Consider the following 57,257-nt stretch of genomic DNA (forward strand, 5'->3'; position numbering starts at 1 on the left):
TCCTGGGCGTCAGGCCTTCGCCGGGTCCAGGCAGGAGCGCCGTCTCACATCAGTCCTCACGGGACAAGCACCGCAAGCGCTCCCTGCCGGGATCCACCGTGCGAAGGGAAGGTAGCGCCATCAGCGCTGGCCCCGCCGGTCCGGTGGACGGCGCCGAGGGAGACGACACCGAGGGCGACGATGACTGGGAACCTCTCCAGTACCACCTGAACGTCGACGGAACCCGGCGTGTCGTCTCCGGTGCCCGGCTGGAGGAGTCGCTGCTGACGGTGCTGCGGGAACGGCTCGGCGTCACCTCGGTGAAGGACGCCTGCGAGCAGGGCCGCTGCGGTGCCTGCTCCGTCCTGCTCGACGACCGGCTGGTGACGGCCTGCACGGTCCTCGCCGCCGACGCCGTGGACGCCCGCGTGCTGACGGTCGCCGGGCTCGGCGCGAGCGGGCCGGCGGCCCGGATCCAGGCCGCGTTCCTCGCCCATGGCGCGGTCCAGTGCGGGTTCTGCACACCGGGTCTGGTCGTGGCCGTCACCGACCTGCTCGGACGCCGCCCCGCCGCCGGAGAGCAGGAGATCCGGGAGGCGCTGGCGGGGAACATCTGCCGGTGTACCGGTTACGGCCGGATCCTCGCGGCGGTGCGGGACGTCCAGGCGGGCCGGCGGGCCCCCGGTGGCAGCGGGGCTCCTGGCGGCAGCGAGGCGAACGAGGCGAGCGAGGCGAACGAGGCGAACAGGGCGAACGGGGCGGCTGGGGCATGACGGGGCGTGCGGGAGTGGTCGGCGGGAACCGCGGAGTCGGGTCCTCGGAGCTCCGCCCGGACGGGGCGGCCAAGGCCGCCGGGGCCTTCGCCTACGCCGGCGATCTGCGTGTTCCCGGCATGCTGCACGCCCGGACGCTGCGCTCGCCGTACCCGCGGGCGCGGATCGGGCGGGTCGACACCGCCGCGGCCCGCCGGCTCGCCGGTGTCCTCGCCGTCGTCACCGCGGCGGACGTCCCCGGGGTCGCCACCTACGGGCTGATCAGCGCGGACCAGCCGGTGTTCGCCGCCACCGAGGCGCGCTACGCCGGTGAGCCCGTCGCGGCGGTCGCCGCGGTCGACGCGGCGACCGCACGGCGCGCCCTGGCGGCCATCCGGGTCGCGTACGAGCCGCTCCCGCCGCTCGTCGATCCCGGCCTCGCCGCCGAGCCGGGCGCCGAGCTGGTCCATCCGGACGGCAACATCTACCGGGAGATCACGCTGACCCACGGGAACCCGTCAGCCGAGGGGCCGGTCGCCGTCGAGGACAGCTATCTCGTCGGCATGCAGGACCAGGCCTTCCTGGCGCCGGAGGCGGCGCTCGTCGTCCCGGCCGCCGACGGCGGGCTCGACCTGCGGCTGGCCACCCAGTGGCTGCACTCCGACCGCGAGCAGATCGCCGCCTGCCTGGGGCTGCCCGAAGCACTGGTCAGGCTCGAGCTGGCCGGTGTCGGTGGGGCGTTCGGCGGTCGTGAGGACGTCACCCTGCAGATCCACGGCGCGTTGCTCGCTCTCGCGACCGGCCGGCCGGTACGGATCGCCTACGACCGGGTCGAGTCGTTCCTGGGGCATCCGCACCGCCACCCGGCGCGGATGTGGTTCCGGCACACCGCCACCGCGGCGGGCGACCTGGTCAGCGTGCACGCACGGATCCTCATGGACGGCGGGGCCTACACGTCATCGTCGCCCGCGGTGCTGGCGAACGCCGTCACCCATGCGGCCGGGCCGTACCGGGTGCCGAACGCGCAGCTCGACGGCACCGTCGTCCGGACGAACAACCCGCCGTGCGGAGCGATGCGGGGGTTCGGTGTGCCGCAGGTCGCGTTCGGCCACGAGGCGCAGATGGACCGGCTGGCCGACCTGCTGGGCCTGCACCCGGTCGCGCTGCGCACCCGCAACGCCCTGCAGCCGGGGGATGTGCTGCCGACCGGCCAGATCCTCGGCGCGCCGCTGCCCGTCCGGGAGGTGATCGAGGCGGTGGCGGCGCGTCCGCTGCCCCCGCCGCTCACCGCCGCCGCTGCCCAGACCGCCCTGCCCGGCGGCCAGGCGACCGCCGCGACCCACAGCCGCGTCCGCCGCGGCGTCGGCTTCGCGCTCGGCTACAAGAACCTGCTCTTCTCCGAGGGCTTCGACGACGCGTCCACGGCGCGGGCCCGGCTCGCCCTCGACAGCGACGGCCTTCCGTTCGTGACTGTTCACAGTGCGTGCTCCGAGGTGGGGCAGGGATTCGTCACCGTCGCCGGGCAGATCGCGCGTACCGAGCTCGGCGTGGAGCGGATCGAGCTGTTGCCGGCGGACACCGGTATCGGCAGCGCCGGCTCGACCAGCGCCTCCCGGCAGACGTGGATGAGCGGCGGCGCGGTGCGCGGGGCCTGCGTGGCCGTGGTCGACCGGCTGCTCGCCCGGGTGGCCCGCTCGCTGGGCCTGCCGCCGGAGGTGGTCGAGTCGCCCCGGCGGTCGCTGGTGATCGACGGCGGCGAGATCATCGGCACCGAGACGGGCACCCGGCTCCCGCTGGCCGAGGCTCTCGCCGCCGGCGGGCCGGTGGAAGCCGAGTACACCTTTCACCACCGGCGCACCACCGCACTGGACGAGCGTGGCCAGGGTGATCCGCATGTGGCCTTCGCGGCCGCGGCGCATCGCGCGGTGGTCGACGTCGATCTCGATCTCGGCCTGGTCCGGGTCGTCGCGATGGCGCTGGCGCAGGACTGCGGCACGGTGATCAATCCGCTGTCCCTGCGCGGCCAGGTGGAGGGGGGCACCGCCCAGGGCCTGGGTCTGGCGGTGATGGAGGAACTGGTCACCGTGGGGGGCGTGGTGACCAACCCGAGCCTGCACGACTACCTGCTTCCGACCGCCGCCGACGTGCCCGCCCTCGACTTCGTCGCGCTGACCTACCCGCAGCCGGACGCCCCCTACGGAGTGAAGGGCGTCGGAGAGGCCCCGACCTGCACGGCGACCGCCGCGGTCGTCGCCGCGATCCGCGACGCCGTCGGCCGCGACCTGCGCCGCGTACCGGTCCGCCCGGTGGACCTGGTCGACCTGTGAGCGGGATGTCTCCGGAGCTGCCTGAACTGCCCGAGTCGCTTCAGGTGATCCGTTCGAGCCGGGTCGTGCTGCCGGACGGGGAGCGCCCGGCCGCGGTCCACGTCGCTGCCGGGAGGGTCACCGCCGTCACCGGGCCTGCCGACATCCCGCCGGGCCGCCTGGTCACCGATCTCGGCAGCCTGGTGCTGATGCCCGGCGTCGTGGACACCCATGTCCACGTCAACGAGCCGGGGCGCACCGACTGGGAGGGCTTCGCCACCGCGACCCGGGCCGCCGCCGCCGGCGGCGTCACCACGATCATCGACATGCCCCTGAACGCGATCCCGCCGACCACCTCGGTGCGGGCACTGACCGCCAAGCGGGCGGCGGCGGCCGGCCAGGTGGCGGTCGACGTCGGCTTCTGGGGCGGCATCATCGGCGCCGACGCCCGTCGCCTCGACGACCTGGCCGCTCTGCACGACAGCGGGGTGTTCGGCTTCAAGGCCTTCCTCGCCCCGTCCGGTGTCGAGGAGTTCCCCCACGTCAGCCTGGACGTCCTGGCCGCCGCGTCCCGGCACACCGCCCGGATGGGCGCCCTCACCGTGGTTCACGCGGAGTCGCCGTCCGTCCTCGCCGGCGCACCCCCCGCCGCGGGCCGTGCGTTCGCCAGCTGGCTGCGGTCCCGGCCACCGGCGGCGGAGCGGGCCGCGGTTGCCGCGCTGGGCGCCCTCGCCGCCTCGACCGGCGCCCGGCTGCACGTCCTGCACCTGGCGGCCGCCGAGGCGCTCGGGGACATCCTGTCGGCCCGCGAGGCGGGGCTGCCGCTGACCGCGGAGACCTGCCCGCACTACCTGACCTTCGTCGCGGAGGAGGTGCCCGACGGCGCCACCGCCTTCAAGTGCGCGCCGCCGATCCGCGAGCGCCCGAACCTGGACCGGCTGTGGGACGGCCTGGCCGAGGGCCTGCTCGCCGGCGTCGTCACCGACCACTCGCCGTCCACGCCCGCGCTGAAGTCGCTGGACACGGGTGACTTCGGGACGGCCTGGGGCGGCATCGCGTCCGTCCAGCTCGGGCTGTCGGCGGTGTGGACCCAGGCGCGGCGGCGCGGCCACGGCGTCGCGGACGTCGTGCGGTGGATGTGCGCGGGCCCGGCGGACCTCGCCGGTCTGGGCGCGCCCGGCCTCGGCGCGGAGGGCGCGGGGCCGGCACCCCGCGGATCCAAGGGACGGATCGCCGTCGGCGCGGACGCGGACCTGGTCATCTTCGACCCGGACGGAAGCTTCCTCGTCGAACCGTCCCTGTTGCGCCACCGTCATCCGCTGACCCCATACGCTGGGCGAACGCTGGATGGCCTGGTGCTCGCGACCTACCTGCGAGGGCACCGGGCGGACGGCGACCGGCCGGTCCGCGGCCGGCTGCTCGAACGACCGTAGGGCCCACCCGCCGCCGCAGCCGAAGGAGCCCCACAGTGACCGACGCGCCCGATCTGACGAATCTCGTCGACCTCGCCGCCGCCCGGTTCGGCGGGTCTGTCGTGGCGGTGAACGACGAGTTCTTCGCCCTTGCCGAGAGGATGCTGCTTCCCGAGGCGCCGGTGACCCGCCCCGGCGTGTTCACCGAGCGGGGCCAGTGGACCGATGGCTGGGAGACCCGGCGCCGCCGGGACGTCCCCCCCGGATCGGACTGGGCAATCATCCGTCTCGGGTCGCCCGGCATCGTGCACGCGGTCACCGTCGACACCACCCACTTCACCGGCAACGCGCCGGAGGCGGTCGAGCTGCACGGCGCCACGCTGGCCGGCTACCCGTCCGCGGAGGAGGTCGCCGAGGACTCGGTCACCTGGGTGCCGCTGGTGGGCCGCACGCCCGTCGCCGCTGACGCGGCCAACGTGCTGGTCGTTCCGGAGGAGGCCAGGTTCCGCATCAGCCACCTGCGGCTGACGATCCATCCCGACGGCGGGGTGGCCCGGTTGCGGGTGCACGGGGTGGTCGTCCCCGACCCGCGTCTCCTCGACCGGGTGACCTCGGATCTCGCCGCCGCCTACCTGGGCGGTGTGGTGGTCGCGGCCAGCGACATGCACTACGGCGACCGGCACAACCTGAACGCCTCCGGCGACGCCCGCGTCATGGGCGAGGGGTGGGAGACCCGGCGCCGGCGCGGCGAGGGGCATGACTGGGCCGTGATCCGCCTGGCGACGGAGGGCACCGTCGTGCGGGCGGAGGTCGACACCCGGCACTTCCGTGGCAACGCCCCGCGCGCCGTCGCCCTGTGGGCCGCCAACGCCCCCGAGACCGGCGACGACGCGCTGGCCGCGGACGGGTTCGCGGCGATCACGGGCTGGCGGCCCCTGCTGCCCCGCACCAGGGTGCAGCCGAACACGCGGCACCTGTTCGACCTGGAGGTCCCGGTCGAGGCCACCCACGTCCGCGTCGACGCCGTCCCGGACGGCGGTCTGGCCCGGCTGCGGCTGCTCGGTGCCCCGACCGCGGCGGGCCGGGAGGCGCTGGCCATGCGCTGGTTCGACTCGCTGGCCCCTGCCGCGGCCCGCGAGGAGCTGCTGGCCTGCTGCGGCTCCGAGGACTGGGCCGATGCCGTCGCCGCCCGCCGGCCCTTCGGCCAGCTCGCCGCGTTGCTGCCCGCCGCCGAGCAGGAGTGGTGGAACCTGCCGGAGTCGGCCTGGCTCGAGGCGTTCACCGCCCACCCCCGGATCGGGGAGCGGCCAGGACCCGCGCCGACTCCGCCCACCTCCTCGCGGGCCACCGTGGTCACGATCGACGCCCCGCGCCGGGAGCAGGCCGCGCTCGAGCAGGCGAGCGAGGAGATTCGCGCCGCGTTCACCGAGGGGAACGCCGCCTACGAAGATCGTTTTGGTTTCATCTTCCTGGTTCGTGCCGCCGGGCGTGGCGCGGAGGAGATGTTGGCCCTGTTGCGGGAGAGGATGGCCAACGACCCGGCCGCGGAGCTTCGCGTGGCCGCCGGTCAGCAGGCCGAGATCACGGCGCTGCGGCTCAGTCACCTGATCACCGGCGGCTGACGGCCCGGCGCCCTGCTCCCGGCTCGGGAACGAGGGCGCCGCGGGCGGGCGTGCCGGGCGGCGGCCGGAGATGGTGGTGCGCGTGAGCCTGTCAACCCATGTCCTGGACACCGGTTCGGGCCGGCCGGCGGTTGACGTCCCGGTCCGGCTCGAACGGGCCGTGCTGACCCTTGACGGCGGGGTGAAGGGGTGGCGCCCGGTCGCCGAGACGGTCACCGACAGGGACGGCCGGGTAACGGACCTGCCCGCCGACAGCACCGGCACCTGGCGGCTGATCTTCGACACCGCGCAGCACTCGGCGTTCCACCCGGAGGTCGCGATCGTCTTCGTCATCAGGGACGCGGCCGAGCACCACCACGTTCCGCTGCTGCTGGCGCCCTATGGCTACACCACCTACCGCGGCAGCTGAAGCAGAGGTCGGCCCCGTGGCGGCCGGTCAGGGGCCCGGGTGGGCGGTGGTGCCGGCGGTTCCGGTGGTGCCGGTGGTTCCGGTCGTGTCGGTGGTGTCGGTCGTGTCGGTGGGGTTGGTGCGGCCGCCAAGCCGGGCCACGGTCGCCAGGTCCAACCCGGCGGCGCGCAGGCCGGCCTCGTCGAGCAGCCGGGCGTCCAGGGCCCGCAGAACATGCCCCGCCAGTGCCCGTGCTGTCGCGGGCTCGTCCGCCACCGACCCGCGAGACCGGGCCGTCGCGTAGTCCGCGAGCCGGCGCAGGGCGTCCGGCAGGCCCGTGAGCAGGCAGCCCGCGACAGCGGCGTGCCGGCTGACCAGCTGCGCCGGATGCAGGTCCCAGCCCTGGTACAGCCCCCGCGACCAGGCCCGGCGGATCAGCCCGGCATGCCGGCGCCAGCCGGCGTGGACGTCCGCGGCCGACCCGACGGGCAGCAGGTTGCACGAGCCGTCGGCCACCCGCAGGCCGGTCCCCGCCGCGGTGAGCTGCATCAGCGCGGTGGCCAGCTCGACCGCCGGATGGTCGCTGGCCTGGTTGGCCGCACTGACGCCGAGCGCGGCCGAGTAGTCGTAGGTGCCGACGTGCAGCGCGGCCAGCCGCCCGGGTGCGGTGGCTGCCAGCGCCGGCAGGGCCAGGACCGCGGCCGGGGTCTCGATCTGCACCTCCAGCGGAATCGGCGCGATCCCGAGCCGCTGCTCGAGCGCCGCGAGGACGTCGCCGAACACCGCGACCTGCTCCGGCGCGCTCACCTTGGGCAGGGTCACCACCAGGCCTGGGGGCGGGCCGTCGGTGCCGGCGAGAGCGGTGAGGAACAGGTCGAGGGTGCGCAGACCGCGCCGGCGCACGGCCGCGTCGAGCGATTTCGGGCGCAGGCCGTAGGAGACCGGCAGCGTCCCCGCCGACGCCGCGTCACGCAGTGCCCGGGCGGCCGCGACGGCGTGCGTGTCCTCGACGGCGTCCGGCCGGATGCCGTAACCGTCCTCGAAGTCGACCCGCAGATCCTGGACCGGCTCGATCGCCAGGGTGCGTACGACGTGCGCGTGGATGTCCTCGGCGATCGGCGCCGCTGTGCCGCCGAGCGTGACCTCCGCGAGCAGGCCCGGCTCGGGCGCGTGCCGCACCAGCACCTCGCGGGCCGCTCGCCCCCACGTGGGAACGACGTCCGGCGTGAGCTGGTCGGCGGGCAGGTAACAGGTGTGGACGGGCTGGCGGGTCCCCGGCTCGCCCGGGAAACGCGCGGCCAGGACGGCATCGACGCGGGCGAGGCTCCCGGTGAGTGCGGCAAGCACCTCGTCGGGCAGGGTCACGTCCGTCCCGCCGCCGGGGGTCACAGCGGCCGGCATCGGACCGAGGACGGGCATCTGACGGAGGAGAGGAGTACGCCGCCGCCGGCGCTTTCTGCGCCGATCGGGGGATTCGGCGGGCGGCGCCGACGGCGGCTGCCTGGGGCGCGATACGTGCGCGGCCCGACGCAGGTCGGCTGCTGAGCTACACGTTTCCGTCTGCAGAATACTGCGTCGGAGCGCTCCTGCCCAACCGGGGCCAATGCGGTCGAGCCAGTCGAGCCAGTCGAGGTCACGGGGTGGTGCCGGCCTTCTCGAACGCGCCCTGGATCCCGCGGGAGATCTCCCGATGGCGACGGAGCATCTCCGCGAGATCGGGGTGCACCGGCGTTCCGTTCTCCACCACGAGGCGCCCGGCCACGACCGTGTGCCTGGCCGCTGTGGGCCCGCACCGCAGCCAGGCGTCGACCGGGTCGGACAGCGCCCCGGCGAACGCCACCCCGTCCATCGGCCAGACCACGAGGTCGCCGGCGGAGCCGACGGAGAGCTCGCCGATCTCCCCCGTCCGGCCGAGGCAGGCGGCCCCGCCGCGGGTGGCCATCTCCAGCGCGTCGCGGGCGGACATCGCGGCGGCTCCGTGCCGGAGCCGGCCGAGCAGCATCGCGGTGCGTGCCTCCAGCCAGAGCGAGGCCGCGTCGGCCGAGGCGGAGCCGTCACAGCCCAGGCCGACCGGCACCCCGGCCGCGCGGAACTCGGCGATCGGCGCGAGCCCGCCGCCGAGGATCATGTTGCTGCTCGGGCAGTGGGCCACCCCGGTTCCCCAGCTGCCGAGGCGCACGATCTCGTCGGCGTCGGGGCAGATGCAGTGCGCGACCCAGGCCCGGTCGCTGCCCCAGCCGACCTCGGCGAACTGGTCGATCGGCCGCCGCCCGAACACCGCCAGGCAGTAGTCGTCCTCCTCGGGATCCTCGGCCAGATGGGTGTGCAGGCGGACGTCGAGCGTCTCCGCCAGTTCCGCGGTGGCCTTCATCAGCTCGGGGCTCACCGAGAACGGGGAGCACGGCGCGAGTGCCACCCGGATCATCGCCCCGTGGGAGGGGTCGTGATGCCTGGCCACGAGCCGGGCGGAGTCGGCCAGAATCTCGTCCGGGTCCTGCACGACGGAGTCCGGGGGAAGACCGCCGTCCTTCGCCGAAAGCGACATCGAACCGCGGGTCGGGTGGAACCGCATCCCGAGCAGGCGCGCCGCCGCGATCTCGGCCGAAACGAGATCGCCGCCGCCGCGCGGGTGGACGTAGAGATGGTCCGTGGACGTCGTACAGCCACCCAGCGCCAGCTCCGTCAGGCCCACGTAGGCGGAGGTGTGCACCGCCTCCTCGTCCAGCCGGGACCAGAGCGGGTAGAGCGTTGTCAACCAGGTGAAAAGCGTCCCGCCCAGCGCCGGTGCGAAGGAACGGGTGAGGTTCTGGTAGATGTGGTGATGCGTGTTCACCAGCCCCGGTGTGACCAGGGCGCCGTCGGCTCGCAGCGTGCGGGTCGCGGCGGGCGGCGGCTCGGCGGGGCCACCGATCGCACTGACGAGACCGTCGGTGATCGCCACCCAGCCACCGGGAATCTCGCGGCGGGCGGCGTCGACGGTCGCGACCAGTTCCGCGCCCGTCACCAGGAGATCGGCGACGGGGCTGTCAACGGGGGAGCCCACAGCCGGGCCGGGTGCGGTCATGGGCCCGATTCTGCTGGTGCGGAGTTTCGCAGGGGTGACAGCGGTACCGGGGTGAGAGCAGGAGCGGGAGCAGGGGTGGCAGTGGAGCAGGGGTGGCAGTGGAACAGGGCAGCAGGTTCATCGTCATCGACGATCCGGCGGACCCGCGGGTCGCGGACTATGTCGCGCTGACCGACGTGGCGTTGCGCCGGCGCCGGGAGCCGGCCGAGGGCCTGTTCATCGCCGAGGGCGAGCGGGTGATCGAGCGCGCGCTGCGCGCCGGCTACCAGCCGCGGTCGGTGCTGGTGTCCCCGGCACGCCTCGCCGGAGTTCCGGAGCGGATCTGGGCGGAACCGGCCGCCGGCCACCCGCCGCCCGTGTTCGTGGCCGGGCCGCCCGTGCTCGAGGCGATCACCGGTTTCGAGGTCCATCGCGGGGCGCTGGCGTCGATGTGCCGGCGCCCCGCGCTCGACCCCGCCCAGGTTCTCGCCGCCGCCCGTCGGGTGCTCGTCTGCGAGGACCTGGTCAGCCACACCAACCTCGGCGCGATCTTCAGATCGGCGGCGGGCCTGGGCATGGACGCCGTCCTGCTGAGCCCGCGGTGCGCCGACCCGCTGTACCGCCGGTCGGTGCGGGTCTCCATGGGGGAGGTCTTCGCCGTGCCCTACGCCCGGCTCGACCCGTGGCCCGGCGCACTGGATCTGGTGCGCGCCGCGGGCTTCGAGGTGGTGGCGCTGACCCCCGCCCCCGATGCCGAGGAACTGACACCGGCCTGGGGAGCGGCGGCGGACCGGGTGGCGCTGCTGCTGGGGACGGAAGGCGCCGGGCTCAGCGAGGCGGCGCAGGCGGCGGCGACGAGGAGGGCACGGATCCCGATGGCCCACGGCGTGGACTCCCTCAATGTCGCCGCCACGGCCGCCATCGCCTGCTACCTGCTGGGTATCCGGTCCCGCTGACTGCCGGGCACCCGTTGCCGCTGGCCGTTCGTTCGGTCGCAACGGCCGTCCGTTCGGTGCGCGCTGGCCGTCCCGTTCGGCACGCCGGCGCCGCGCGCAGCATGCTGGCAGCATGACCTCCGACGGTGACCCGGTCGCGGACGAGGATCCCGGGCCGGACGCGCCGGGCTATGCCGGGCTGGCGACGTTCGCCGGCCTGCCGTGGATGCCCGGCCTCGGCGAGCTGCGCGAGCGCCGGCCCGACGTGGCCGTCGTCGGCGCGCCGTTCGACATCGCGACCACCCACCGGCCGGGCGCCCGGTTCGGCCCGCGGGCGCTGCGCGCCCAGGCGTACAACCCGGGCACCTACCATCTCGACCTCGGCATCGAGATCTTCGACTGGCTGGACGTCGTCGACGCCGGCGACGCGCACTGCCCGCACGGCCTCACGGAAGCCTCCCACCGCAACATCCGGACGAAGGTCCGGCAGATCGCGGAGCTCGGCATCAGGCCGCTGATCCTCGGAGGTGACCACTCGATCACCTGGCCGGCGGCGAGCGGGGTCGCCGAGGCGGTCGGGTGGGGCGAGGTCGGGCTGCTCCACTTCGACGCGCACGCCGACACCGCGGACATCATCGACGGGAACCTGGCCTCGCACGGGACGCCGATGCGCCGGCTGATCGAGTCCGGCGCGGTGCGGGGGCGCAACTTCGTCCAGGTGGGGCTGCGCGGCTACTGGCCGCCACCGGACGTCTTCGCCTGGATGCGGGACCAGGGGATGCGCTGGCACCTGATGCAGGAGATCTGGGAGCGCGGCAGCCGCGAGGTCATCACCGAGGCGATCGCGCAGGCGGTGGACGGCTGCCGCGCGCTCTACCTGTCGGTCGACATCGACGTGCTCGACCCTGGCTTCGCCCCCGGCACCGGCACGCCCGAGCCCGGCGGCATGACGCCGGTGGACCTGCTGCGGGCCGTCCGGCAGATTGCGCTGGACACACCGATCGTGGCGGCGGACATCGTCGAGGTGTCGCCACCGTACGACCACGCGGACACGACGGTGAACAGCGCGCACCGGTTGGCCCTGGAAATCTTCGCCGCGCTCGCGCACCGCCGCCGAACCGAGGCCGGCGAGACGCCGGACCTGCCGGGGAAGGCCCCCGACAGCTGATCCCGCCCCACAACTGAGCCTTGCCCGGCCCCATATGAGCCTGCCCGGTGCCCGAGGCCCCGCAACCGGGCCTGTCCGCGGCCGGGACGGATCCCCTCAGGCCGCGCTGGGCTCCTTCAACGCGAGTATCTCGCGGGCCGTTCCGACCTGCAGGATCCGTCCCTCGCTCAGCACGGCGACCCGGTCGGCGAGTGCCAGGGCCTCGTCTCGGTCGGCGGTGGAATGCACGACGGTGATACCAACCTGTCGCTGCACGGTCCTGAGGTCCTCGCGAAGCGCGGAACGCAGCTGTCCGTCTACGGATCGAAGAGGGTCGTCGAGTACCAGGATCCGCGGGCGGACCACGAGCGCACGGGCCAGAGCCACCCGCTGCTGTTGTTCACCAGAAAGCTGGGGGGGACGCCGCCGCGCGTATTCCGACATTTGGACGGCGGCGAGTGCGGAGCGCACCCGGATCGATGTCTCCGCGCGACCGCGAGTTGCCCGGGCGCCGGCATGGCGCAGCCCGAACGCCACATTTGCGGCGACATCGAGGAAGGGAAACAAGGTATAGCCGCCGAATATCGCACTGACTGTGTGACGGTACGTGGACGAGCCGCTCGCATCCTCGCCGTCGACGAGAACCTGGCCGGATGACGGCTGGTCGGCTCCCGTGAGCAGCCGGAGCGCGGCGGTCTTGCCGCTTCCCGACGGGCCATGGAGACAGAAGTACTCACCGGCGTTGATCGTCAGACTGACCTCGTCGAGTGCGGTGACGTCACCGAACCGCCGACGCACTCCGACAAGATCGATCCGGCCGGTGCGACGGCCGCTTTCCGCCATACTCACCCCCAGCTGCCCCGGCCTGCCCTGGTGCGGACGGGGCGGGAACGACAGTCTCATCTTGGCCCGGGCTGGTATCGCCCGCCCCGCCGCCCGCGCGGACCCGATCGCCCGCGGATGGAGTCTGTTGGGCCTGCGGTTATCTGACGCCCCCCGCCCGGACCTGCGTGGGCCCTGCCCCGCGTGCGCGGTGCCGCGGGGTGGGAGGACGTCACTGCTGATCGGGAACGTGATCAGGAACGCGGATCGAGGTGGAGCGCATCCTCTTCCGCGGTACGCCGCCACGCCTGTTCGTCAGCGGATCGGCGCCGTTGATGGGCTCCGTCGAGGCCTTCCACGACCTGGTCCGGACCGGAGTCGTCGAACGTCGAATCGCCGGACGACCTGCCGGTGAGAAAATCAACATCCTCGTCTCGCCCCGGGCCGGCGCCCTCCGTCTCCGCGTACGGATCCGGATCCGGGACCTCCGCGGCGAGTTGGCGATCAAAGGACGACGAGCGCTCCTCCCGCGGCGTCAGTGGATTGCGGATCAGGCCACTCGGCCGGTCCGGCGGATCCCAGCTGTCATCGAGGGGATCGAGACCGGCGTCGGTCGTCCCCAGATCGTCGCTGTCGGTGATCTCGGCACGTTCCAGCGGAGAGCTGCCGTCGAGGTCACGGACGTCGACGTCAGGCTGGCTGTCCGAGGCGGGCCATGTCATCGCTGCCTCCTGTTCCGGGTACAACGGCCGAGCTGTTGCGGCATGAACGCGGACGGGGCGACCGGATCACGCGATGCTCCGACCGCTCCCGACCATGGCCCTTCCCGAGCACGACCGGGCTAACCGGGCCATCTGTCCAGTACTCGGCGGCGTTGCGCACCCCCGATGCGGGAAGGGGAGGGGATAACGTATAGCGTCCCCAAATGTGGCTACTGTTGCTGAGCGGATTCTCGGGCAGCTCGCGCTGATTCCCGAGGGACAGGATGACGGCTCGCTGGCAGCGGCGATCAACGCGAATCGCGCAACGGTCAACCAGGTCTGCCGCCGCCTCGCGGCGCAGGGCAGCCTGGAGCGGGGCCCGGGCCCCGGCGGCCTGATCGTCAACAGGCTGCCGGCGAGGGCTGGTTCCGCGGCGGCCTCCGCGCTGGCGGCGGAACCAGCCTCGGAGGCGCTTCCCGCAGCCTCGGAGGTCCTGCCCGCACCCACTGTCCTGCCCGCACCAGCCGCGGGCCCGCCAGAGCCGGAGCCTGTGGTCGTCGAGCCGGAGCCTGTGGTCGTCGAGCCGGAGCCTGTGGTCGTCGAGCCGGAGCCTGTGGTCGTCGAGCCGGAGCCTGTGGTCGTCGAGCCGGAGCCTGTGGTCGTCGAGCCGGAGCCTGTGGCTGTCGAGCCGGAGCCTGTGGTCGTCGAGCCGGAGCCTGTGGTCGTCGAGCCGGAGCCTGTGGCTGTCGAGCCGGAGCCTGTGGCTGTCGAGCCGGAGCCTGTGGCTGTCGAGCCGGAGCCTGTGGTCGTCGAGCCGGAGCCTGTGGTCGTCGAGCCGGCCGAGATCGCGCCGGATGAGGCCGTACCGGTCGCTCCGGTTCCCGAGCAGGAGGTGGCTGACGAGACCGTCGTCGGCGCTTCCGCCCGGGCTGTTGATCCCGAGGACCACCTGGATCCGGAGGGTCGAGACAGCGTGACGGATGACGAGGACGCCGCGGATCCGGCGTCCGAGGTGGTCCGTGCGGAGAACGTCGAGGTGGTCGCCGTGGCGGTGCCGGCGTCCGCGCCGGTAGTGCCGGCAGCCGCGAACAGCGGCCCGGCGCGGGACGGTCTCGCGGACGTGGACGCGGTCGCCGCGCTCGGTCAGATGATCGCGGCGATCGACGAGACGGTCGCGGCGATCGCGGCCACGGCGGCGCCCCGGCCCGTGACCTCGGTGTCGGTGGAGGTGCCGGCGTCGCCTCATGATGGCGGTGCCGGCGCTGGTGGCCACGAAGGGAACGGGCGGGTGGTCGACGTCGTTCGGACCGAGGCCGAGGCCCCGGCTGCTGCGGGACCCGCGGCGGCGGAGCGGGAGGCCGGTCAGCCGCCGGCAGCTGACGGCACTGCGGAGGATGCCGGCAGCGAGGATGCCGACAGTCCGGTCACACCTGCGGTTCGCCGGACGTGGTGGCGGCGGTTGTTCGTACGCGGCAACGGATGAGCTGGTGGCCCGGTGCAGAGTCCCGCTGCCGGCGGTGACGTCCTCACTGTCGGTAGCCTGGCCGGCGTAGCCCGCGCGGAGCTCGTGGCGTGTGAGCGTCATCGATCAATCAGAGGAGTGCATGTTCATGCGAGCGAGAGCGCTCGTCGCCGGGGTTGTGCTGTCGTCTCTGGCGCTTGTCGCCTGCGGCAGCCGCGCGGGTGATTCAGATCAGTCGTCGAACGGTTCGCCGACCGGCGGCACGTCGACCAACACCGCATCGGACACGGGCGTGACACCGACCGAGATCAAGGTCGGCACGATCGTCGGTATGAGCGGTGGCTTGGGCCCGGACACGTTCTCGGCGTCCCTGTACGGGGCCCGCGCCTACTTCAAGGCGCTCAACGCCCGCGGTGGTGTCAACGGGCGCACGGTCAACCTGGTGTCCTGCGACGACAAGAGCACCGGGGACGACAATGTCGCCTGTGCCCACCAGCTGGTCGACGACGAGAAGGTCTTCGCGCTGGCCGGTGTCACGGCGTTCGACTACGCCGGTGCCCAGTACATCGACGCGGAGGGTGTGCCGGACATCGGCGGCCAGCCGGTCTCGACGCAGTACGACCAGTACGAGCACCTGTACTCGATCTACGGCAGCGACTACCCGCGTGACGGCCGCCGGCCGGGCTTCGACGGGCAGCTGTACGCCGGGACCGAGAACTACCGCTGGTTCAAGGAGAAGCTCGGCGCCCGGGTCGCGGGTGTGGTCTCCTACAACATCGCCCAGTCGCAGCGGTACGCGACGGTGATCGCGGACGGGCTGCGTGCCGAGGGGTACCAGGTCATCGAGGAGCAGATCAACCTCAGTGCTCCGAACTGGGCCGCGGCCGCGCAGAACATGAAGAACCGCGGAGTCGAGATCGTGTTCGACGCGATGGAGGACACCGGCAACAGCCAGCTCTGCTCGGCCATGGAACAGCAGGGCCTGAACCTGCAGGCCAAGGTCACCACCTCGCAGGGCATGTCGAGCACGCTCGGCCAGCTCTACGCCAACTCGCCGAAGTGCCGCAACAGCGTCTACGCGACGACCCAGTCGGCGACCTTCTCCGACGAGTCGATCCCGGCCGTCAAGGAGTTCCGGGACGCCATCGCGACGCACGAGCCGGACCGCGTCGAGAAGATGAACCAGTGGATGCTCGAGGGCTACGCGTCCGCGCAGTGGCTGACCGACGCGATGGAGTCCTGCGGGGCTGACCTGACCCGCACCTGCGTCGAGGAGTACATGAACCGCGACGAGCCCTACGACGGCCACGGCCTGTTGACCGCCCGTGACTTCGTGAAGGACGAGCAGCCGCCGTCCGAGCTGCGGAACTGCCTCAATGTGGCCCGCTGGCAGGACACCGCGAACGGTGGCCGGGGCGGTTGGGTCACCGAGGGCGGCGACATGAACGCCAACTGCTTCACCGTGCGGAACCTGGCGTACCCGGCGGCCTGAGCGACCGGAGCGGCGCGTAACCCGCGCAGAACGGCGAACGCCGCGTGGCCCTCGGGCCACGCGGCGTTCGTGTTGTCGGTGTCGTTTGTCGATGGTGCCGTTGCCGTTGCCTGGTCCGGTCGCGGCCGGGCTGCCGGCGCGGTGCTGTCAGGAGTGCGCGCTGGCGGCCAGCAGCTCGCTGGCGCCGAGCTCCGCCGGGGTGCCGGCGAAGGTGATCTCGCCGCGGTGCAGTACGTACACCATGTCGGCCAGGGCGAGCGCCTCCTCGGTGTACTGGTCGGCGAGGATCACCGTGGTTCCCGCGTCGGCGACCGTCCCGAGCCAGGCGAACAGCTCACCGGCGACCTTCGGGGACAGCCCGAGCGAGAGCTCGTCCACCATGAGCACCGACGGGCGCGCGAGCAGGGCGCGGGCCAGGGCCAGCATCCGCCGCTCACCGCCGGACATGGAGCCGGCCCGCTGGCTCAGACGCTCCTGCAGCCGGGGGAACGCCTCCAGGGCGGGGGTGATGTCCGGATGGCCGCTGGCCTCGGCGATGACCTGCAGGTTGTCGCGGACGGACAGCGTCGCGAACACAGCCCGCTCGTCCGGGACGAGCATCAGGCCGCGCTTCGCCCGGTTCGTCGTGGTCATCTTCGTGATCTGCTCGCCGCGCCAGCTCAGCGTGCCGCCGCGCAGCGGGATGAGGCCGGCGAGGACGCGCAGGGTGGTGCTCTTGCCCGCGCCGTTCGCGCCGAGCAGCGCCGTGACCGCCCCGGACGGGATGGCCATCGTGATCCCGTGCAGGACCTCGATGGTGCGGTAGCCCGCGCGGGCGCCGTCCAGGAGCAGCTCGACGGCGGGCAGGTCACCCGTGCTGGCGGCACCGCTGCCGTCGTCGTCGTCGGCGGCGGGCGGGGCGGAGCCGGTGGCGGAGCGCGTGCCGGTGTTGTCGGCGGTGTTGTTGTCGGCGTGGTTGCCGGCGGTCGAGGTCACCCGGTTCTCCAGGGGTGTGCCGCTCATCGGGCGGCCGGGAAGGCAGGCTGGGGAAGCGGCGAAAGCCCGTTCGGCGGCGAGACACCGCCCGGGGGCGGGGCGCTGGTCGACTTCGAGGCCAGCGGGCCCTGGGCCAGGTAGACCGACCGCACGGTCGGGTCGTTGCGCACCACGTCGGGGGCGCCTTCGGCCACCACCCGGCCGCCGACCATCGCGTACACCCGGTCGACGACCGCGAACACGAGGTCCACGTCGTGGTCGACGAGCAGGATCGCCACGCCCTCGTCGGCGATCCTGCGCACCAGCGCCGAGAACCTGTCGGTCTCGGCGGCGTCCAGGCCGCTCGCGGGCTCGTCCAGGAGCAGAACGTCCGGGCGTGCGCACAGGGCCCGGGCGAACTCGACGAGCCGCAGTGCACCGGTAGGCAGGGTGCCGGCGACCGCCCCGCGGATGTCCGCCAGCTCCAGCGAGTCGAGGACCTCGTCGACGACGGCCAGGGCACTGGCGCGCCCGCGTGCCTTCAGCCCGAGCAGCCCACCGGCGTAGTCGCGGCGCCGGTTCTCCGCGGCGACCAGCAGATTGTCGCCCACCGTGAGGCTGGGGAACAACGACGGCACCTGGAAGGTCTGCACCAGCCCACGCCGGGAGCGGGCGTCCGGACTCATCCGGGTGATGTCGCGCTGGCCGAGCAGCACCTTGCCGCCGTCCGGCTGCTCCACACCGGTGAGCAGACTGAACAGTGTCGACTTCCCGGCGCCGTTCGGGCCGATGAGGCCGGTGATCTGGCCTCTCGGAACGTCCATGCTGACGTTCTCGACGGCGGTCAGTCCGCCGTAGCGGCGGACGAGGTCACGTGCCCGCAGGTCGTTGCGGCTCATCAGACACCTCTCTCGACCGGGAGTCCGGGTAGGCGCTGGCGGTGCCCGGCACGGTTCTGGCCGTCGGCGGAGGCGTCCGCCGCGGCCCGCATGCTGGGCAGCGTCTCCAGGGCCAGGCCGCTGCGGGCGGTGTGGGTCGCGACCGCGGTGAGCAGTGCCTCTCCGAACGCGGTCGGGGCGGGTGCCCCGGCGGGAAGCACGACGCGGACGGCGCTGCCCGCAGCGCCGTCCGCACCTGCGCGGCCGGCGCCGCCCGGGCTCGCCGCGCTGCCGGCTCCGGTCAGCCGGCTGGCCGCGGCGTGGTCGGTGTGCGGTGACGGGACGAACTCGTCCGCCAGCACCCGCGCGACCCACGCGATGCCGCCGCGGACGGCGGACATCAGGCCACCCGGCATCCAGCCGAGCGCGAGGGCGAGGATGCCGACGGCCAGGATCGACGAGCCCGCCGGGGCGAGCACGTCGATGGCGACGATGAAGCCCGCCGCGATGATGGCGCCGGCGGCGCTGTCCGCGCCGAAGACGATCACCGCGGTGAACCACAGCAGGCTCTGCAGCGGTGCGAAGTCGTCGGTGGCGAACGACGACGCGCTGAAGGTGATCAGCCCGCCGCCGAGGGCGGCCACCACCGAGGAGATCGTGAACGCCAGCAGCTTGAGGTTGCGGACGTCCACACCCACGGCCGCGGCGCCCTCGGTGTGGTCGCGCACCGCCAGCAGCGCCCGGCCGAGCCGGCCGTGGTGCAGGTTGCGCACGACCAGCAGGCCGATGGCGAGGCAGACCAGCTCGAAGAAGTAGAAGGCCTTGTCGTTCAGCTCGGCGCCGAACAGCGTCAGCGGGTCGACGTACAGGCCGGAGGCGAAGTCCGGCTGCTCGAAGACGAACCGGCTCACGACCGCACCGACGGCGAAGGTCGTCAGCGCCAGGGTCAGGCCGCGCCGGCGGATCGCGGGCCAGCCGGTGATCAGTCCGATCGGGGCCACCATCAACGCGCCGAGGAACATCGCCCAGATGCCGGGGATCTCCGGCAGCCCGAAGAAGTCGCCGTTGGCCAGTTTCAGGGTGAACAGTGCGCCCAGACCGGCATACCCGGCGACGCCGAGGGAGAGCTGGCCGCTGTACCCGGTCAGGATCACCAGCGACAGGAAGACCAGGGCCAGTGCCGGGACCATGAACGCCGAGCGCAGGTCGGCCGGGGCGAAGGTCAGGGGCGCCAGCAGCAGCGCGGCCCCGCCCAGCTTCCCGAGGATGTCCCGGCGGGCCTCATACCGGCTGACCGGGCCGGACGGGGGCGCACCGCGGCTGGAGAAGCTCCCGGTGGCGCCCGAGTCGCCGTTGCCGAGCTCCCGCAGCCTGGGCACGACGAGGAGCAGCACCAGCAGCGCGACGATGAACAGGTTCGACTGCAGGACGGTGAAGATCGTCCCGAGGTCGCCGTCGAAGGTGAACTGCTTGAGCTCGCTCTGCGCGATGGCGATCCCGAGCGCGGTCAGCACGGCGACTGGCAGGCTCGCCAGCCGGGCGGCGACGACGACCGCGAACGTCTCCAGGACGAGCAGAGTGAGCCCGTACGGGTTGAGCCGGAACTGCGGGGCCAGCAGGATGCCGGTGAGCCCGGCCAACGTGGTGCCGAGCGCCCAACCGGCCGCGGCCACCTTGTCGGCGGGTACTCCGGAGAGCTCGGCGAGCTGCCGGTCGTCGACCACGGCGCGGACCTGACGGCCGAACCGGGTCTTCGCTGCCAGCAGGCCGAGGACCACGCAGAAGACGACGACCAGGGCGAGTTCGGCGAGGGCGTCCACCCCCACCCGGGTGTCACCGAGGAGGGTGACGGACTCCCGCGGGAAGATGCTCGGCGCGTCGGTCCGGCTGCCCAGGCCCCAGATACCGGCGGTCATGCCGAGCGTCAGCACCAGGACGCCGAGGCTCGCGACCAGCGATTCGGCAGCTGAGGCGCGCCGCCGGGCGAGCGGGCGGAAGACGAGGCGTTCCAGTAGAAGGCCGATGCCGGGGGAGAGCACCGCGAGCGCGATGATCGCCGCCAGCCAGATCGGCAGCCCCCACTCGACGACCATCTCGCGGAAGACATAGGCGACCAGGGTGGCGATGCCACCCTGGGCGAAGTTCAGAACGCCGTTGGTCCGGTAGGTGACCAGCACACCAATGCCGGACAGGGCGGCGATCGCGCCGAGGGAGATACCGGTCAGCGCAAGATCGATACTTGTCATCCGGTCACTCCGCGGATGGTCGCGGGAACGGGTCGGTCAACGGGCCCGTGCCCCTGTCGACGGTGCCCATCGGTCTGCCGGACCCGCTCAGAACCGCTGGCCGGACACGGCGGCGGCGTTGGCCTGCCCCGTGACCGCGTGACCCTGCACGCTGTGGGCCGGCCCCCCGTGGCCCGGAGCGGCCTGGGGGCTCGGAGCACCCGCGCGGTCCGCGTCGGCAGCACCGCTGGCCGCCGCGGCGATGATCAGGGTGTGCAGGTCGTCCATCTGGCTCGCGAGCCGGCTCTGCGTCGCCTGGGTGGCATCCACCCGGTCGGCGACCAGCAGCGCGCAGCCCACCAGGACCAGTGCCAGCCCGCCGAAGCCGCCGGACACCACGTACGGCAGCTGGTAGGCGACCTCGGTCTCCTTGGAGACACCCAGGTAGCAGCCGAGGAGGAGGACTCCGCCTGCTGCCGCGACCACCCACCCCCGCAGCGCTCGCACGACATCGACGACGAGGCGCGACGTCGGTCGCGCTCCGGCGGCGGCAGCGGTCTGCTCGTCCACTTTCGTCTCCCCCAAGGAGCGTGTCGGCTGTGCCCATCGCCGCGATGCGCCACGGGGCACGTCGAGCGTGTCCCGCTGTGCAGCGAATCCCCGACGACAGCCGCCAGATTAGTGTGCGGAGCTCACCAGGTGGAGTGTCAGGTTGCCGCGAGGGCTGTTCCCGGCAGGGCGTTGCCGGGCACAGGACATCCGTCCGGATGCCTCCCTGGCAGGATATGACCTGCTTTGAAACGACTTTCGGGGCGTGTCATCTCAGGTACGTGTCGGCAACCGGTCACCGTCCGTTGGACAGATTTTTTCTGTCTGATGACGATCTGCCAATCGCCGGTGGTGAAGACCACCGGAAAGTGGTGGCGACCTGTGCTCAGGCCTCGGCGCGCCCCGCCTCTGCCCGGCCGCTTCCGGTGAGCCCGCCCACCGCCTGGAACCCGTCGACCGCCTGGAACTCGTCGGCCTGCCCGAGCTCGTCCAGCTCGCTGGGCTGCCGGGGGCGCGGCGGCGCGAACACCGGCGCGGAGACCGCTGCGCAGCGCCCGTCGGCCAGCGGGTCGCCACCGGCCCGGCCGCCGTCAACCGAGGCTGTGCGGGGAGCGGGGACGACCGGCTCGCAGCGCTCGGCCCACACCCGGCGCCGGCCCGCGGTGGCGCGGTCCTCCACCTCCAGCGGGGTCGGCACGCCATGCAGCACGGCCTGCAGGTGCGCCCACTCATGGGCGCGATCCCAGCTCGGGAACGACCCGAGGTGTTCGCCCTCGTAGTCGTAGACGTGGAAAGGACGGCCCACCTGCTCCCCTCTCCCCGGGGGGAGGACGCGGCCACCTGGCAGCGTGCTCCCGCTGATCAGTATCTGCGGTTCATCGTGTCACGCCGGCCCGGAGCCGATCGGGCATACCGGCGAAACCCGCGCCGGAATTCGGTCGGGTCGGCGTTTCCACGGATGTGACGGGTGTGACGGGTGTGTCAGGACACGATCGGGACGTCGCTGCGGCCCGCCGCGACCGCCTCGAGTACGGCCGTCGACCGCCAGGCGTCCTCGACGATCTTCTCGATTGTCGAGGACGGCGAGTTCCAGCCCAGGTCGGCGCGGATCCGCCGGCTGTCGGCGATCAGCGCCCGCGGCTCGGGCACCGCCGGCAGCGTCACCCGGGGCAGGTCGCGCCCGGTCACGCTCTCCACGGTCGTCAGAACGTCGGACACGCTCACTCCGACGCCGGATCCGACGTTGTAGACCGTGCAGCGGCCGGGCACGGTGGCCCGCAGCGCCGTCAGATAGGCCCGGGCCATGTCGACCACGTGCACGTACTCGCGGATCGACGCACCGTCACCGTTCACCCGGAAGGCGTCGCGGCGGCCGGAGGCCACCCCGAGCGCCGCCGGGATGATCCGGCTGCTGTCGCGGTCGGTGTGCGAGCCGACGGCGCCGGCCACGTTGAACGAGCGGAGCACGACCGCGCCGAGGCGGCCGGTCGAGGCCTGGTAGGCCACCGCCTGTTCGGCGGCGAGCTTCGAGGCACCGTAGGGGCTGGTCGGTTGCGGGGTGCGGGTCTCCGGGATCGGCGAGGTGCCGGTGTCCCCGTAGACGGCGCAGCTCGAGCCGAGGACGAACCGCGGGGCGACCCCGGTCGCCCGGGTGCCCGCGTCGAGGGCGGCCAGCAGGTTGATGGTTCCGGTGACGTTCGCGGCGTAGTACCGCAGCGGTGTCTCGCGGGATTCCCGCACCCGGGTCAACGCGGCCAGATGGCACACCCCGTCGAACCCGCGGCTGACACCGGCCGCGGCGAGCTGACGCGGGTCGAGGAGGTCCGCCTGGACCACCTCGACCATCCGCGACAGTCTCACCTGCGCCGTGGCGTCCCGGACGAGGGCGGTCACCTGGTGTCCGGCGGCTGAGAGCAGGTCGGCGGTCACACCGCCGACGAACCCGGAGGCGCCGGTGACGAGGATGCGCACAAGAACCTGATCAGACCGCTGCCCGCATGCGCAGGCCCGGCAGGAGCGTCTCCCGGTGGCGCCAGGCGAGCTCCAGGCAGGCGGCGGCCGACGGAGCCAGCGGCTCGGTGTCGACCAGTCGGCGCAGCGAGGCCTGGGTGAACGGGATCCCCTCGTGGGCCTGGCGGCCCGGCCCGGTCGACACGACCGACCCCTCGGCGTTCGTGCGGACCATGTCCGCGAACAGCGAGTCGAAGGTGTCGGCCTCCACGACCAGCACGGTGAGGATCTCACCGAACAGGGTCAGGGCGTCCAGGCCGATCCCGAAGCAGAAGACCCGCAGCGTGCCGGCGCGCCGAGCCTCCTCGAAGGAGCGGAACGGCTCGTCGGCGTCGTAGTCGATCGGTCGCGACGAACTGCCGTCGTGTTCCGCGTTGCCGAGCAGCTCCTCGCTGAGCTCACGCATCACGTTGCGCCACAGGTCGAAGTCGGCGTCGTGGTGGAACGGCGTGATACCGGAAGGCTGGAACACCCCGGCGGGCAGCACGTGGTAGACCCCGCCGGCGGTGGCGACCGAGCCCGCGCTGCGGCGGTGCAGCACGAAGCTCGCGCTGCCCCGGTCGAGGCGGATGGTCAGGGTGTTGATGGACGGCAGCGCGACGCGCGCGGCGAGGTCGAACGGGTCACCGATGCGGCGCCGGAACGGCAGCGCGGGCCAGGCGAGCTCGCCGCCCATCATCGCCGCCGCGGTCTCGTGCGCGACGGTCTCGCAGACGTCGACGGCGTCGAAGTAGGTGGTGTGGCCGAAGGTGAGGGTGGGGGCGGTACCCTCCGCCTCGGCGACGTCGAGCAGTCGGAAGCTGAGCCGGTTCTCGAACAGAGTGGGCCGGTCGAGGTCACGCATCGCGCGGGTGTAGCGCTGGAAGCGGGACTGCGCGCCGCCGTCGCCGACGAGCGGGCGGGTCGCGTCGGCCTCGGGCTCGGCGCCGGTGATCGCGGCCTCGGCGGCCGACTCCTCCCACCGCAGGCCGATGTCGTTGATGTCGACGGGGGTGTCCCACACCCAGCCGGGCCGGGCGAGCAGGCCGTTGCCCAGACGGTAGGTCTCCGGGTACAGCCGCGCGGCCGCACGAGCCAGGCTGATCCGGTGGTGGTTCAGGTGGTCCCGGGTCAGCCGCCAGGCGCGCTGGCTGCCGGCGACCTTCTCCACCGCCGAGCCGCGCGGTGGCTCACGGCGGCGGTCCGCCAGACCGCCGGGGGCGAGTCCGACGTCCTCGGGCGACAGCCCGAGGTTGCGTGCGATGTGGCGCAGCGTGGAGATGTCGTGGATCGCCCGCCGACCGCTCTCGACCTTCGACACATAGGACTGGTCGAAGCCGAGGAGATCGGCGAGTTGCTGCTGGGTCAGGCCATGGGCCTGCCGGTACGCCCGTAGCAACGACCCGATTCCAACACTTGTTGGAGTCGGCCGCGGTGGGGTCCACAGCCAGGTTTGTCCAGTCACCCGCTGTCCTCTCGTCCGGCGTCGGAGTAACGCGAAGTGAGCATAACGAGTCAGGCATCTGGGGGCGGGCACACATAAAACGTGCTGTGCGCATTATGTGTCATTTATAGCGGACCGCGACATCGTCGATACCTGCTGTTATTGGCGGCGGGACGGGGTGAACTCACAGTGCGACGTTCTGGCGCCGTGGCGGGCGTCGGAGGCGGCGAGCCGGGGGAGCACGTCTCGGCCATTCGGGCCGCATCTGAGGCCTTCCGGCCCGCCGTGACGAGGGTCACCGGTTGGCGGCCCCGTCCGCCAGGTCAAGGAAGACCACGATGACGATCAGCACAAAGACCCAGCGCAGCAAGCCCATCCGACCCCACACCTCGCGGATGAGACCGCGCCCGGCGCGGTGGCCGGCCCAGAGGAGGGCGAGCAGCGCGCCACCGACGACGACCAGGAAAACCCCGGCATAGCTACGGTCCACGCCCCTGACGATCTCACGGGTGGGCGGTTCTTGGGACAGTAACTGAGTGGGTACACGCGTGATCGCGCGTAACGGGCCGATTGAAGGTCCTTGTTGTGATTCACGGGCCCCTGATCGACCGATGATGGCTACTCTGAGTAAACGGGGCGTGTGTCGTGAATCACATGGCCTGGTGGGTGTTTCGGGCCGCTGTCAGGCATACCCAGGGGTGCGGCGGGGTATGCAGGGGCCCGCACTGGCGCCGCGGGGTGCCGAGTCCGCCGCGCGGGCTACCCCGGACCAGTCGGGGCAGCCCGGATGGAGTAGCCCCGGGTAGTCCGGACGGACGGTTCGGCGCAGTCCGGACAGGAGGTGAGGGCGGCCGTGCCGCCGGTTCGCCCGATGTGGTGCGCCGGGCCGTTGTCATCCCTACCCTGGTCCGGATGTCCACGGTCCCGAGGTCGACAGCGTTCCTGACCGACCACTACGAACTGACCATGCTGCGTGCCGCCCTGCGCTCGGGCGCGGCCGGGCGCAGGGCGGTCTTCGAGGTCTTCACCCGGTCGCTGCCCGCCGGGCGCCGGTATGGCGTCGTCGCCGGGACCGGCCGCCTTCTCGCCGCGATCGAGGACTTCCGCTTCGGCGCCGCCGAGATCGAACACCTGACGGCGTTCGGCGTCGTCGACGCGGACACCGCCGACTGGCTCGCCTCCTACCGCTTCCGGGGTGACATCACCGGCTTCGCCGAAGGCGAGCCGTTCCTCCCGGACACCCCGGTCCTGGTGGTGGAGGGCACGTTCGCGGAATGCGTGCTGCTCGAGACGCTGGTGCTCTCGGTGCTCAACCACGACAGTGCGATCGCCGCGGCCGGCGCCCGGATGATCGCCGCGGCGGGGAGGCGGCCCTGCCTGGAGATGGGCGGGCGGCGCACCCACGAGCAGGCCGCGGTGGCCGCCGCCCGCGCTGCCTACATCGTCGGCTTCGCCGCCACCTCCAACCTGGAGGCGGCCCGCGACTACGGCGTGCCCAGTGTGGGCACCAGCGCGCACGCCTTCACGCTCGCCCACGACAGCGAGCCGGAGGCCTTCGCCGCGCAGGTGGCGGCCCTCGGCGCCGACACCACACTGCTGGTCGACACCTATGACGTCCACGCCGGGATCGCGAACGCCGTCGCCGCGGCCGGCGCCGGGGAACTCGGCGCCATCCGTCTCGACAGCGGCGACCCGGTCACGGTCGCCCGTGCGGCGCGCGCCCAGCTCGACGAGCTCGGCGCGGCGGCGACCCGGATCGTCGTCACCGGCGACCTCGACGAGCACGCGATCGCCCGGCTGGCCGCGGCACCGGTCGACAGCTACGGCGTCGGCACCAGGCTGGTGACCGGTGCGGGCGCCCCCACCGCCGGTTTCGTCTACAAGCTGGTCGAGGTCGACGGCCATCCCGTTGCCAAGGCCTCGATCGGCAAGCGGACCCGCGGCGGCCGCAAGGACGTCCTGCGCCGTCTCGGCCCGGACGGGACAGCGGTGGCCGATCTGGTCATGTGCCGCCCGCTGGCTGACGGGTCGGCACCGACCCCGGCCTCGGCGCCGTCCCCCGCTCCGCTCCCGGTCCCGGTATCGGCCCCGGCCGCGCGGGGGGCGGACCGTTCTCTCCTTGTACCTCTGGTGCGCTCGGGCGAGCTGGTGGACAGGGCACTCGTCGGCGCCGCGGGTGTCGCCCGGGCCAGGGCACACCACCAGTCGGCACTGGAGTCACTGCCGGCGGGTGCCCGTGACGTGGCCTTCGGCCGTCCATGCCTGCCGGTTGTCTTCGCAGGGGAAGGTGTGCGGGCGTCCGCCTGACCGCCCGTGGGCGGGGGTGCCGGCACAGGTGCCGGCAGACCCCGCCAGACTTGACCAGTGGCCCGGGTTCCGCCGACGAACGTCGCGTCCGGGGGGTCCGGAGCGGCGGGCGCCCCGGACCGGTCAGTCGGTCCCGGTGCGGACCGGGCCCGGATCCCGGCGGTCGCCGTGAGCGTGGACATCGTGCTCCTCACCCTGCGCGCGGGCCGGCTGTGCGTCCTCGTCATCCAGCGGGCCGGCGAGCCGTTCCGCGGATCGTGGGCGCTGCCCGGTGGTTTCGTCGGCCCGGACGAGGATCTCGACACCTCGGCCCTGCGGCAGCTCGCCGAGGAGACCGGGGTCACCACCGCCGGGCACCTGGAGCAGCTGCGGACCTACGGCTGCCCGCAGCGCGACCCGCGAGGCCGGGTCGTCAGCGTCGCCTACCTGGCGCTGCTCCCGAACCTGCCCCAGCCGACGACCGGGCGGGACGGCCCGCGGGCCCGCTGGTGGCCCGTCGGCGACCTGGACTCCGCGGACGGCCCGACCCTGGCGTTCGACCATCCCCAGATCGTTGTCGACGGGGTCGAGCGGGCGCGGAGCAAACTGGAGTACACACCGCTGGCTGCGGCCTTCTGCGAGGAGCCGTTCACCCTCGCCGACCTGCGCCGGGTGTACGAGGCTGCCTGGGGCGTCGCGCTCGATCCGCCGAACTTCCGGCGCAAGGTCCTCTCCACGCCCGGCTTCGTCGTCGCTGTCGGCCAGCGGGCCTCCCCGCGGGGAGGCGGGCGCCCGGCCGAGCTCTACCGGCGCGGCGTGGCGACCGCGCTGTACCCTCCGCTGCTGCGCCGTACTGTCTGACCGCCCACCCGTGCCGGCCTTCGGCGCTGGCCGTCCAGCCACCGCACGGCAGACATGGGAGCGGTGTGGTTACCGTGTGCGACAGCAGGGCTGCCGTCGCGAGTTGGTGAAGGGGAGGGGTAACAATAGACCCCGTGTCCGTCACCGCCGTGTCGCCGGTCGAGGTCGAGGACGTCGAGGACGTCCCCGAGGAAGACCGCCTCTGGGTCACCATCGTCTGGAACGACCCGATCAACCTCATGTCGTATGTGACGTACGTCTTCCGAAAGCTGTTCAACTACAGCGAGACGAAGGCGACCAAGCTCATGCTCGACGTCCACCACAAGGGCCGTGCCACCGTCACATCCGGCACCCGCGAGGAGATGGAGGCGGCCGCGGAGCGGCTGCACACCTATGGGCTCTGGGCCACCATCGCGCAGGACTGACCGCTCGGGCCGCGGCCGGGCGGGCGGGCCGGGTCGTTCCGGGGCCGCCCGCGGCGGCGGGTCCGGTAGCGGCTCAGCCGGGTCCAAAGGCGGCTCGGCCGGGCCTGAAGGCGAGTCGGGCGGGTCGGAAGGCGGCTCGCGGAGTGGCCGGGGCCCCGTCCTCGGCGCGGGGGGCAGGCCCGCTTCCGGGGCCCGTCGGTGGCGTCGGCGTGGTCCCCTTCTGTGGGTGTGGCGCGGGCTTCGGGTGATCGGCGTGACCAGCCGGTGGCTGCGGGTCGTAGGCTGGCTGCCGGTGCCGCCGGGCCCGCCCGCGGGTGCCCGCCGGCGGCTGGTGGCCTGGCGCCAGCGGATCATGGTTTGGCAGACGACGACAACCCTGGGGCGGAGGCGCGTGAACGGGTTCCGGCGAACCAGCGCCGGCATCGAGCTGCGGCTTCCCCAGCTCGAGTCGACACTGCTCACCGAGCTGTTGGAGCAGGTGGAGGGGCTGCTGCAGCCGCCCCCGGTCGACGATCCGCTGGAGGCGCTCGTCGGCCTGCGGGACACCGCCCCGCCGCCGCCGGAGGACCCGGCGGTAGCTCGGCTGCTCCCCGACCCCTATCCGGACGACCCGATGGCCTCCGGCGACTACCGCCGCCGCCGGACGGACGACGCGCTGGCCCGTCGTCGCGACGCGGCCCGGCGGGTGCTGGCCGCCGTTCCCGCGCCCGGGGCCGTCCTGGTACTCGACGACGAGTCCGCCCAGGACTGGCTGACTGTCCTCAACGACCTGCGCCTCGTGCTCGGGACCCGGCTCGGGCTCACCGACGACGCGTCGACCGAGGAGCTCGACCGGCTGGCTCCGGACGACCCGCGCGCTCCGGTCGCCGCCGTCTACAACTTCCTGACCGGGCTGCTCGACGAGCTGACCCGGATCATGCTCTGACCGGTGCCGTGGCCTTGCCGTGGCCTCGCCGCGGCCTTGCTGTGATCGCGTCCCCGGGGGCTGTCCGGTCCTGAAGTGGGGCGCCGCCCGGGGGCCGCGCGAGTGCCTCGGCCTGCCGCGGGCAGGCCGAGGCAGGGGATGTGTCCGCATGGACGCCCGATCCGGCCCGTCCGCGTCGTACGGTTGTCGCGTGCTGCGCATCGACCGAACCCACTACGAGGCGATCGTCGCCCACGCCCGCCGTGACCATCCCGACGAGGCATGCGGGCTCATCGCCGGTCCCATCGGGTCGGACCGGCCGGAGCGGTTCGTCCCGATGCTCAACGCGGAGCGGTCGCCCACCTACTACCGCTTCGACGACGCCGAGAAGCTCCGGGTCTTCCTCGAGATGGACGACCGCGACGAGGAGCCCGTCGTGATCTACCATTCGCACACGGCGACTGAGGCCTACCCGTCGCGGACGGACATCTCCCAGGCCAGCATCCCGGACGCGCACTACGTGCTCGCCTCCACCCGCGACCCCGAAACCACCGAGTTCCGGTCCTTCCGCATCGTCGACGGCGCGGTCACCGAGGAGCAGGTGGAAATCGTCTGAGCCCGCTGTGACGTTCCTGTAGGAGGCGTCACGACCCGGGCGTGGCGGGGTGGGGGCTGTCAGCATGGCCTCCGGCCAGCCCGGCCGCAGCTGTCCGAACGCAAGCAGAGACGCATCCACGTCGCCCACGCCGGGCGACGCGCCACGGCGGCCCCGCCGTCGGCGACCGAGGAAGGAGCACCATGGCAGTCCAGGTCCGTGTGCCGACGATCCTGCGCAGCTACACCGGAGGCGCCAAGCTGGTCGAGGGCACGGGCGACACGCTCGCCGCGCTCTTCCTGGATCTTGACGCCCGCCACGCCGGGCTGCGCTCCCGCCTGATCTCCAGCGACGGCGAAGGTGAGCTGCACCGCTTCGTCAACATCTACATCAACGACGAGGACGTCCGCTTCCTCGGCGGCCTCGACGCCAAGCTGAGCGACGGCGACAACGTCACAATTCTCCCCGCCGTGGCCGGTGGCTCCGCCGGGGACACCTCACTTCTCTGATCAGGGCGGCAGGTCCCTTCTCATGCGTTACGACTCCCTGGTGGACTCGGTAGGCCGTACCCCGATGGTCGGCCTGCCGAGGCTGTCTCCCTCGGCGGAGGTCCGGCTCTGGGCAAAGCTGGAGCAGGACAATCCCACCGGATCGATCAAGGACAGAGCGGCCCTGTGGATGATCGCGGACGGGGAGAAGCGCGGTCTGCTCTCCCCGGGCGCGACGATCCTGGAACCGACGTCCGGCAACACCGGTATCTCGCTGGCGATGGTGTGCAGCCAGAAGGGATACCGGCTGATCTGCGTGATGCCGGAGAACACCTCCGTGGAGCGTCGCCAGCTGCTCCAGATGTGGGGGGCCGAGATCGTCTCCTCGCCGGCCGCCGGGGGCTCGAACGAGGCGGTGGCCGTGGCCAAGCGGCTCGCCGCCGAGAACCCGGACTGGGTGATGCTGTACCAGTACGGCAATCCGGCGAACGCGCAGGCCCACTACGAGACGACCGGCCCGGAGATTCTCGAGGATCTGCCGACCATCACCCATTTCGTTGCCGGGCTGGGCACCACCGGCACGCTGATGGGCACCGGCCGTTACCTGCGTGAGCATGTCCCCGGCATCTCGATCGTGGCCGCGGAACCCCGCTACGGCGAACTCGTCTACGGGCTGCGCAACATCGACGAGGGGTTCGTCCCGGAGCTCTACGACCCCTCGGTGCTGACCTCGCGGTACTCGGTCGGCCCGCGGGAGGCCCTGCGCCGTACCCGGGAGCTGGTGCAGCAGGAGGGCATCTTCGCAGGGATCTCGACCGGCGCGATCCTGCATGCCGCGCTGGGTCAGGCCGAGCGGGCGGTGCGGGACGGCCGGCGTGCCGACATCGCGCTCATCGTCTGCGACGGCGGGTGGAAGTACCTGTCGACCGGTGCCTACGCGGGCACCCTCGCCGAGGCCGAGGCGGCGCTGGAAGGCCAGCTGTGGGCCTGACGTCGCCTGGCGGCGGCACGGTGGGCCGCGGCACGATGGCCGCGTAGCCGCGGCTCGTCGGGTGGCCGCGGCTCGTCAGGCGGCTCAGTCGGAGGCGGAGGCCGGAGGCGCAGTCGCCGGCGGCAGGGTGGCGATGAAGGCGGCGAGGTCGCGCAGAGCCTTGCCCCGGTGGCTGATCCGGTCCTTCTCCTCGGCGGTCAGCTCGGCGTTCGTCCTGGTCTCGCCGTCGGCGACGAACAGCGGGTCGTAACCGAACCCGCCGCTGCCCTGCCCCTCGGTGAGCAGCCGCCCGCGCAGCGCGCCGTGGACGACATGCTCGGCCCCCTCCGGGGTGACCAGCGCCGCGGCGCAGACGAAGGCCGCGCCGCGGCGCGGCGGTTCGACGTCGTCGAGCTGGGCGAGCAGCAGGGTGTTGTTCGCCGCGTCCCGCTCGGCCCGGCTTCCGCCCCGGGCACCCGCCCAGCGGGCCGAGCGCACGCCGGGCATGCCGGCGAGCTCGTCCACGGTGAGGCCCGAGTCGTCGGCGATGGCGGCAAGCCCCGTCGCGGCGACCGCTGCCCGGGCTTTGATCAGCGCGTTCTCGGCGAAGGTGGACCCGGTCTCGGCGACCTCCGGGCCGTCAGGCAGTGGCAGTACCTCGACACCCAGGCCGGTGGCGGCAAGGATGCGGTGCAGCTCGCGAAGCTTCCCCTCGTTGCGGCTGGCCAGGACGACCTGCCGCGGCCGCCGCGCCCCCCCGGCTGTGTTCACCGGGAGCCGGCCGATTTCGGCGCCGAGGCGGCGCGCTGGGGGGTGGGCGGCCCGGCCGGCGCCGGGAGGGCCAGCGCCGCGTTCTGAATCTCGGTGAGCCGCGCGCACCCGCCGACCGCGAGATCGAGAAGCTGGTCGAGTGCGGCCCGGTCGAACGGGGCCCCCTCCGCCGTTCCCTGAACCTCGACGAAGCCACCCGTGCCGGTGCAGATGACGTTCATGTCGGTGTCGGCCGTCGAGTCCTCGGTGTAGGCGAGGTCGAGCATCGGGACGCCCTTGACGATCCCGACGCTGACCGCGCACACGCTGCTGACGATCGCTCCGGGCCGGCCGAGCCACCGGCAGGCATCCGCCAGCGCGACGTAGGCGCCGGTGATGGCGGCAGTGCGGGTGCCGCCGTCGGCGAGCAGCACGTCACAGTCGATGGCGATGGTGTTCTCGCCGAGCGCCTTCAGGTCGATCGCGGCCCGCAGGCTTCGCCCGATCAGGCGGGAGATCTCGTGCGTGCGGCCGCCGATGCGACCGCGGACAGACTCGCGGTCGTTGCGGGTGTGCGTCGCCCTGGGCAGCATCGAGTACTCGGCCGTCACCCAGCCGAGCCCGCTGCCCTTGCGCCACCGCGGGACGCTCTCGGTGACGGACGCGGCGCACAGCACCCTGGTGAGCCCGGCGGAGATCAGCGCAGACCCCTCCGCGTGCTCCTGCCAGCCCCGTTCGATCGTGATCTCGCGGAGCTCGTCGGTCTTCCTGCCATCGACTCGGATCACGGGAGGAGACCCTATCGGCGGGGTGCGACAGTCGTGCGGGCGACCGGCACCGCGCGGGTTCAGACCTCGTAGATCGCGCCGGTGCTCGCCAGGCTGAGATCACCGTCGAAGGCGTCCCGGGCCTCGCCGTGCGTGCGCTCCACGTTGCCCCACGGCACCAGGTGCGTGAGGACGAGGCGGCCGACGTCCGCGCGGGTCGCGTGCTCACCGGCGTCCTTGCCGGTCAGGTGCAGATCCGGCGGGTTGTCCTCACCGTCGAGGAAGGAGGCCTCGCACAGGAAGAGGTCGCTGCCCTGCGCCAGCCGGACGAGCCGGTCGCACACGCCCGTGTCGCCGGAGTAGGTCAGTGTGCGGCCGCCGGCGGTGACCCGCACCCCGTACGCCTCGATCGGATGGGCGACCCGCGCGAGGTCGATGCGGAACGGCCCGATGTGCAGGCGCCCCGGCCCGATCGTGCGGAAGTCGTAGATGTCGGCGAGGGAGTCCTCCGGCCAGCGCTCGAAGGCGCCGCACAGCCGTTCCTGGGTGTTGATCGGTCCGTAGACCGGCAGCTTCGGCGGCATCCCCTCGGGGTGGTAGCGCCGCGCGTAGGACGTCGCGACCAGGTCGAGGCAGTGGTCACCGTGCAGGTGGCTGAGCAGGACGGCGTCGACGTCGCGGATGTCGCAGTGGTGCTGCAGCTCGCCGACGGAGCCGTTGCCGGCGTCCAGCACGAGCCGGAAGCCCTCATCCTCGATCAGGTAGGACGAGCAGGCGGAGGTGGGCCCCGGGTAGGTGCCCGAACAGCCGAGGATCGTGAGCTTCATCGTGCTGCCACCTCCGCCTGGCGGGGCGTGGGCATGGCGGCGAGGCCGACCGCGGTGATCTCCGGGCCGAGGAACCGGCGGCCGACCCGGGCGAAGGCGCCCGGGTCGCCCGTTGTCAGGAACCGGTGGACCGGTGGTGGCAGGGCGGGGTCGCGGAACAGCCCGTCGCGGGCGAGGACCCGGTAGGTGTCCTTTGCCGTCTCCTCCGCGCTGCTCACGAGTGTGACCCCCTCGCCCATGACGAGACCAATCACACCGGTCAGCAGCGGATAGTGGGTGCATCCAAGAATCACTGTGTCCACATCGGCTTCCTGCAGCGGCGCGAGATACGCCTCGGTCAGTCCCAGCAACTGCCGCCCGGACGTGATGCCGCGCTCGACGAAGTCGACGAAAGCCGGGCATGCCACGCTTACCAGCTCGGTACCCGAGGCGGCGGCGAAGGCGTCCTCGTAGGCCCGGCTGGTGATGGTGGCGACGGTTCCGATAACTCCCACCCGGCCACTCCGTGTTGCGGCTACGGCACGGCGGGTCGCGGGCACAATGACCTCGACCACCGGTACGTCGTAGCGTTCCCGGGCGTCGCGCAGGCATGCCGCGCTCGCGGAGTTGCACGCGATGACCAGAAGTTTCACGCCCGCGGCGACGAGATGGTCCAGCGCGGCCAGGGCGTGCCGGCGGACCTCGGCGATCGGCCGCGGGCCGTACGGGGCGTTCGCGGTGTCGCCGATATAGAGCAGTGGCTCTCCTGGTAGCTGGTCCAGGATCGCGCGCGCAACGGTGAGACCACCGACTCCACTGTCGAACACCCCGATGGGCGCGCCACTCATGAGCGATGAGACTAAGCCGGAAACCCGGCGCTCACCCTGTGGCTGTCATCACTGGACCGCTGTCCGATCCCGGACAGTGCACGCGTCACGGACATGCTGGGCGTCACCGACAGTCCCACCCATTCCAACCCGGGACGTTTCAGCCCGCGTCGCGCGATGTCTGGACGATACGGCAGTGGTCACCCGCGGGCCGGCAGCCACCCCTGCCGTGGGCTCGCCGAGAATACCGCCGCCCGCCGTGACAGATCTCTCGCTTGTGGTGCTCGCTTGTCCCCGACCGGCCAGCGAGTGTCGCCACCTGCGTTCGGACGGGTACGCCATACGGGGACAGGGGCAGCAAAGGGGGTGTACGCTAGAACTGCCTGTAGTCGATCAGTGACTAAAAGCTATCGGCCAGGTAGGTTGAGGACGCGACTGAGGTGTCCGGGTCGTTCCCATCATCCGTCCCCGGCCCGTGACACCCCAGTCGCATCCTCGATCTTGCTCTTCGGCCTCCCCGCGGGCCGCCGCAGATGCCCGGACGTCGTCGCGGATCCCGCCATCTGTCGAGGTGGCGTGGCCCGCCCGGACCTGGCACAACCGCCGCCACCGCGGGCCCGCAGGCGGGCCGTTCGCCGACCGTGCGTGGTGATCCGTGTTGCCGCTGACCTGCGGCGCTGTGGCCTGACGTCACTGTCGGGTTGGCGTCGATCGCCCCTCGCGGGCCGGTCTGAGGCGTAGGAAAGCACCGTGGCTCGGTTCAACACTGCGACGGTCGGCGCGCTGGCCGTCATGGCCGGGATGGCTGCCGGCTCCGCCGACCCACCGCAGCCAGCATGGGTGCTTCTGGTCGGAATGATCACTTTCGTCGTCCTGGGGGTCAACATCACTGCCTGGCTTGTGGTCCCAAGGGTCATCGGATCCGCCTTCGCCGCCACGCCGCCGCTGCCCGCCGAGCCGGGCTCCTACGGCCGCGACCGTGACACGGACTGGTCCTCCTCCTCGGAGTGGCAGCCCGAGGCGTGGTCGTCGAGCTGGGACTACGCGGGCAGTGACAGTGCGGACGGCTCCGAAGGCGCCGACGACGACTGGCCAGCCCACCGGGGCAGTCGGTACCGCCGCGACCGTGACACCGGTCCCGGCCCGGCCACCGGGCCGACCACCGGGCCGTTCGGCTTCTCGTGGAACTCCGGCCACGGCCCGACGGCCGGCGACCACCGCGCCGCGGGCGACAACTGGTCCGCCACCCCCGGCTCCGCGCCCGGCGCCGCCGACAGCGTGTAGCCGTCGGCCCGGGACCCGGCGCAGGCTCAGGAAAGCAGGACGTCCCGATGCCTCCAGGCGAGCGCGACCAGCGCGGCACCGGCTGCCTGCACCGGCTCGTCCCGGAGCAGCCGCTCCACGGTCCGTTCGGTGAACGGGATGCCGGCGAAGACGGATCCCTCCGCGTTCGTGGCCACCAGGCCGGCGAACAGGGAGTCGAACACCGGCGCCTCGAAGACCGCAACCGTGAGCAGATCGGTGGCGAAGGTCAGCGGATCGACGCCGAGACCGAGAACCGAGACCCGCACCCCGCCGTCGCGGCGGGCCTGCGCAAGGCTCGCGGCGAACGGCCAGGCGCCGTAGTCGATGGGCTGGCGGTCGCTGCCGTACTCCTCCGCCGTGCCGAGCAGCTCCTCGGAGTACTCCCGCGTGATCGACCGCCACAGGTCGAAGTCGTTGCGGAGGTTCCACTCCGCCGGGCCGGACGGCTGGAAGATGCCTGCCGGCACCACCTGCAGCAGCCCCCCGGCATGACCGACCTTCGTCGGGTCCCGGCGGTGGAGAAGCATCGTCGCGCTCCCGGCGGCGCCCGCCGTGCCGCCCAGGCGGCCTGGACCGGCCGTGCGGTCGAGGCGGATCGTCAGGGTACTGATGGCAAGGTTGACCGGCCGGCGCTGCAGGTCCCATGGCTCGCCCACGGCCTGTCGCAGCGGCCGCTCCGGGCCGGCGACGAACTCGTGGGCACATGCCTCCCCGACATCGACGCCGTCGAAGTAGCTGCCGAGCCCGAGGGTCAGCGCCCCCCGCCCGCCCGGCAGCGACAGATCCGCGTCATGCAGCCGGTAGGTCGGCAGATCCGCGAACACCGCGGGCCGGTCGAGCACGGCCATCGCAGCCGTATAGCCCGGGTACCGGCGTCCCGCCGCATCCACCGGCCGGACGCCCTCGCCGCCCGGTCCACGGCCAGTGACCGCTGCCTGGCCCACTCCGTCCGGGACGCCCGCGACCGGATCGATCGCGACCAGATCGATCGCGACCGCCTCGAGCGGCAGCGGCGCGGCCGGGATCCACCGCGGCGCGGCCGTCAGCGGGGTACCCGCCACCCGCGCGGCCGGCGGATAGTCGTGAGCCGCCTGCAGCGCCAGCTCGAACCGCCGGCGCTTCAGCTCCCCGCGCACACGGAGCCAGGCCTGCTCGCTCGGCGTCCGGGTGATACGGGCGTCCGCGCCTGTGGTGCCGCTGCCCGGTGACACCGTCGTCATTCCGCCTGCTCCCTCTCCCTGCGGCTCGGATGGATTCCGGCTCCGCTGTCAAACCTGCTCACCTGCCGTACCCGTACAGCCGCGTCGCCGGCGGCGGGTACGTCCGCGGGCGCCTCGCGGTGCTAATTGCCGGTAAATTTCCGCACCTCGGCGGGTTAACGTGGCGATTGAGTGGGCACGATTGGTGAGCAAGGTGGGTGTCGTGCTCCAGGGCCCCTGCCTGCCCAGGTAGCCGATCCAACGAGCCGATCACAGCACACGAGCAGGGGCGCCGGCGACGCCGCCGGTCGAGGTGACGTCGTTCCCAGCGAGATCCGGTCGGGCGGGCACCTCCCGGCCCTTCGTTGCTCGTCGTGCGTGCAGTGCCCGGTTCGGCGCTCTCGTCCGCCCGCTCTATACCATCTGCCCGACTTTTCCTGGAGTCCCGGCCTTGATGAACTTCGGCACGATCGCACCCATCGCGTGGACGACGGTGCCGTCGACCGCTCCCGTGAGCCGTTGGCGAGGCCGATGGGGAGGCCGATGGTGAGAAATCAGACGCCAGGGTGTGCTCCCGTCGCGCCGCCACCGAATCGGCGCCAACCGATGAGTCAATATCCGATCAACGTGTTTCCGACCAGCCAATGCTCGACCGGTCAGCGTCACAACGAGGGTGCGAGACCGAGACAGTGCCGGTGCCGCGAGGCACCGGAACGGAGGTGACGCTGTGATGTTCCTGCCGCTCCTGCTCGGACGGGTCGGATCCCGGTTCCGCGGCTACCAGGCCCGAACCGGCCCGACCGCGGCCACCGCGACACCGACCCCGGCAACAAGCCCGGAGGTCTGCACCCACCCGGCCGCCGCACTCACCAGCCGCCCGGCCGGCCGCCTGAGTCGCACCTGGATCCAGACCTGCCAGTGCGGCAAGCAGTGGACCCTTCAGCCCTGACGCTCTGAGAGGGACGAGCTGCCAGGGCTTGTCTGCGTGTGCGGAGGTCCTCCCCGTCCGCCCCCGGGCCGGTGAGGGCCTCCGCGGCACGCCTCGTCCGCCGTGCCGTACCGGCATCGCGTGCCGTGGTCCGGGAGGCGGAGCACCAGGCCCGCGTCCCCGACGCCGTCCACGACCAGACCGCGTACCTGCTGGCGCGGGCCGCGAAGGCGGGGGGATAACCCGTCGCGGGCGCTGAAATGGTCGTGCGAGGTGCGTGACGCTGTACCGTCAACCCGCTAATCTCGCCGTCTGATCTTCGTATCGGTGAATGCGTCGGCGAGCGCGGAGTATGTGCATGTCCTGTGAACAGATCCCCCGATTCTTCTCGCGAGATCCGGCAAAAATGGTGGCCTCTGTCGCGAAGCGGATGACTGTCAGAGGTCTGACGGTCGTCATGGTCTTCGGGGCGGTTTTCTCGGCTGCCTCGGCTGCCTTCGCGCAGGCCGAACCGATCTTCTTCTTCAAGACGCCCAGCCAACTGGAGTTCAACGGCGCAGGGGAGGTGATCACCTACACCTACCGGTTTTTCAACGGTCCGTCCTGGGTGGTGGGTGTCTCGGTGACCGACGATCATCTCGGGCCGGTTTCCTGTCCGTCCACCAGTATGCCGCCCGGTGGGTCGATGGACTGCGTGGGCCAGTACACGACGACCGAGGCCGATGTGGCCGCGGGGCGCATCGTGAACATCGCGCTAGCGATTATGAAAGACACCTCGGGGGAGCGGTATATCAAGATCGCTACTGCGGCTGTCGTCCACAGGGCCGCCATTCCCACGCTTACTCTCGCCACGATTCAGAGCCCGTTCACCTTTTCCACCCCCGGTCAGACGATCAGCTACACCTACCGGCTGATAAACGGCCCGGTGGGGCTGAAGAACGTGTCGGTGGTCGATGACCGGATCGGAATGGTCCACTGCCCGCTCAGAAGTCTGCCGCCCGGCAGTGTCCTGGACTGTGCGGCGCAGTACACGACGACCGTGGCGGATGCCCTCGCCGGATCCACGACGAGCAGCGCGACCGTGACCGCGACCACGCTGACGGGAGTGCCCGTCAGCAGGACCGGGAGCGCCACCGTCGCATACAGGAGTCCTCTCGGCCTCGGTAGGACCGCGAGCCCGCGACAGTTCACCGGCCCAGGTCAGGTGATCACCTACCGTTACGCCGTGAGTAACAACTCGATACCCAGCCCGGGGCTGGTGAACATCCTGGTGATCGACAACCGGCTCGGTCCCATCTTCTGCCCGGGGAGCAGTCTCGGCCCTCAAGGTTTCATGGAATGTACGGCGCAGTACACCACGACTGCGGCGGATGTTCTTGCCGGGAGTGTTGTGAGCACCGCGATCGCGACTGCCAATGCTCCCGGCGGGGAGATTGTCGGCGCGCAGGGAAACGCGGTCACCTACTACGCCGAACCCGCCTGACCAGTAAGGCCGGATGGGGGCGGCGCCGCGGCGAGGCCCCGCCGCTGCTCCTCGCCCCGGACCTGCCGCTCGGCGACCCGCACCACAGCCCGCTGAACCTCGGCTCGTGCCACACCCGCCCGGGACGAGAACCCCGCCCACGCGATCAAGGAAGCGCTGGGAGATACGACGATGCACATCGCCATCGCGGCCTGAGGCCGTCCCCGGAACATGAGGAGATCCGCCACTGCTGACGCGGCCGGCCACCACGGACGTCATGGGGAGAACTACGAACCATCCACGGACGCCGTCCGCGGTGGCACGTCGTGATCACAGAACAATCCGATAAGCCTTCGCTCGGACACGGAGGGCGAGAATCCGTGATGTGGTCGGGGTGTCCGTGGGTCGACCGTAGGTCATCGCGTGTCGCCGCAGGGCTTCCCACCGGGCCGGAGTTCCGCCCCGGTGGGGGCGCCGCGTGCCGGAACTGGGCTGGCTCTCCCTGCCGCGCAGGGTAAATGCGCACGTCCGGGCGGCTGACGGAACGGACCACGGCGAGCCTGCGCGCACCGCACCACGGATCGTTGCGCTACGAATGGTCAAACCCTGAAAAACCCGGCAGACCTGTCTGGAGGGCGACACAGTCCCGCACTACTGTGGCGCCGTCGAGTAACCGAACGGGCCCTTGGGGGGGTCTTGGGGCTCGACTCCTACAGGGATGGTCTGCATGGCAGACAGGCACGAGGGCGGTCAGACGCTGGTCGACCCGCCCCCGCGGCGCGGCAGCAGCGCATTACCCACGGATGATCCGCGGACCACGCGAGACGGCACACAGCCGGGAAACACCGACCACACGACCGACCACACGCGGACCGCCCGACCACCGACGAGCACCGCGAGTCGCCGCGGGCTGTTCGCGTCGCTCGCGGCCTTCGGCGCGACCGCGGCGGGCTGTTCGTTCGGCGCTGGCGGCGGCGGGAGTGGCGGGGCGGCCCCGACGGCAACGGCCACGGCCACCATGGGCCCGGTGACGCCCACGGGCGTTCCGACGCCCGGCGGGCCGACGGGCACGCCGGTAACGGGCATGCCGACCTCGGCACCCACCTCGGCAGCACCCACGACGGGCCCCACGACGCCGCCGGCCGGCGGCGGGGCCGGGGCGGCGACGCCAGCCTTCCTGCGCGGCCGCGACCCGGTGGTGCACCTGCTGAACAGGGCGACCTTCGGGCCGACACCGGAGCTGGTCGCCGAGGTGCGCGCGAGCGGGGCCGGGGCCTGGCTGGACCGCCAGCTCGACCCGGGCTCGATCGGCGACGGGACGGTCGACGGCGTCCTCGGCCGTTTCCGGTTTCTGAAGGACAGCAGCCAGACGCTGCACGCCCTCGAGGGCGACGTCGACTACAAGGACGTGATCGGCCTCGCGGTGGCGTCGATCGCGCGGATGACCTGGTCGAACCGCCAGCTCCTGGAGCGGATGGTCGACTTCTGGCAGTCGCACGTGTTCAACAAGGGCTATCCCAACGACGGCCTGTGGCGGGACTCGTTCCCGGACGACCGTGAGGTCATCCGGCCGAACGCGCTCGGGCGGTACGCCGACCTGCTGCTGGCGGAGACGACCAGCCCGGCGATGATCCGCAGGCTGAACGCCGACCGGTCGACGGCGCGGGCAATCAACGAGAACCTCGGGCGGGAGCTGCTCGAACTGCACACGGTGGGTGTCGGCGGCGGGTACGACCAGGACGGGGTCGTGAACAGCGCCCGCATCCTGACGGGCATCTCCATCGACTCCACGTCGAAGAAGTACGTCTTCAAGCCGAAGGACCACTACGTCGGGCCGGTCCAGGTCCTGGGCTTCTCCGCGCCGAACGGCACCGCGGAGGGCGGGGAGGCGGTGATGCGGGCCTACCTGAACCACCTGGCGCATCATCCGGCGACGGCGGCGTACCTCACCCGGAAACTGGCGACCTACTTCGTCGCGGACGACCCGCCGCCCTCGCTCGTCGAGAAGCTGACGCGGACCTACCTGGACAACGACACCGCGATCGCGCCCGTCCTGAAGGCGCTGTTCACCTCCACCGAGTTCGCCCAGGCGGTCGGGCTGCGCACCCGCCGCCCGCTGGAGGACCTGGTGGCCACCCTGCGCGTGCTCGGGATCCGCCCGCCCGCCACCGGCACCGAGCCGATCACCCAGCTCTACTGGATGGCGAACGACATGGGCATGGCACCACTGGCGTGGCCGGCGCCGGACGGCTACCCGCTGCGGGCGGAGCGCTGGGTGTCGGCGTCCGCCACGATCGGCCGCTGGAACATGCACCGCAACCTTCTCAACGGATGGTGGCCGAAGAACCTCGGCACCCCGAAGGTCAACACGCTGCTCGGCGACGCTCCGCCGGCGACGATGACCGCGGCGGTGGACGTGCTGGCCCGCCGGCTCCTGTTCCAGGACCTGGCCCCCGAGCACCGGGCCGCGATCACGACGTTCCTCGGCGACCGCGCGTCCCGCCGGCCGGCCGACAACGAGTGGCTCGTCGGGCAGGCCGGCGCGCTCCTGCTCGACTCCCCGTACCACGTCTACGGTTAGGAGGCCGTCCGATGGACCAGAACCTGCTCCCTCCCCCCGGCGGCCGGTACGCGCCCAGCCGGCGCGGCGTGCTCGCGGCAGCCGGCGCGGTGGGCATCACCGCGAGCCTCGCGTCGGTGCTCCCCGTCCGTGTCGCCTTCGCCGACACCCCCGGCCGGACGCTGGTCATCCTCTCCCTGCGCGGCGGCATGGACGGGCTGAACGCCCTGGTGCCGGGCGCCGACCCGAACTACGCGGGGCTGCGCGCCGACATCGCCATCCCCACCGGGCAGCTCATCTCGATGGACCGGACGTTCGGCCTGCACCCGGCCTACGCGTCCCTGCGGCCCCTGCTGGACGCGGGGAAGGTCGCGGCGGTCCCGGCCGCGGGGCTGCTCGACAACTCACGCAGCCACTTCCAGGACACCTTCGAGCTGGAGATCGGCGGCGACGGACAGGGCAGTGGCTACCTCACCCGGCTGCTGAGCGTCCTGAGCCCCGGGTCGGCGTTCCGCGCCGTCCAGGAGGGCGGGTCGTTGCCCACCGCGTATCTCGGAGCCACCGAGGCGCTCACCCTCAACGGCATCGAGAACTTCGAGGCGAGCGGCTGGGGCGAGTCGGCCGCCGAGCAGGCCGCCACCTCCACGGCGCTCGGCGCACTGTTCGCCGGCACCGACGCAGCCCGCCCCTATGCACGCGGTGTCGCGACGACCCTGGCGGCGCTCGCCGAGGGCCGCGAGATCGCGGCGAAGCCCTACACCCCGGCCGACGGCGTCACGTACCCGGACGAGGGGCTGGGCCGTGCGCTGCAGGACATCGCCCGGCTGATCAAGGTCGGGTCGGGGGTCAGGGTCGCGACGCTGGAGACCGGCGGGTACGACACCCATGTCGGCCAGGGCGGCGTCACCGGCACGCTGGCGACGCTGCAGAAGCGGCAGGCCGACTCGATCGCGGCGTTCTTCGCCGACCTGGGGACGAAGGCCGCGGACGTCACCCTGGTCACGATCCAGGAGTTCGGCCGGCGCGCCGACACGAACGGCAACGGCGGCACCGACCATGGCGGCGGTGGGGTCATGTTCGTGATCGGCGGCGGGGCGGTCGGCGGGGTGCACGGCCAGTGGCGGGGGCTCGCGCCCGACCAGCTCGACGACCACGCCGTTCCGGTGCTCAACGACTACCGCAACGTCCTGGGCGACGCGATCCGCTGGCTCGGAATGTCCCAGGCTCAGCTCGGGACGGTGTTCCCCGGCCTTACCTACACCCCCGTCGGCGTCACAGCGGCCTGACGAACCGGGCTGTCCACGCGGGCCCGGCGTGGACAGCCCGGACACGGCACTCCCCGCACCAGGCGAACCCCACGCCCTAGCGGCAGCGGCGGCGGCGACCCAGCTCAGGGCGGCCCGGCGAAATAGCGCTGCAGGCTGGCGTGGCGGAACTCCCATACGGCGCCGGCCTGTCGCAGGACGCCGCGCTCGCGGGCGTCTTCGAGGAAGGCGATGAGGTGGAGGGGTTGCTGGCTGCGTGCGGCCAGCCATAGTCGGGCTAGCCCCAGTCGTCCCCATGCTGAAGCCAACGCGATCGCGCGTCCGCCCGCGAGCCCGGTCGCGAGTCCGCCCGTGAGTCCGACCGTCAGGATCCGGTAGGTGCTGGGGGTCGCGTGGGGAATTTCCCACCAGGCGAGGCTGGTGGTGTACATGCGATGTTCGAGGTGATGACCGAGAAAGGCCAGGTAGCGGCTGGCCTGCTTGATGGTCCAGCGGGTCGGCTGGTCGGGGTGCGGCCGATAGGCGGCGGGGATGAACCCGGCGAGCAGGTGCTGTTCGACGCCGGCCGCGGTGGGCAGGGCGCACAGGTCGGTGGGATTGGGTAGGACCAGGCTGGATTCGCGGGGTCGTGGGTTGTAGATGGTGCTGGCGAGGAAGGCGGTCAGTGGGGTGGTGAGTGCCTGGGCGACGGACGACGTCGGATCCGCCAGAGCGGTCAGGGCCTGTGCCCATCGGGTTGGGCCGTCGTTGCCGGCGCCGGCTAGCAGATAGCCCCTGACCGCCGTCGAGGTGAGGGGGGTGAGGTGGATGCCGGCGGCGCCGTCGAGGTGGATCGGCCGCTGGTTGGGATGGGGGTGTACCGCTGCGCGGAACTCGTCGGTGCGGCAGCTCAGGACGAGGCCGCTGTCGCTGCGGAGTTCGTCGTTGATCGAGGCGAGGGCCTGGTCCATGTCGCCGGCGAGGATCTCGTCCAGGCCGTCGAGGACCGGCAGGATCAGTCCGGCGCGCAGCAGCGCTCCAGCTCGGGTGTCACCGGTAGCTGCATCGATGGCGGACAGGTGGGGGTACTCGCGCAGGACCTGGGCTTCCAGCCAGTCGTACAGGCTTTGCCAGTCGGGGTTCCAGGAGGCCAACGGGACCAGCAGCGGCACCGGCTCGCTGGCCTGGCGGCGGCCGATCAGATCCAGGACGAACTGCACCAGCAGGACTGTCTTGCCGGCCCCGGGTTCCCCGAGCACGACGAGGCGCCCGCAGGGGCTGCGGTCGTAGGCCGCGAGTAACGCGCCACTACCGGCGAGGCCGCCCGGTCCGCTGCCCGGAGTGCCGGACACCGGTCCGCTTCGCCCACCGGCAGGCTCCTGTTGCAGTTCGGCCCAGCTCTGGACCAGGTCTGCGTCGGCCGCCCGCCAGAACACCTCCAGCGGCGGGCGGCCTACCCCGCGACGGGTTGCTTCGATGCCCCACTGGTCACGGACCAGGCCGGCGAGCTGGTCGGCGACCTTCTCGATGCCCCGATCTCCGGAGCGGGCCGCAACCGTGTCGACCAGGAGGGCCGCGACCGGCAGTAGTACTCCGACCGCGACCAGCACGGCGGCCCAGCCATCCTGCCCGGCCAGCCACGCCGCCCACCCGGCGGCCACGGCGGCGCCGCCGGCTGTCAGCCAGATCGAGCGTTGTGTCTGGCTACGTCCTCCGTTGCCGCTCATAGCGAGCAATCATCCACACAGCGCGAGTATCTGCATGGCGGGGTGGCCAGGGACCGAGCTGTGAGCCCCGCGTTGGCTGTGGTGCGACCAGGAGTGCAACGACTGGGGCTGGTTCGTCCTCAACGGGGCGAATCCCGAGACGGGCGCGCGGTGGACTGGCTCCGGCAGGCGGGCGGCCCGGGAGCCCAGGCGCCGGCCCCAAGCGGACAGACGGGCTGAGACTCTGCAAACAAAAGGAAACCGCTGGCCGGCCTCAGGTGGTGCACCTCCTCGCCCGCTACTCGAACCTCCCGTCACTCCTTACAGATCTTCGAACCACCTGCGCAGTAGTAACCGACAAGGACGACCAGGAGGATGAACCGGGCCTGGCGGGCCTCACGGGCTCCGGCCAGGTTCCGCGGCGGCATGCGATCACCGACCGGCTGCCAGCATCCGACATCGAATCCCTGATCAACTCCTACCTGGCGGGTGCGACAGCCCGCAGCCTGGCTGAGAAGTTCTCGATCAGCGTGACCGCCGTCAAGGTGCTGCTGCGGGCGCGCGGCGTCCGGCGCAACAGCCAACCCCCGGACCACATCTGACCGGCCTCCCAGAGCCCGGCCGCCTTCACGGTGGCCGGGCTCTGCCGCGTCGGGACCAACATCACCTAAACAGGAAACCCATCCATGGAACACGCACCAGCGAACGAAAGGATCATCAACCAGGCAGGCGCCCTACCCGCCGAGCCATCGCACGACGAGCGCCTGATCGCCCAGGGCATCGAGGCCGCCGGGCGCGACGAGCGCCCCATCGACGACCGCACCGCCCGCTACATCGCCGGTCAGCTCCACGGCGGCCAGTCCAGCGCCCTCTACAGCCTGGCCAGCACCGGCAACATCATCGAAGACACCGTCTACCACGAGCTGTACGAAGATCTCGAAGCCCAGACACCGGAGGTCGCCTCGTGGGTCGACGCACTGCGGATCTACTGCCTGACCCGGGAGGACAAGGGGTCAGTCAAGGGTTGGGCAGAGCAGGCAGCCATCCTCGACCGCATCGACGCCGCCCGCAAACGGGCGCGGATGCTCGGCGGGATCGCCGTAGCGCCAGAGCTGGCGGCAGATGCATCTCCGGCCGCGGGTCACACCGACCACCTGGACGAGCTGTTCGGCGAACCACCGGACGAAGAGATCGGCCGGGTGGATGAGCTGGGCTGGTTCGGCCTGATCATCGACCACAGCACCGGTGGCGGCACGATCGTGAGCCAGGATGAACAGGGCTTCCGCTACATCTGGGAGACGAGCGACGGCGAAGCCCTCGACCAGCGCTGGCAATCCGTTCTCCGGGAGTACCGCACCTACGAAGATTCACTTGTCGAGTTGGGGCGTCGTGATCAGGCCGAGCGCCTCGAACGGGTCGGCTACGCCTGCCCGGAGTGCGAAGAGCCGATCATCGAGGAGGTTCAGGGCCTCGACCGGGCCACCTGGGCGCACGAGGACGGCGAGCCGCTCTGCCCCGTCGTCGGGCCCGGCGGATACCAGCCGGCACAGCCGGGTGTCTGGCGGGACGGGGAGGTCGTGCCTTTGGCCGGGGAAGCTGACGGCGACGACGCCCACGGTGATGGACCGCGGGTGTACGTGACCAGCCTGGCCGATTACGTCAACGGCGACCTGCACGGCCGCTGGATTGCCGCCGATCGGGACGAGGAAGATCTGGAAGGCGCTATCGCCCGGCTGCTGGCGACGTCACCGGCCCGGCGGAACGGCGAGGAAGCTGAGGAGTGGGCCGTCCACGACTACGAAGGCTTCGAGGATGAGGTCACCTCCACACTGGGCGAGTGGCCGTCGCTTCAAGATCTGAGCAAGGTGGCCAAGGGCATCACCGAACATGGTCCGGCCTTCGGAGCATGGGTGGCCTACCTGGGCCGGGCGGACGATGAGCTGGTGGACCGCTTCGAGGAGTTCTACCGGGGCGAGTGGGGCTCGATCACGGACTACGCCGAGGACTACCTCCAGGAGACGGAGATCTACCGGGCGCTCGAAGAACTGCCGGAATATATCCGCCACTACGTCAGCGTGGATATTGAGCAGTACGCCGAAGACCTGACGAGCACGATGCACGTGGCAGATACGCCGGAGGGTGGGGTATGGGTGTTCACCGTCTCGTAGGGCGGGGCTACTATTCGGCCGCCTTGGTACGGGGATCGGCAGATAGCTTCTCGATGAGCATCCGTTCATACCAGCCAAGCTCGCGGCCGTTGGCGAGGCGCTCATGCTCCTCGACCTCGTGGCCATCGGCCAGTGCATCCAGGGCATTGAGTACGCTATCCACTTGAGCGGCATCCGCCTTACGGCTCAATTCCGCCTCGATGGCGTCGAACCGCTTTTCCATGTACTTGAATAACTTCGTGAATTGATCGTCAGACATAACGATCTTTGGTATGCGCCTGGCTGGCTAAAATACGCAAGGCCGGATGTGGCTGTCGATGAGCCACCCCGAGAATTAAGCAAACGTAAGCAAGGAACCAACCATATGACAGGAGAATCCACACACCGCCAAGGAGGTGAATATTATAGCGAGGCACTCGGCGAGGCAGCCGACACGGCCGGCGTACTACCACTGGAGCTGAACGGGAGTCCGCCTTACGCCCCGCCGCATCTCTTCAGCCGCCTGATCCCGGGGACGACACCGGGCGCGAAGCTGACCCCGGAGGACATGGCCCGGGTGACCGGGCATGACTGGAATGAACTGCATAGTCTTGCCAAGCGGTACGGATGGGCTATCGACCGCTCTCACTCACGAAAGCGGATGGACGGCAGCGCCACCATACGGCGGGGCGGCTACGCCCCCTACGGCACCGATGACGTCACCGACGACATTACGCAGGACGCGATGCTGCTGTACGCCCAGCGGCTGAAGTCAATCGAAACGGGCTGCCCGGTTGCCGAGACCGACGAAGAGACCGGCCAGCCGGTGGCCTGGCACTACACCCGCAAGGACGGGAAACGCTCCGTCGCCACGCGGGAGACGCTGTACCACTGGGCGGTACACGACGCGGCTCAGCGGAATGGCTACCGGCGGCGCGACCATGAGAACGGGAATGGTGGAAACGAAGCCGGCGGCACCTTGGCTCCCGCGCCTGGCGGCCCGGAGCCGGGAGAGAGCGGAAATGATCGGCGAGCCGCCGCCCCTGGCGATGCGCCTGACCCTGACGGCACACTGGAGATCCGCGGGCAGGTTGCCGCACGCTCACGCGAGCTTGGGACAGTGGCGCTGGCTCTGGTCCGGAACACCGCATTGGCCAGCCAGAGCGAAGTGATCTGGCGGCTGGCCTTCGGCGACGGCCGCGACTTTCCGGTACTGCGCCGACTGCTCCCGAAGGCCGAGCAAGCGGTCGACTTGGGGCGGACGCCGGTGCTGACCGAGACGGCAGCGGAGCTGCACGGCAGCCGCTCTCGCCGGATGATTATCCGCACGAGGGAGGCAGCCCGGAGAGAGTGGGAAGAGGTGTCCCGCCGGGCAGACGAAGCCCGTAGCGAACTGGCCAGGACAGAGGCCTGAAGGCTCACCTATAACCTAGGGGGTGGCGCCAGGGTCGTCGATCCTATGGCGCAGGAGACTTCGGCCAGGGCACTGGCCAGATAGTTTGTGCATCGTTAAGTAGCATCACGGGATCCTTTACCCTACCCGAGTAGTCGACCCAGTGGAGAATTAGAAGCGGAATGTAGATTTCCAGGAGCTGCCAAGCTTCAGTTACCAGACCTTTACGTCCATACAGGATTTGTGGATCTTTTGGATGCATCAACTTATGCCGAACCAGTGTAATAGCGCGTGGCCCATCCTTGGGGTCATCTGCCTTATCTTCCTGGCTCGCTATAAAGTCCTGCAAGACCGGCAGGCTCGCCGGGACATCAAGGGGGATCGAGGCGGCATCCAGAGCCATTCGCAGCCGCTTGCTCGCACTCAGTCCCCGGTCGTACTGTTTCTCATCTGCGCCACCCTCGATGACATTTCTCTGCCAGCCGAGTTGTTCGAGTGCTGCAAAACCGACCGTGATCCGCTCCTCGACGAACCCGCCGTGCGCCGAGGCCAGGTAGCCCTGGATTATCAGCCTGGCCGCCATTCCCCATTGTGGATGTAGGGCTCGGCGACCCACCCGATCAACAATATCTTCGATCGGTTCAAGGTTTTTACCCCACCAGCGAAGTACACCTTCAAGCCTATCTGTGCGCCGCACACCCCATTCGCGCCATACAACCGCACCGGAGGCGTCCACTCCAGCGGAGAGGCTTGGCGATGCCCAGCGACTGAGCGCAAAAGAAGCTGCGAGCTGGTACGCGAAGAGCGCCGGCTCCAGCTCTTCAGGAATAAAGGGTGCACGGTCAATTCGGCGAAGCGTAGCGAGGTGCGTAACCGCGAACCCGCGGCTTTCCTGGATTTCTTCGAGGGTCTCATCAAGATCGGGTCGGGCGTCTATGGCCATCTCCCAATCACCGATAATCCACCGCTTCCGTCCGAGCCAACGGTGTCCAGCAACACCTTCAGCTGGATCTAGCGGTAGTCCTTCACCCATGTCCGCGAGGTTCACCCAGCGGAGCTTTGTGTAGCTGGCCGCTTGGTCAGAGCGCCCGGCAACAAAGCTGCGACCCATCCAACCTCGGAGTCGCCGACTATCGACAGGAGAACCGTTTATCTTGTCGAGGAGCGTATCGACATAGGCATCAGCGGACTTCAAGATAAAGCCGTAGTCACCACTGCTGTAAATCAAATTCGGCGGCAGATCCTCATTGAATTCGGCCTGCCATCGAAGACGATGATCCGGAGCCCAGCACGCGGTCATTACGAGACGGCACTCCAGGCCCGTTTCTTGCTCGATCGCAGGGCCATCGTAAAGTACCTCGTTGGCGCTTGTTCGACTCAGCGTAAAGATTTCCGGATCGATCGGACCGAACTCGTCGACAGCATCCACTGCTTCGCCCCCGTTCATGCGGATCACGCTGGTTAAGCGGATCATACCCCAGGGGTGCGAGGTACAATATTTCATCCCAACCCCACCGGCTCTCGCTTCAGCACTAAGAACAACGGATGCCGCTGCCCGTGCATGGGCCGGGTAATCCTCCATCGCCGCGGTAGAGTAAGATCGCGCACGTGGAAGAGCTGCGCAAGGTATACGGGGATGCGTTCCTGAAGTATGTGTTAGATCTAGAGGACCTCAGTGTCGCCAAAGATGCGCTGAACGATGGCCAGCGGCACGCTGTTGGGCGGCTAGCGCAGGCAGCGCAGCACCGCACGGCCGATGATGAGCATACGTTTCGCTTGAACCTCCAGTTTTTCTTTGGGAACTACGATGGCACAATCGGTACGACTTGGTGTTCGGCGCTACGCCAAATTAGTGGTGGCGATAGACCTCAAGTCGACACCGCCGATACTCTGCTTGGCCAGTTGCTGGAACTGGGTATTGAGATCTGGCCGGTATTCCTTCTTCCAGAACCAGAAGATTGGCCGCTTACTATCGGCGGCATAACTCCAAATACATTTTCACACCCTCTCTCGGCAGTGCTAAGACAGGCGATACTTGACGATCCGGCACTTCGGAAACTTTTTCCCGAAGTCCCAGAACGGATCAGCGATGATCGGGACACTCTGGGTATACACAGCGCTATAACCGTTTCGAACGGACACGGCGGAAGCCGCCAACTGACGACATTGCTGGATACCCTGCTCACTGGAGCCAGGTACCGTCAGATCCTGCATGGCAGCGAAGACATTGGTAGCTACCTGATCGAGATCGAGCAGGTATTGGACGAAGCCCGCCGCCTGGCCCGCGGTGAAGAAGTCCAAGTTCCGCGTCTAATAGCTCTGAATGGCCTACGACTCTCCTCCGGAGATGAGCTAGTTACACCATTCGGCACTATACGGCAGGCGCGCGATTCCGACCGCGTCCTCCTCACCGCTCCAGGCATCGGAGGGTTTCACCCCCAAAGCATGCTTGAGACAACTCACCCGCTCAAGATTCTCGACATTCGCAAGTTTGAAGACGAGGCTCCTGCGACTGCGGTGCGCCGCCTGGAACGCTTCCAATCGGTGTTCGACGGCTACCAGAAGCGCACCGAAGTCAACCTCATGATGACTCGCCTTGCATTGTTGCTGGCTTCAGACGGTCCTACGTTTATCGCCCCAGCCCCGGCAGCTTGGGCAACCTTAGACCCGCTTAGCTCCTCTCCACTACAACACTGGATGCTGCAGCAGGCGGAACCCTCAGGAACGAGCACTCTTGATCCGGAGGCGATCCAACGCGCAACAACCTGGGCGAGCCGTATCCGTCCGGAAGAAGTGGAACGGATCGAGATCGGCGTTAAGCGTCTACTCTCGGCGGCGAGCATTCGAGGTGATCTCGTTGACGGATTCATCGACGCGGTGGTCTGCTGGGAGAACATGCTCGGAAGTTCTAGCGAAAGTACCTTCCGGACATGCGGCGCGATGGCCTGTCTGCTGGAGCCAAATGATTACAAGGCCAGAATCGACCTAACGAAGAAGTTGGAAAGTCTATACAATCTCCGAAGCAAGGTAATTCATGGCGCTCGGGATCTGAATTTCCGAGAAGCGAAGAAGCACCGAGACGACGCTATCCGTTACGGCCTGGAAGCGATGCGGCGACTGCTTGAGCTGCCGAGAATCCTGAAAGAGAAAGAGTCTTCTGTCCGCGGAAAGATGATACTCCTCTCTTCCGGGTTCGTGAGCCTCGAACCGTCCTGAGAACCGGGCGAACCCCAGGAACGCTTGTCAAGGAGGTCTCTCCAACCCGCCCTCATGTGCGGGTTCGCGCTACACCGCGGTCCGGTTCGTGCGCAGGCAGCAGCTCCCGTTCCAGCACCCACGCGAAGGCCACCCCGCTCTTCGGGAACACCCACCCGTCGTACCGCACGCTGACGGTGGGTGGGTCAGTGTCCTTCGGGCTCCGGGAGATACGTGTCGGCTGCGAGCCTGCGATGAAGTCCAGGACGTTGACGTGCCGGATGCCGCAGCCGCCGTAGGCGAAGTCCACGTCGACGCCCTTGCAGGGTGCGCCGAAGTCAAGGTAGAGCAAGTGCCCATGCTGCTGAACCAGCACCCGGTAGGTGTAGGAGATCTCGACCTCGTGCTGGGCGTCCGTCCGGCCGCCCACGGTAACGGCGAAAGACTGTCCGCCGGAGCGCTTGCTCCGGCGGGTCGGCCATGGCCGACCGTCAACGGTGAACTGGAGTAGCTCGAAGGCTTCGGGTGAGGTGGCGTCGATCCCGGCGACGGGCTCGAAGTAGTGAACCTCGATGACCGTTGGATCGAGCAGCAGCTCTCGGTACTCATCAAGATCGGAAGTGCAGGCGAACCGACGGGTGGACTCGGCCAGCTCCACGCGGTACTCCCGGCGGATGGTCGCCACGAACATGCTGCCCTCGCCCGCGGACGGACCCTTGGTCCACGGGGTGAGGCTGAGTGAGACGCGCATGTCCTGGCGGCGTTCGGTGGAGGCCGTCACCTGGTGGCGAAGATCGGCATAGAGATCGTTAGCCAGGGCCTGGTCGCCCAGCTGGATGGCCAAGGTGTTGCGGACCACCCGGTCGAGAGTCTCTGGCGATGCCACGTTCACCAGGGCGTCCGGCGCGAAGGCGAAGCCGTCGATCACAGCGTCACGGATGGCCGGTGCTTCTTCCTTCAGGATGCGCCGGAGACGTTCGTTGGCTCGTTCGTCGGCGTCGCGCTCGTTGATGTACTCGAAGGCCACGACGATCAGGCCGCTGCCGAAGAGGGTCGAACCAAGCTCGGAGAGTGGCAGCCAGGCCAGCCACCGCACGGCGGCTGGAAGATCCACCTGCTGCCCCAGCGCCAGCAACGCCACGCCGAGCACCGTGAGGATCACGGCCAGCAGGGTGAGCTTGGTGCGGTAGAGGCGTTGCAGGGGTGTCATATGTACAAGATCAGTTTACCACGTTTGCGATCTTGCTTGGAACCCACGGGAGGCGCGACGCTCCGCGTGTAGCCGTCGGAGCGCCGCGCCGGGGTGTCGCAGGTGTGGGCTGGCTCAGCCGCCCGTACCCCCGCCGCCCGATCCGTCGCCGCCGTGGGCGTAGGTCTGCATCGTCATGCCATCACCTCCGAGAGAGTTGTCTCGCTGACGGCTGGACAGCCACGCTGCTGGCTCGGCCGATCCCCACGTCGCAGGGACAAGCTCAGACTAGGCGCAGAGTCATGGGACGTATATGCATGGGATGTATGTTCTCTGGGCGTAGAGGCGCTAGACGTATGGGGTTGGGGTCGTCATGGCGACCCCTCCACTGTCCGCAGCCACCCAAGCATTCGGGGAACGGGTGCGCGCCCGGCGGCATGAGCTGGGCAAGAGCCAGGAGCAGCTGGCGGATGACTGTGGGCTGCATTGGACGTTCGTCGGCCAAGTGGAGCGGGGCAAGCGGAACATCTCGCTGCACAACATCCTGAAGCTGGCTGGGGCACTGGAGATCGATCCGGGGGAGCTGGTGCGAGGGTTGCGGGCGCCGATCACCTGACCAATGCTGCTCAGCCCAAGTACCACTACACCCGTTGGGCTTTATTTCCGCTACCCGAATGCCGCTTCGGAGCTACGAGCCGGGCGATGCCGATAATCATACCTGTCGAGATCAGCGCCAGCACCAGAAAAGCCAGAGTAACGGCGACCTCCTGGATTAAGGAGTGGGGCGATGCAGCGACGAACATAAACCAGCGCAGATGCTCCAGGAGATTCCAGGAGATGAGTATTGTCATCAGTAAAGTTCGGACAGAAGAGCCGACCCGCGAACGCCACGCTACTACTGCGGCCACACTTACCAGCAGTGCCAGAAATATGAAGTAATTCGGAATCCAGGCCAGTCGGCCTATTGTCCGCCCGCCAGTGAACTCGCTACGGGCAAATCCACCGTTCACACCATCGGCGGCAGTGGCGAGCGGATTGACGCACGCCGGATCAACAAGGCAGTAGGGGTTGGAATAGAAGTAGTCGAGAAATACTTCCGCCCCAGGCTTCGCCGTCACCGCATCGTTCGAGCTGGACGACCACGAAACAAACCCACACCAGCCGACCGCCGTAAACAGCACTGTACCCAGTATTACTAGGCTGCGCAACCAGCCGGCAGTTAATCGATCTTTCATTCCGGTCAATTATAGCGAACGGGGCGCGCTGTCGTAAAGTAGAACAGACTGCCCCGGCCGCCATGCAGAGCTTCCGCCTAGTTGCGAATTTGCAGCAGGTAGACACGCATATTTGGGTGCTCGGCCTGGAGCCAATTTTGACCCTTTTCGGACCAGGTCCAGCCTCGCTTGAGGTAGAAGTTTACCGGATGCGTTCCGGGGATACTGGCATTCACCGTTCCCCATTCCGCAACCTCAGGATACTGGCCAGGCTTGATCCCTACGACGAACGCGAGATGGTCAAGACCATTGACGCCCTGCCCATCCCAGTCGCCTTCCCAGTCGTAAGCGAGGACATCCCCGGGTTGAGCCTGGGGAACGCTGTTCGAAGTCAAATTCGCCGTAATGTCAGTCCAGGAAGTATTGTAGGTCTTCCTCAGATATGAAACCAACTCGACTGATGTCGCAGCGGCTGTTCCTGGCCGATGGCTCCACAGGAACCCGTGCCCGCCTTCATCGGTCCACTCATCTGTCTTGGATAGACCTCCGGCCCAAAGAGCGCCGCTAACAAAGAATGAACACGCCGCATCGAAGGGTTGCGGATCATACGCATGCAGCAGCGCCCACTGGACAGCGGCCCCGGAGTCGTAACAGGTGGGTTCACCCGGCGTCTTATCCCCCGCCGCGTTAGGCGTATTGAGGTTGTGGTCACTCACCCAGCCATCGCCGATATCCGGCCGGCTGAGATTACGGACGTAGTGCCACCACGTGTTGTTGTACGGCCCGGCCGGGCCGCCCCACTGCCCGCAGATAAGCTCGATGTTGTCACCCGTGTAAATACCGACGCCAGGCTGACCGTTGGGCTTATCCCAGCTAGGTTCGGTGCGGTAGTAGACGCCACCATCTGCGTCTACGGCTGTGTATACCTGGCTCGTAGAAGCAGCCGATGCCAACGGAGGGCTTGCTTCCTCGCCAGTCACGAGGAGGGCCGCAAGTGCCAGGGACGCAGTTACTGCCGACACGAACGAAGCACGCCATCTGGCCACCCGGCGCTCCTGATCTTCGAGTTCGAGGCCGGCCTTGAGGCCGGGTTTGTAATACTAACAGCTGCCACCGAACTTGCTGGATAGCAGACGTTGGCCCGTGGTACGACCGCCAATGTTCCCCTGCGAACGAATGTCAAACCATTAACGCGGTGCGGTTGATAGAACACGTAATTATGGCCTGTGTGCTGCTCATACCTCACGCGCATAGCGCTGTCCCGCTACTGAATCCACTGTTACGACAGGCGCCCTGAGTCGGGTCGAGCCCACTCCTCAGCCCGGGGCGTCACCCACCGTGACAGGATCGAGGGACAGATGCTCGGGACCGTGTACGGCTACATCCGCTTGGACGCCGACGACCAGGCCGAGGAAGATCACCTGCACGATCAGCTGTCCGACTACGCGGCGGCCGAAGGCTTGGCACTGGCCGATGTGTTCGTCGACCGGCACACACCGCCGGCCCGGATCGTGCGGCCGGGCCTGGCGGAACTGCTGGCCCGGCTCAGGCGTACCGAAGGCTGCGGGGTACTGGTCGCAAGCTTGGATCACCTCTCGCCGTCCCTGCCGGTACGGCAAGCCATCCTGGTAGAGATCAGCAACGTCGGCGGCCAGGTGCTGGAAGTAGCGACGCGGCCGGCGACGTCGCTGCGGTAGGTGAGAGGCTGCTTGCGGGGCCGGTGCTGGTCCAACAGCCCCATCCGCCAGAGGATGGGCAGTGACGCTGCACGACGCACGAAGGAGTGCCATGCCCGCGCACGAGACCGTGACCTCGCTTCGCACGTTGGACGGGTTGCAGCTGGCGGCGACGCTAACCACGCCAGAGGCGACGGCCGAGCGTGCCGCGGTCCTGGTTCACGGCGGCGGTGTCACCCGTGAGGAAGGCGGCTTCTTCACCCGCCTGGCCGCCGGACTGGCCGAGGCCGGTGCGGCGTCGTTGCGCTTCGACCTACGGGGGCACGGGGAGAGCGAGGGACGGCAGGAAGAACTGACGCTGTCCTCCATCCTCAACGACATCCGGGTCGCCCTGGCCAGTGTCAGGCGAACCACCGGAGTCAGCCGGATGACCTTGCTCGGCGCGAGCTTCGGCGGCGGCATCTGCGGCTACTACGCTGCCAAGCGTCCAGCGGAGGTGTCACGGCTGGTGCTGCTCAATCCGCAGTTCAACTACAAGTGGCGGACGATCGACAGCCGGCCGTACTGGCACGACGACCGCATCGACGACGAGGCCGCCCGGACGCTGGATGAGGAAGGGGCGATCACCTTCACGCCGACGCTCAAGCACGGCCGGCCGATGCTGAACGAGGTGTTCTGGCTGCGGCCGGACGAGGTCATCGGGGAGATCGCCGCGCCGACACTGCTGGTGCACGGCACCAAGGACACCCTGGTACCCATCGAGTCGTCGCGTGCGGCACTGGCGAAGTTCACGGCAGAGGCCCAGCTAGTGGAAGTGGAGGGCTCGCAGCACGGCTTCGCCGTCCACGACGATCCCCAGTACCTCCAGCCCCAGAGCCAGGAGTGGCAGGCGTACGTCATCCGGACGGTGGCTCAGTGGGTGACAAACGCCTCGTAGGTCGGCGCCCATCTTCCAAGGGCCGTAGGCTACTCGCCGGAATGCTGGATTTGCATCCGCTGTCGACTGCCCCGAAATTAGGCGCCGAGCCGCTCCCGCAGTGTTGACAGCGACTCTTCATCCACACCCACCCAGCCGACCTGAATTGTAAAGGTGATGAAACCTTCGATGGCGGCCATTAGCTTCCTCACCTCATCGATCTCCTCCTCTCTCCCAGAGTCTGCATGCTTCAATTTTTGAAGCGCTCCTCGTACTTCCGCTACGCCCATGGCCGCGAGCTCATGCATCGGAGATGGATGCGGAATCGGTTGACCTGCGTAAACCAAGCACAGGGCCTGCCCTCGCTTCGAGGGCTGCACTACGCCATAATGATCAACATATGTCAGATCACGCTTGTTCGGAGCCTCTCGACGCACCCACTCCAAGACAAATTCTCGCTGAAAAGCGTTACGCAGCATGCGGTCCAGCATTTCAACCAGCGAGTTGGCGGCTTGAGAGACACCGTCCGCTGAGGTGTCGAGCACATCGCGGGCACCCTGAATTTTTCGAGCTAGCCTTGCGCTGAGGGCTATGAGTGCGTCCCGCGTGCGGCCTTCTATGATCTGATGCAGCTGGTCGGCAAGTCGCTGTAAGTCGGCACCAAGTGTGCCGGCCTCTCCTTCCCGCGCAGGAACGGATTCGAGTGAGAAGCCCTTGGCTATCACCCCTTCCAGGGCATCGTCGATTATCAGAGTGAGTTGCAGCATGGAATGATTGAGTTTACTCAGACCCTCGACACGGGCAATCTGGTCCGGGGTTAGTAGCACGACACAGTCATCCAGCGCGAGGGCCAGCGGCATTATGTGTCGCGTGACTCTTCGCGCAGCGAGGATCGCTACTGCTCCGTCACTCTTGAGCGCTTTCACGAGGCGGTCGTATCGCGCAGTCCCGACGAGTCGTCGAACGAAAATCTGGTATCCTTGGGATTTTATTCTCGCGGCAATCTCATTGCCGTCTTCGCTTAGCTTGTTAAGCCCGTCGGTCAGCATCTGGACACGCTCCTCGTCCAGACCCGAAAAAATCAGCTCAAAGTCGTAGATTCTCTCACGCCACGGACGACTGTCATTGTCGTCGAGCATGAGTTTCGCCGTCGCGACCACCGCGTCAATGAACACGATCACGACGTCATCCAGCAGGAGGGTGTGCCGCAACTTCGTCGGCATCCGGCTCAGTTCGGCCGCAAGAGCGGATCGGCCAGACAGCTCGTGGCCACTAAGATGCGGTCGAGCAACGTCCGTAGATGGTGAAGCGTTGGCCATTCCAAGCCCTCGGTAGGCAACCAGG

Annotated in this window: 52 protein-coding genes; 28 read left to right on the forward strand and 24 right to left on the reverse strand. The window is 70.0% G+C overall.

Annotated features, from left to right (window positions below; translation table 11 throughout):
• Nucleotides 1-143: 143 nt before the first annotated feature.
• From AB1460_RS14555 to uraH, 5 genes are all read left to right on the forward strand, one after another.
• Nucleotides 144-752 (forward strand): (2Fe-2S)-binding protein, encoded by a 609-nt coding sequence (locus tag AB1460_RS14555; protein WP_368961840.1) that lies wholly within the window; start codon nucleotides 144-146, stop codon nucleotides 750-752.
• On the forward strand, nucleotides 749-3,058 hold the full coding sequence (pucD, locus tag AB1460_RS14560) for a xanthine dehydrogenase subunit D (protein ID WP_368961763.1): 2,310 nt from the start codon (nucleotides 749-751) through the stop codon (nucleotides 3,056-3,058). Before AB1460_RS14555 ends, pucD begins: the two co-directional genes overlap by 4 nt.
• Before the next feature lie 5 nt (nucleotides 3,059-3,063).
• The gene (gene allB, locus AB1460_RS14565) at nucleotides 3,064-4,470 is read left to right on the forward strand and encodes an allantoinase AllB (RefSeq protein WP_368961842.1); all 1,407 of its coding nucleotides are present in this window, start codon (nucleotides 3,064-3,066) and stop codon (nucleotides 4,468-4,470) included.
• Nucleotides 4,471-4,505: 35 nt separating this feature from the next.
• Nucleotides 4,506-6,071 (forward strand): allantoicase, encoded by a 1,566-nt coding sequence (locus AB1460_RS14570; RefSeq protein ID WP_368961765.1) that lies wholly within the window; start codon nucleotides 4,506-4,508, stop codon nucleotides 6,069-6,071.
• An 82-nt stretch (nucleotides 6,072-6,153) separates the two neighbouring features.
• Nucleotides 6,154-6,480, forward strand: coding sequence for a hydroxyisourate hydrolase (gene uraH, locus AB1460_RS14575; protein ID WP_368961766.1), 327 nt, complete (start codon nucleotides 6,154-6,156; stop codon nucleotides 6,478-6,480).
• A 27-nt stretch (nucleotides 6,481-6,507) separates the two neighbouring features.
• Here the strand turns inward: uraH and AB1460_RS14580 are convergent, their stop codons facing one another.
• Both AB1460_RS14580 and AB1460_RS14585 read right to left on the reverse strand, forming a co-directional pair.
• Nucleotides 6,508-7,860, reverse strand: coding sequence for a DUF6986 family protein (locus AB1460_RS14580; RefSeq protein ID WP_368961767.1), 1,353 nt, complete (start codon nucleotides 7,858-7,860; stop codon nucleotides 6,508-6,510).
• A gap of 232 nt (nucleotides 7,861-8,092) precedes the next feature.
• Entirely contained in the window at nucleotides 8,093-9,523 is a 1,431-nt protein-coding gene (locus AB1460_RS14585) for an 8-oxoguanine deaminase (RefSeq protein WP_368961768.1), read from the reverse strand.
• 98 nt (nucleotides 9,524-9,621) lie between these two features.
• Here AB1460_RS14585 and AB1460_RS14590 point away from each other — a divergent pair, with 98 nt between their 5' ends.
• Both AB1460_RS14590 and speB read left to right on the forward strand, forming a co-directional pair.
• A complete protein-coding gene (locus AB1460_RS14590) occupies nucleotides 9,622-10,458 on the forward strand; it encodes a TrmH family RNA methyltransferase (protein WP_368961844.1) in 837 nt (278 codons plus the stop codon).
• A 112-nt stretch (nucleotides 10,459-10,570) separates the two neighbouring features.
• On the forward strand, nucleotides 10,571-11,605 hold the full coding sequence (gene speB / locus AB1460_RS14595) for an agmatinase (RefSeq protein ID WP_368961769.1): 1,035 nt from the start codon (nucleotides 10,571-10,573) through the stop codon (nucleotides 11,603-11,605).
• Nucleotides 11,606-11,701: 96 nt separating this feature from the next.
• On the opposite strand, the gene AB1460_RS14600 is transcribed toward speB, so the two are convergent.
• Entirely contained in the window at nucleotides 11,702-12,427 is a 726-nt protein-coding gene (locus AB1460_RS14600) for an ABC transporter ATP-binding protein (protein ID WP_368961845.1), read from the reverse strand.
• A gap of 233 nt (nucleotides 12,428-12,660) precedes the next feature.
• Nucleotides 12,661-13,128, reverse strand: a complete 468-nt coding sequence (locus AB1460_RS14605) for a hypothetical protein (RefSeq protein ID WP_368961770.1) — start codon at nucleotides 13,126-13,128, stop codon at nucleotides 12,661-12,663.
• Between the two features lie 205 nt (nucleotides 13,129-13,333).
• Between AB1460_RS14605 and AB1460_RS14610 the strand changes: the two genes are divergently transcribed.
• Nucleotides 13,334-14,590 carry a MarR family transcriptional regulator gene (locus tag AB1460_RS14610; protein WP_368961771.1) on the forward strand — a complete coding sequence of 419 codons (1,257 nt, stop codon included), beginning with the start codon at nucleotides 13,334-13,336 and terminating at the stop codon, nucleotides 14,588-14,590.
• Between the two features lie 127 nt (nucleotides 14,591-14,717).
• A complete protein-coding gene (locus AB1460_RS14615; protein ID WP_368961773.1) occupies nucleotides 14,718-16,061 on the forward strand; it encodes an ABC transporter substrate-binding protein in 1,344 nt (447 codons plus the stop codon).
• Nucleotides 16,062-16,208: 147 nt separating this feature from the next.
• Here the strand turns inward: AB1460_RS14615 and AB1460_RS14620 are convergent, their stop codons facing one another.
• The 8 genes from AB1460_RS14620 to AB1460_RS14655 all read right to left on the reverse strand — a co-directional run bounded on the left by AB1460_RS14620 (nucleotide 16,209) and on the right by AB1460_RS14655 (nucleotide 24,590).
• Nucleotides 16,209-17,063 carry an ATP-binding cassette domain-containing protein gene (locus tag AB1460_RS14620; RefSeq protein ID WP_368961775.1) on the reverse strand — a complete coding sequence of 285 codons (855 nt, stop codon included), beginning with the start codon at nucleotides 17,061-17,063 and terminating at the stop codon, nucleotides 16,209-16,211.
• Nucleotides 17,060-17,914 (reverse strand): ABC transporter ATP-binding protein, encoded by an 855-nt coding sequence (locus AB1460_RS14625; protein WP_368961776.1) that lies wholly within the window; start codon nucleotides 17,912-17,914, stop codon nucleotides 17,060-17,062. The genes AB1460_RS14620 and AB1460_RS14625 overlap by 4 nt, the downstream gene beginning before the upstream one ends.
• Nucleotides 17,914-20,139: an ABC transporter permease gene (locus AB1460_RS14630; RefSeq protein ID WP_368961778.1), complete on the reverse strand. Its 2,226-nt coding sequence runs from the start codon at nucleotides 20,137-20,139 to the stop codon at nucleotides 17,914-17,916. Before AB1460_RS14630 ends, AB1460_RS14625 begins: the two co-directional genes overlap by 1 nt.
• An 87-nt stretch (nucleotides 20,140-20,226) precedes the next feature.
• Complete coding sequence (locus AB1460_RS14635; protein WP_368961779.1) at nucleotides 20,227-20,688, reverse strand: transporter; 462 nt, start codon at nucleotides 20,686-20,688, stop codon at nucleotides 20,227-20,229.
• A gap of 364 nt (nucleotides 20,689-21,052) precedes the next feature.
• Nucleotides 21,053-21,472, reverse strand: coding sequence for a hypothetical protein (locus tag AB1460_RS14640; protein ID WP_368961781.1), 420 nt, complete (start codon nucleotides 21,470-21,472; stop codon nucleotides 21,053-21,055).
• 176 nt (nucleotides 21,473-21,648) lie between these two features.
• Entirely contained in the window at nucleotides 21,649-22,638 is a 990-nt protein-coding gene (locus AB1460_RS14645; RefSeq protein WP_368961782.1) for an NAD-dependent epimerase/dehydratase family protein, read from the reverse strand.
• A gap of 10 nt (nucleotides 22,639-22,648) precedes the next feature.
• Nucleotides 22,649-24,121 carry a helix-turn-helix domain-containing protein gene (locus AB1460_RS14650; RefSeq protein ID WP_368961784.1) on the reverse strand — a complete coding sequence of 491 codons (1,473 nt, stop codon included), beginning with the start codon at nucleotides 24,119-24,121 and terminating at the stop codon, nucleotides 22,649-22,651.
• A gap of 274 nt (nucleotides 24,122-24,395) precedes the next feature.
• Nucleotides 24,396-24,590 (reverse strand): hypothetical protein, encoded by a 195-nt coding sequence (locus AB1460_RS14655; RefSeq protein WP_368961785.1) that lies wholly within the window; start codon nucleotides 24,588-24,590, stop codon nucleotides 24,396-24,398.
• Nucleotides 24,591-25,012: 422 nt separating this feature from the next.
• Between AB1460_RS14655 and AB1460_RS14660 the strand changes: the two genes are divergently transcribed.
• From AB1460_RS14660 to AB1460_RS14690, 7 genes are all read left to right on the forward strand, one after another.
• Complete coding sequence (locus AB1460_RS14660; protein WP_368961786.1) at nucleotides 25,013-26,407, forward strand: nicotinate phosphoribosyltransferase; 1,395 nt, start codon at nucleotides 25,013-25,015, stop codon at nucleotides 26,405-26,407.
• Nucleotides 26,408-26,581: 174 nt separating this feature from the next.
• The gene (locus AB1460_RS14665; protein WP_368961846.1) at nucleotides 26,582-27,247 is read left to right on the forward strand and encodes an NUDIX hydrolase; all 666 of its coding nucleotides are present in this window, start codon (nucleotides 26,582-26,584) and stop codon (nucleotides 27,245-27,247) included.
• Nucleotides 27,248-27,381: 134 nt separating this feature from the next.
• Nucleotides 27,382-27,672, forward strand: coding sequence for an ATP-dependent Clp protease adapter ClpS (gene clpS / locus AB1460_RS14670; RefSeq protein ID WP_018639708.1), 291 nt, complete (start codon nucleotides 27,382-27,384; stop codon nucleotides 27,670-27,672).
• A gap of 352 nt (nucleotides 27,673-28,024) precedes the next feature.
• Entirely contained in the window at nucleotides 28,025-28,597 is a 573-nt protein-coding gene (locus AB1460_RS14675) for a DUF2017 domain-containing protein (protein ID WP_368961847.1), read from the forward strand.
• A gap of 190 nt (nucleotides 28,598-28,787) precedes the next feature.
• Nucleotides 28,788-29,192, forward strand: a complete 405-nt coding sequence (locus AB1460_RS14680) for a Mov34/MPN/PAD-1 family protein (RefSeq protein ID WP_368961788.1) — start codon at nucleotides 28,788-28,790, stop codon at nucleotides 29,190-29,192.
• A 182-nt stretch (nucleotides 29,193-29,374) separates the two neighbouring features.
• Nucleotides 29,375-29,680 (forward strand): MoaD/ThiS family protein, encoded by a 306-nt coding sequence (locus AB1460_RS14685; protein ID WP_368961789.1) that lies wholly within the window; start codon nucleotides 29,375-29,377, stop codon nucleotides 29,678-29,680.
• A 22-nt stretch (nucleotides 29,681-29,702) separates the two neighbouring features.
• Nucleotides 29,703-30,650 (forward strand): PLP-dependent cysteine synthase family protein, encoded by a 948-nt coding sequence (locus AB1460_RS14690; RefSeq protein WP_368961791.1) that lies wholly within the window; start codon nucleotides 29,703-29,705, stop codon nucleotides 30,648-30,650.
• 84 nt (nucleotides 30,651-30,734) lie between these two features.
• Here the strand turns inward: AB1460_RS14690 and rdgB are convergent, their stop codons facing one another.
• Genes rdgB through murI form a run of 4 tightly spaced genes read right to left on the reverse strand, consistent with a single transcriptional unit; the run spans nucleotide 30,735 to nucleotide 33,800 of the window.
• Nucleotides 30,735-31,400 (reverse strand): RdgB/HAM1 family non-canonical purine NTP pyrophosphatase, encoded by a 666-nt coding sequence (gene rdgB / locus AB1460_RS14695; RefSeq protein WP_368961792.1) that lies wholly within the window; start codon nucleotides 31,398-31,400, stop codon nucleotides 30,735-30,737.
• Entirely contained in the window at nucleotides 31,397-32,167 is a 771-nt protein-coding gene (gene rph, locus AB1460_RS14700; protein WP_071086861.1) for a ribonuclease PH, read from the reverse strand. The genes rdgB and rph overlap by 4 nt, the downstream gene beginning before the upstream one ends.
• 59 nt (nucleotides 32,168-32,226) lie before the next feature.
• Nucleotides 32,227-32,973 carry an MBL fold metallo-hydrolase gene (locus AB1460_RS14705; protein ID WP_071086859.1) on the reverse strand — a complete coding sequence of 249 codons (747 nt, stop codon included), beginning with the start codon at nucleotides 32,971-32,973 and terminating at the stop codon, nucleotides 32,227-32,229.
• Complete coding sequence (murI, locus tag AB1460_RS14710) at nucleotides 32,970-33,800, reverse strand: glutamate racemase (RefSeq protein ID WP_368961795.1); 831 nt, start codon at nucleotides 33,798-33,800, stop codon at nucleotides 32,970-32,972. The genes AB1460_RS14705 and murI overlap by 4 nt, the downstream gene beginning before the upstream one ends.
• Before the next feature lie 729 nt (nucleotides 33,801-34,529).
• Between murI and AB1460_RS14715 the strand changes: the two genes are divergently transcribed.
• Nucleotides 34,530-35,063 (forward strand): hypothetical protein, encoded by a 534-nt coding sequence (locus AB1460_RS14715; protein WP_368961796.1) that lies wholly within the window; start codon nucleotides 34,530-34,532, stop codon nucleotides 35,061-35,063.
• A 26-nt stretch (nucleotides 35,064-35,089) separates the two neighbouring features.
• On the opposite strand, the gene AB1460_RS14720 is transcribed toward AB1460_RS14715, so the two are convergent.
• The gene (locus AB1460_RS14720) at nucleotides 35,090-36,304 is read right to left on the reverse strand and encodes a transcriptional regulator (RefSeq protein WP_368961797.1); all 1,215 of its coding nucleotides are present in this window, start codon (nucleotides 36,302-36,304) and stop codon (nucleotides 35,090-35,092) included.
• A gap of 709 nt (nucleotides 36,305-37,013) precedes the next feature.
• Between AB1460_RS14720 and AB1460_RS14725 the strand changes: the two genes are divergently transcribed.
• The 4 genes from AB1460_RS14725 to AB1460_RS14740 all read left to right on the forward strand — a co-directional run bounded on the left by AB1460_RS14725 (nucleotide 37,014) and on the right by AB1460_RS14740 (nucleotide 42,519).
• The gene (locus tag AB1460_RS14725; RefSeq protein WP_368961798.1) at nucleotides 37,014-37,232 is read left to right on the forward strand and encodes a hypothetical protein; all 219 of its coding nucleotides are present in this window, start codon (nucleotides 37,014-37,016) and stop codon (nucleotides 37,230-37,232) included.
• A gap of 337 nt (nucleotides 37,233-37,569) precedes the next feature.
• Complete coding sequence (locus tag AB1460_RS14730) at nucleotides 37,570-38,694, forward strand: DUF7507 domain-containing protein (protein ID WP_368961800.1); 1,125 nt, start codon at nucleotides 37,570-37,572, stop codon at nucleotides 38,692-38,694.
• Between the two features lie 706 nt (nucleotides 38,695-39,400).
• A complete protein-coding gene (locus tag AB1460_RS14735) occupies nucleotides 39,401-41,254 on the forward strand; it encodes a DUF1800 domain-containing protein (RefSeq protein WP_368961802.1) in 1,854 nt (617 codons plus the stop codon).
• Between the two features lie 11 nt (nucleotides 41,255-41,265).
• Complete coding sequence (locus AB1460_RS14740; RefSeq protein ID WP_368961803.1) at nucleotides 41,266-42,519, forward strand: DUF1501 domain-containing protein; 1,254 nt, start codon at nucleotides 41,266-41,268, stop codon at nucleotides 42,517-42,519.
• Between the two features lie 104 nt (nucleotides 42,520-42,623).
• Here the strand turns inward: AB1460_RS14740 and AB1460_RS14745 are convergent, their stop codons facing one another.
• Entirely contained in the window at nucleotides 42,624-44,204 is a 1,581-nt protein-coding gene (locus AB1460_RS14745) for an NACHT domain-containing protein (protein WP_368961804.1), read from the reverse strand.
• Nucleotides 44,205-44,461: 257 nt separating this feature from the next.
• Between AB1460_RS14745 and AB1460_RS14750 the strand changes: the two genes are divergently transcribed.
• Entirely contained in the window at nucleotides 44,462-44,785 is a 324-nt protein-coding gene (locus tag AB1460_RS14750) for a hypothetical protein (RefSeq protein ID WP_368961805.1), read from the forward strand.
• Nucleotides 44,786-44,869: 84 nt separating this feature from the next.
• Nucleotides 44,870-46,351 carry an antirestriction protein ArdA gene (locus AB1460_RS14755; RefSeq protein ID WP_368961807.1) on the forward strand — a complete coding sequence of 494 codons (1,482 nt, stop codon included), beginning with the start codon at nucleotides 44,870-44,872 and terminating at the stop codon, nucleotides 46,349-46,351.
• A gap of 10 nt (nucleotides 46,352-46,361) precedes the next feature.
• On the opposite strand, the gene AB1460_RS14760 is transcribed toward AB1460_RS14755, so the two are convergent.
• Entirely contained in the window at nucleotides 46,362-46,610 is a 249-nt protein-coding gene (locus tag AB1460_RS14760) for a hypothetical protein (RefSeq protein ID WP_368961809.1), read from the reverse strand.
• A gap of 105 nt (nucleotides 46,611-46,715) precedes the next feature.
• Here AB1460_RS14760 and AB1460_RS14765 point away from each other — a divergent pair, with 105 nt between their 5' ends.
• Nucleotides 46,716-47,744, forward strand: a complete 1,029-nt coding sequence (locus AB1460_RS14765) for a hypothetical protein (RefSeq protein WP_368961811.1) — start codon at nucleotides 46,716-46,718, stop codon at nucleotides 47,742-47,744.
• 43 nt (nucleotides 47,745-47,787) lie between these two features.
• Here AB1460_RS14765 and AB1460_RS14770 read toward each other — a convergent pair whose 3' ends face one another.
• Complete coding sequence (locus tag AB1460_RS14770) at nucleotides 47,788-49,179, reverse strand: hypothetical protein (protein ID WP_368961812.1); 1,392 nt, start codon at nucleotides 49,177-49,179, stop codon at nucleotides 47,788-47,790.
• A 152-nt stretch (nucleotides 49,180-49,331) separates the two neighbouring features.
• Between AB1460_RS14770 and AB1460_RS14775 the strand changes: the two genes are divergently transcribed.
• Nucleotides 49,332-50,939: a hypothetical protein gene (locus AB1460_RS14775; protein ID WP_368961814.1), complete on the forward strand. Its 1,608-nt coding sequence runs from the start codon at nucleotides 49,332-49,334 to the stop codon at nucleotides 50,937-50,939.
• A gap of 52 nt (nucleotides 50,940-50,991) precedes the next feature.
• On the opposite strand, the gene AB1460_RS14780 is transcribed toward AB1460_RS14775, so the two are convergent.
• Nucleotides 50,992-52,068: a hypothetical protein gene (locus AB1460_RS14780; protein ID WP_368961815.1), complete on the reverse strand. Its 1,077-nt coding sequence runs from the start codon at nucleotides 52,066-52,068 to the stop codon at nucleotides 50,992-50,994.
• A gap of 412 nt (nucleotides 52,069-52,480) precedes the next feature.
• Here AB1460_RS14780 and AB1460_RS14785 point away from each other — a divergent pair, with 412 nt between their 5' ends.
• Complete coding sequence (locus AB1460_RS14785; RefSeq protein ID WP_368961817.1) at nucleotides 52,481-52,723, forward strand: helix-turn-helix domain-containing protein; 243 nt, start codon at nucleotides 52,481-52,483, stop codon at nucleotides 52,721-52,723.
• Nucleotides 52,724-52,748: 25 nt separating this feature from the next.
• On the opposite strand, the gene AB1460_RS14790 is transcribed toward AB1460_RS14785, so the two are convergent.
• On the reverse strand, nucleotides 52,749-53,342 hold the full coding sequence (locus AB1460_RS14790; protein WP_368961819.1) for a hypothetical protein: 594 nt from the start codon (nucleotides 53,340-53,342) through the stop codon (nucleotides 52,749-52,751).
• 77 nt (nucleotides 53,343-53,419) lie between these two features.
• Complete coding sequence (locus AB1460_RS14795; RefSeq protein ID WP_368961820.1) at nucleotides 53,420-54,367, reverse strand: amidase domain-containing protein; 948 nt, start codon at nucleotides 54,365-54,367, stop codon at nucleotides 53,420-53,422.
• A 312-nt stretch (nucleotides 54,368-54,679) separates the two neighbouring features.
• On the opposite strand from AB1460_RS14795, the gene AB1460_RS14800 reads away from it, so the two are divergent.
• Both AB1460_RS14800 and AB1460_RS14805 read left to right on the forward strand, forming a co-directional pair.
• A complete protein-coding gene (locus AB1460_RS14800) occupies nucleotides 54,680-55,018 on the forward strand; it encodes a recombinase family protein (RefSeq protein WP_368961822.1) in 339 nt (112 codons plus the stop codon).
• A gap of 91 nt (nucleotides 55,019-55,109) precedes the next feature.
• The gene (locus AB1460_RS14805) at nucleotides 55,110-55,934 is read left to right on the forward strand and encodes an alpha/beta hydrolase (protein WP_368961848.1); all 825 of its coding nucleotides are present in this window, start codon (nucleotides 55,110-55,112) and stop codon (nucleotides 55,932-55,934) included.
• A 77-nt stretch (nucleotides 55,935-56,011) separates the two neighbouring features.
• On the opposite strand, the gene AB1460_RS14810 is transcribed toward AB1460_RS14805, so the two are convergent.
• Nucleotides 56,012-57,136, reverse strand: coding sequence for an SGNH/GDSL hydrolase family protein (locus AB1460_RS14810; RefSeq protein WP_368961824.1), 1,125 nt, complete (start codon nucleotides 57,134-57,136; stop codon nucleotides 56,012-56,014).
• Nucleotides 57,137-57,257 lie beyond the last annotated feature (121 nt).

It is taken from the genome of Parafrankia sp. FMc2, assembly GCF_041008525.1.
GTDB lineage: Bacteria > Actinomycetota > Actinomycetes > Frankiales > Frankiaceae > Parafrankia.

Excerpts from the sequence above, each read along its gene's own strand:
- AB1460_RS14755 (WP_368961807.1), top strand. The coding sequence starts at position 44,870 with ATGGAACACGCACCAGCGAACGAAAGGATCATCAACCAGGCAGGCGCC.
- AB1460_RS14790 (WP_368961819.1), bottom strand. The coding sequence starts at position 53,342 with ATGAAAGATCGATTAACTGCCGGCTGGTTGCGCAGCCTAGTAATACTG.
- AB1460_RS14740 (WP_368961803.1), top strand. The coding sequence starts at position 41,266 with ATGGACCAGAACCTGCTCCCTCCCCCCGGCGGCCGGTACGCGCCCAGC.
- AB1460_RS14600 (WP_368961845.1), bottom strand. The coding sequence starts at position 12,427 with ATGGCGGAAAGCGGCCGTCGCACCGGCCGGATCGATCTTGTCGGAGTG.
- murI (WP_368961795.1), bottom strand. The coding sequence starts at position 33,800 with ATGAGTGGCGCGCCCATCGGGGTGTTCGACAGTGGAGTCGGTGGTCTC.
- AB1460_RS14660 (WP_368961786.1), top strand. The coding sequence starts at position 25,013 with ATGTCCACGGTCCCGAGGTCGACAGCGTTCCTGACCGACCACTACGAA.
- pucD (WP_368961763.1), top strand. The coding sequence starts at position 749 with ATGACGGGGCGTGCGGGAGTGGTCGGCGGGAACCGCGGAGTCGGGTCC.
- AB1460_RS14690 (WP_368961791.1), top strand. The coding sequence starts at position 29,703 with ATGCGTTACGACTCCCTGGTGGACTCGGTAGGCCGTACCCCGATGGTC.
- AB1460_RS14760 (WP_368961809.1), bottom strand. The coding sequence starts at position 46,610 with ATGTCTGACGATCAATTCACGAAGTTATTCAAGTACATGGAAAAGCGG.
- AB1460_RS14725 (WP_368961798.1), top strand. The coding sequence starts at position 37,014 with ATGTTCCTGCCGCTCCTGCTCGGACGGGTCGGATCCCGGTTCCGCGGC.
- AB1460_RS14810 (WP_368961824.1), bottom strand. The coding sequence starts at position 57,136 with ATGCCGACGAAGTTGCGGCACACCCTCCTGCTGGATGACGTCGTGATC.
- AB1460_RS14625 (WP_368961776.1), bottom strand. The coding sequence starts at position 17,914 with ATGAGCCGCAACGACCTGCGGGCACGTGACCTCGTCCGCCGCTACGGC.
- AB1460_RS14745 (WP_368961804.1), bottom strand. The coding sequence starts at position 44,204 with ATGAGCGGCAACGGAGGACGTAGCCAGACACAACGCTCGATCTGGCTG.
- AB1460_RS14620 (WP_368961775.1), bottom strand. The coding sequence starts at position 17,063 with ATGAGCGGCACACCCCTGGAGAACCGGGTGACCTCGACCGCCGGCAAC.
- AB1460_RS14615 (WP_368961773.1), top strand. The coding sequence starts at position 14,718 with ATGCGAGCGAGAGCGCTCGTCGCCGGGGTTGTGCTGTCGTCTCTGGCG.
- allB (WP_368961842.1), top strand. The coding sequence starts at position 3,064 with ATGTCTCCGGAGCTGCCTGAACTGCCCGAGTCGCTTCAGGTGATCCGT.
- AB1460_RS14675 (WP_368961847.1), top strand. The coding sequence starts at position 28,025 with ATGGTTTGGCAGACGACGACAACCCTGGGGCGGAGGCGCGTGAACGGG.
- AB1460_RS14735 (WP_368961802.1), top strand. The coding sequence starts at position 39,401 with ATGGCAGACAGGCACGAGGGCGGTCAGACGCTGGTCGACCCGCCCCCG.
- AB1460_RS14630 (WP_368961778.1), bottom strand. The coding sequence starts at position 20,139 with ATGACAAGTATCGATCTTGCGCTGACCGGTATCTCCCTCGGCGCGATC.
- AB1460_RS14580 (WP_368961767.1), bottom strand. The coding sequence starts at position 7,860 with ATGCCGGCCGCTGTGACCCCCGGCGGCGGGACGGACGTGACCCTGCCC.
- AB1460_RS14765 (WP_368961811.1), top strand. The coding sequence starts at position 46,716 with ATGACAGGAGAATCCACACACCGCCAAGGAGGTGAATATTATAGCGAG.
- AB1460_RS14720 (WP_368961797.1), bottom strand. The coding sequence starts at position 36,304 with ATGACGACGGTGTCACCGGGCAGCGGCACCACAGGCGCGGACGCCCGT.
- AB1460_RS14705 (WP_071086859.1), bottom strand. The coding sequence starts at position 32,973 with ATGAAGCTCACGATCCTCGGCTGTTCGGGCACCTACCCGGGGCCCACC.
- AB1460_RS14685 (WP_368961789.1), top strand. The coding sequence starts at position 29,375 with ATGGCAGTCCAGGTCCGTGTGCCGACGATCCTGCGCAGCTACACCGGA.
- AB1460_RS14730 (WP_368961800.1), top strand. The coding sequence starts at position 37,570 with ATGTCCTGTGAACAGATCCCCCGATTCTTCTCGCGAGATCCGGCAAAA.
- AB1460_RS14805 (WP_368961848.1), top strand. The coding sequence starts at position 55,110 with ATGCCCGCGCACGAGACCGTGACCTCGCTTCGCACGTTGGACGGGTTG.
- AB1460_RS14605 (WP_368961770.1), bottom strand. The coding sequence starts at position 13,128 with ATGACATGGCCCGCCTCGGACAGCCAGCCTGACGTCGACGTCCGTGAC.
- speB (WP_368961769.1), top strand. The coding sequence starts at position 10,571 with ATGACCTCCGACGGTGACCCGGTCGCGGACGAGGATCCCGGGCCGGAC.
- AB1460_RS14785 (WP_368961817.1), top strand. The coding sequence starts at position 52,481 with ATGGCGACCCCTCCACTGTCCGCAGCCACCCAAGCATTCGGGGAACGG.
- AB1460_RS14800 (WP_368961822.1), top strand. The coding sequence starts at position 54,680 with ATGCTCGGGACCGTGTACGGCTACATCCGCTTGGACGCCGACGACCAG.
- AB1460_RS14585 (WP_368961768.1), bottom strand. The coding sequence starts at position 9,523 with ATGACCGCACCCGGCCCGGCTGTGGGCTCCCCCGTTGACAGCCCCGTC.